The organism is Streptomyces sp. NPDC050423 (assembly GCF_040655445.1).
Classification (GTDB): domain Bacteria; phylum Actinomycetota; class Actinomycetes; order Streptomycetales; family Streptomycetaceae; genus Streptomyces.
This window is the reverse complement of the sequence record NZ_JBFAJY010000035.1, coordinates 1-56,866: the sequence shown is the minus strand read 5'-3', so window position 1 is coordinate 56,866 and position 56,866 is coordinate 1. Positions and strand designations below refer to the sequence as shown.

General features: G+C 69.9%; 45 protein-coding genes and 5 pseudogenes (1 of these 50 cut by a window edge). 27 read left to right on the top strand and 23 right to left on the bottom strand.

All coding sequences use genetic code 11. The annotated features are described in order from the left end of the window. Positions 1–1,864, top strand: partial view of a bifunctional salicylyl-CoA 5-hydroxylase/oxidoreductase gene (locus AB0I52_RS24260; RefSeq protein ID WP_363075817.1) — the 3' portion only. 452 nt of this gene lie to the left of the window's left edge; only the last 1,864 of its 2,316 coding nucleotides appear in the window; its start codon lies off the left edge, out of view; its stop codon occupies positions 1,862–1,864. 147 nt (positions 1,865–2,011) lie between these two features. On the opposite strand, the gene AB0I52_RS24255 is transcribed toward AB0I52_RS24260, so the two are convergent. Genes AB0I52_RS24255 through AB0I52_RS24245 form a run of 3 tightly spaced genes read right to left on the bottom strand, consistent with a single transcriptional unit; the run spans position 2,012 to position 5,340 of the window. Continuing rightward, entirely contained in the window at positions 2,012–2,839 is an 828-nt protein-coding gene (locus AB0I52_RS24255; protein WP_363075815.1) for a GNAT family N-acetyltransferase, read from the bottom strand. A gap of 43 nt (positions 2,840–2,882) precedes the next feature. Next, a complete protein-coding gene (locus tag AB0I52_RS24250; RefSeq protein WP_363075813.1) occupies positions 2,883–3,698 on the bottom strand; it encodes a PaaX family transcriptional regulator C-terminal domain-containing protein in 816 nt (271 codons plus the stop codon). Between the two features lie 4 nt (positions 3,699–3,702). Next, positions 3,703–5,340, bottom strand: coding sequence for an AMP-binding protein (locus AB0I52_RS24245; RefSeq protein ID WP_363075811.1), 1,638 nt, complete (start codon positions 5,338–5,340; stop codon positions 3,703–3,705). 196 nt (positions 5,341–5,536) lie between these two features. On the opposite strand from AB0I52_RS24245, the gene AB0I52_RS24240 reads away from it, so the two are divergent. Then, on the top strand, positions 5,537–6,664 hold the full coding sequence (locus AB0I52_RS24240; RefSeq protein WP_363075809.1) for an acyl-CoA dehydrogenase family protein: 1,128 nt from the start codon (positions 5,537–5,539) through the stop codon (positions 6,662–6,664). Further along, a complete protein-coding gene (locus AB0I52_RS24235) occupies positions 6,661–7,062 on the top strand; it encodes a RidA family protein (RefSeq protein WP_363075807.1) in 402 nt (133 codons plus the stop codon). The genes AB0I52_RS24240 and AB0I52_RS24235 overlap by 4 nt, the downstream gene beginning before the upstream one ends. Positions 7,063–7,152: 90 nt before the next feature. Here the strand turns inward: AB0I52_RS24235 and AB0I52_RS24230 are convergent, their stop codons facing one another. From AB0I52_RS24230 to AB0I52_RS24210, 5 genes are all read right to left on the bottom strand, one after another. Then, on the bottom strand, positions 7,153–8,286 hold the full coding sequence (locus tag AB0I52_RS24230; protein WP_363075805.1) for an FAD-dependent monooxygenase: 1,134 nt from the start codon (positions 8,284–8,286) through the stop codon (positions 7,153–7,155). Positions 8,287–8,361: 75 nt separating this feature from the next. After that, positions 8,362–8,931 carry an ATP/GTP-binding protein gene (locus tag AB0I52_RS24225; RefSeq protein ID WP_362962772.1) on the bottom strand — a complete coding sequence of 190 codons (570 nt, stop codon included), beginning with the start codon at positions 8,929–8,931 and terminating at the stop codon, positions 8,362–8,364. 6 nt (positions 8,932–8,937) lie between these two features. Next, positions 8,938–9,294: a DUF742 domain-containing protein gene (locus AB0I52_RS24220; protein WP_362962833.1), complete on the bottom strand. Its 357-nt coding sequence runs from the start codon at positions 9,292–9,294 to the stop codon at positions 8,938–8,940. 47 nt (positions 9,295–9,341) lie between these two features. Further along, a complete protein-coding gene (locus tag AB0I52_RS24215; protein ID WP_123463130.1) occupies positions 9,342–9,779 on the bottom strand; it encodes a roadblock/LC7 domain-containing protein in 438 nt (145 codons plus the stop codon). Continuing rightward, on the bottom strand, positions 9,776–12,610 hold the full coding sequence (locus AB0I52_RS24210) for a nitrate- and nitrite sensing domain-containing protein (protein ID WP_363075803.1): 2,835 nt from the start codon (positions 12,608–12,610) through the stop codon (positions 9,776–9,778). The genes AB0I52_RS24215 and AB0I52_RS24210 overlap by 4 nt, the downstream gene beginning before the upstream one ends. A 372-nt stretch (positions 12,611–12,982) precedes the next feature. Between AB0I52_RS24210 and AB0I52_RS24205 the strand changes: the two genes are divergently transcribed. The 9 genes from AB0I52_RS24205 (at position 12,983) to AB0I52_RS24165 (ending at position 22,308) form a co-directional block, all read left to right on the top strand. Next, complete coding sequence (locus tag AB0I52_RS24205; protein ID WP_363075801.1) at positions 12,983–15,910, top strand: Na+/H+ antiporter subunit A; 2,928 nt, start codon at positions 12,983–12,985, stop codon at positions 15,908–15,910. Next, the gene (locus AB0I52_RS24200; RefSeq protein ID WP_363075799.1) at positions 15,907–16,572 is read left to right on the top strand and encodes a Na(+)/H(+) antiporter subunit C; all 666 of its coding nucleotides are present in this window, start codon (positions 15,907–15,909) and stop codon (positions 16,570–16,572) included. Before AB0I52_RS24205 ends, AB0I52_RS24200 begins: the two co-directional genes overlap by 4 nt. Continuing rightward, positions 16,569–18,221 carry a Na+/H+ antiporter subunit D gene (locus AB0I52_RS24195; protein ID WP_363075797.1) on the top strand — a complete coding sequence of 551 codons (1,653 nt, stop codon included), beginning with the start codon at positions 16,569–16,571 and terminating at the stop codon, positions 18,219–18,221. Before AB0I52_RS24200 ends, AB0I52_RS24195 begins: the two co-directional genes overlap by 4 nt. After that, positions 18,218–18,865, top strand: a complete 648-nt coding sequence (locus AB0I52_RS24190) for a Na+/H+ antiporter subunit E (protein WP_363075795.1) — start codon at positions 18,218–18,220, stop codon at positions 18,863–18,865. Before AB0I52_RS24195 ends, AB0I52_RS24190 begins: the two co-directional genes overlap by 4 nt. Continuing rightward, the gene (locus tag AB0I52_RS24185) at positions 18,862–19,188 is read left to right on the top strand and encodes an MrpF/PhaF family protein (RefSeq protein WP_363075793.1); all 327 of its coding nucleotides are present in this window, start codon (positions 18,862–18,864) and stop codon (positions 19,186–19,188) included. Before AB0I52_RS24190 ends, AB0I52_RS24185 begins: the two co-directional genes overlap by 4 nt. A 4-nt stretch (positions 19,189–19,192) precedes the next feature. Beyond that, a complete protein-coding gene (mnhG, locus tag AB0I52_RS24180) occupies positions 19,193–19,546 on the top strand; it encodes a monovalent cation/H(+) antiporter subunit G (RefSeq protein ID WP_363075791.1) in 354 nt (117 codons plus the stop codon). A gap of 45 nt (positions 19,547–19,591) precedes the next feature. Further along, positions 19,592–20,179, top strand: coding sequence for a hypothetical protein (locus AB0I52_RS24175; RefSeq protein WP_363075789.1), 588 nt, complete (start codon positions 19,592–19,594; stop codon positions 20,177–20,179). 91 nt (positions 20,180–20,270) lie between these two features. Next, the gene (locus AB0I52_RS24170; protein ID WP_363075880.1) at positions 20,271–21,392 is read left to right on the top strand and encodes a P1 family peptidase; all 1,122 of its coding nucleotides are present in this window, start codon (positions 20,271–20,273) and stop codon (positions 21,390–21,392) included. A gap of 268 nt (positions 21,393–21,660) precedes the next feature. After that, positions 21,661–22,308 carry a DedA family protein gene (locus tag AB0I52_RS24165; protein ID WP_363075787.1) on the top strand — a complete coding sequence of 216 codons (648 nt, stop codon included), beginning with the start codon at positions 21,661–21,663 and terminating at the stop codon, positions 22,306–22,308. Here AB0I52_RS24165 and AB0I52_RS24160 read toward each other — a convergent pair. Further along, complete coding sequence (locus tag AB0I52_RS24160; RefSeq protein ID WP_363075785.1) at positions 22,244–22,930, bottom strand: asparagine synthase-related protein; 687 nt, start codon at positions 22,928–22,930, stop codon at positions 22,244–22,246. The two genes, AB0I52_RS24165 and AB0I52_RS24160, sit on opposite strands and share 65 nt — an antisense overlap. 423 nt (positions 22,931–23,353) lie before the next feature. Between AB0I52_RS24160 and AB0I52_RS24155 the strand changes: the two genes are divergently transcribed. The 3 genes from AB0I52_RS24155 (at position 23,354) to AB0I52_RS24145 (ending at position 25,937) form a co-directional block, all read left to right on the top strand. Continuing rightward, positions 23,354–24,019 carry a DedA family protein gene (locus tag AB0I52_RS24155; protein WP_363075783.1) on the top strand — a complete coding sequence of 222 codons (666 nt, stop codon included), beginning with the start codon at positions 23,354–23,356 and terminating at the stop codon, positions 24,017–24,019. Between the two features lie 74 nt (positions 24,020–24,093). Then, complete coding sequence (locus AB0I52_RS24150; RefSeq protein WP_363075781.1) at positions 24,094–25,302, top strand: sensor histidine kinase; 1,209 nt, start codon at positions 24,094–24,096, stop codon at positions 25,300–25,302. Continuing rightward, positions 25,302–25,937: a response regulator transcription factor gene (locus AB0I52_RS24145; RefSeq protein ID WP_363075878.1), complete on the top strand. Its 636-nt coding sequence runs from the start codon at positions 25,302–25,304 to the stop codon at positions 25,935–25,937. The genes AB0I52_RS24150 and AB0I52_RS24145 overlap by 1 nt, the downstream gene beginning before the upstream one ends. Positions 25,938–26,043: 106 nt before the next feature. Here AB0I52_RS24145 and AB0I52_RS24140 read toward each other — a convergent pair whose 3' ends face one another. After that, positions 26,044–27,069, bottom strand: coding sequence for an ornithine cyclodeaminase family protein (locus AB0I52_RS24140; protein WP_363075779.1), 1,026 nt, complete (start codon positions 27,067–27,069; stop codon positions 26,044–26,046). A gap of 444 nt (positions 27,070–27,513) precedes the next feature. Here AB0I52_RS24140 and AB0I52_RS24135 point away from each other — a divergent pair, with 444 nt between their 5' ends. After that, complete coding sequence (locus AB0I52_RS24135; protein ID WP_363075777.1) at positions 27,514–30,171, top strand: MMPL family transporter; 2,658 nt, start codon at positions 27,514–27,516, stop codon at positions 30,169–30,171. A gap of 897 nt (positions 30,172–31,068) precedes the next feature. Here the strand turns inward: AB0I52_RS24135 and AB0I52_RS24130 are convergent. Further along, positions 31,069–32,505 carry an endo-1,4-beta-xylanase gene (locus AB0I52_RS24130; RefSeq protein ID WP_363075775.1) on the bottom strand — a complete coding sequence of 479 codons (1,437 nt, stop codon included), beginning with the start codon at positions 32,503–32,505 and terminating at the stop codon, positions 31,069–31,071. Positions 32,506–33,149: 644 nt separating this feature from the next. Further along, positions 33,150–34,178, bottom strand: a complete 1,029-nt coding sequence (locus AB0I52_RS24125; RefSeq protein WP_363075773.1) for a substrate-binding domain-containing protein — start codon at positions 34,176–34,178, stop codon at positions 33,150–33,152. Positions 34,179–34,669: 491 nt separating this feature from the next. Here AB0I52_RS24125 and AB0I52_RS24120 point away from each other — a divergent pair, with 491 nt between their 5' ends. The 4 genes from AB0I52_RS24120 to AB0I52_RS24105 all read left to right on the top strand — a co-directional run bounded on the left by AB0I52_RS24120 (position 34,670) and on the right by AB0I52_RS24105 (position 40,463). Further along, the gene (locus AB0I52_RS24120; RefSeq protein WP_363075771.1) at positions 34,670–35,980 is read left to right on the top strand and encodes an extracellular solute-binding protein; all 1,311 of its coding nucleotides are present in this window, start codon (positions 34,670–34,672) and stop codon (positions 35,978–35,980) included. Further along, entirely contained in the window at positions 35,977–36,879 is a 903-nt protein-coding gene (locus tag AB0I52_RS24115) for a sugar ABC transporter permease (protein ID WP_363075769.1), read from the top strand. The genes AB0I52_RS24120 and AB0I52_RS24115 overlap by 4 nt, the downstream gene beginning before the upstream one ends. A 1-nt stretch (position 36,880) precedes the next feature. Then, positions 36,881–37,765 carry a carbohydrate ABC transporter permease gene (locus tag AB0I52_RS24110; RefSeq protein WP_363075767.1) on the top strand — a complete coding sequence of 295 codons (885 nt, stop codon included), beginning with the start codon at positions 36,881–36,883 and terminating at the stop codon, positions 37,763–37,765. A gap of 328 nt (positions 37,766–38,093) precedes the next feature. Beyond that, the gene (locus tag AB0I52_RS24105; RefSeq protein WP_363075765.1) at positions 38,094–40,463 is read left to right on the top strand and encodes a glycoside hydrolase family 3 N-terminal domain-containing protein; all 2,370 of its coding nucleotides are present in this window, start codon (positions 38,094–38,096) and stop codon (positions 40,461–40,463) included. A 513-nt stretch (positions 40,464–40,976) separates the two neighbouring features. On the opposite strand, the gene AB0I52_RS24100 is transcribed toward AB0I52_RS24105, so the two are convergent. After that, a complete protein-coding gene (locus AB0I52_RS24100; protein WP_363075763.1) occupies positions 40,977–42,164 on the bottom strand; it encodes a fumarylacetoacetate hydrolase family protein in 1,188 nt (395 codons plus the stop codon). A 47-nt stretch (positions 42,165–42,211) separates the two neighbouring features. Further along, complete coding sequence (locus tag AB0I52_RS24095) at positions 42,212–43,945, bottom strand: IlvD/Edd family dehydratase (protein WP_363075761.1); 1,734 nt, start codon at positions 43,943–43,945, stop codon at positions 42,212–42,214. Positions 43,946–44,050: 105 nt separating this feature from the next. Here AB0I52_RS24095 and AB0I52_RS24090 point away from each other — a divergent pair, with 105 nt between their 5' ends. The 3 genes and pseudogenes from AB0I52_RS24090 (at position 44,051) to AB0I52_RS24080 (ending at position 45,794) form a co-directional block, all read left to right on the top strand. Beyond that, positions 44,051–44,875, top strand: a complete 825-nt coding sequence (locus tag AB0I52_RS24090) for a FadR/GntR family transcriptional regulator (protein WP_363075759.1) — start codon at positions 44,051–44,053, stop codon at positions 44,873–44,875. A 377-nt stretch (positions 44,876–45,252) separates the two neighbouring features. Next, positions 45,253–45,555 (top strand): annotated as a pseudogene (locus AB0I52_RS24085) (type II toxin-antitoxin system death-on-curing family toxin); the annotation flags it as partial. Positions 45,556–45,641: 86 nt separating this feature from the next. Beyond that, a complete protein-coding gene (locus tag AB0I52_RS24080; protein ID WP_363075757.1) occupies positions 45,642–45,794 on the top strand; it encodes a hypothetical protein in 153 nt (50 codons plus the stop codon). 77 nt (positions 45,795–45,871) lie between these two features. Here the strand turns inward: AB0I52_RS24080 and AB0I52_RS24075 are convergent, their stop codons facing one another. Next, positions 45,872–47,350 carry an MDR family MFS transporter gene (locus AB0I52_RS24075; protein ID WP_363075755.1) on the bottom strand — a complete coding sequence of 493 codons (1,479 nt, stop codon included), beginning with the start codon at positions 47,348–47,350 and terminating at the stop codon, positions 45,872–45,874. Positions 47,351–47,447: 97 nt separating this feature from the next. Between AB0I52_RS24075 and AB0I52_RS24070 the strand changes: the two genes are divergently transcribed. Further along, positions 47,448–48,017 carry a TetR/AcrR family transcriptional regulator gene (locus AB0I52_RS24070; RefSeq protein WP_363075753.1) on the top strand — a complete coding sequence of 190 codons (570 nt, stop codon included), beginning with the start codon at positions 47,448–47,450 and terminating at the stop codon, positions 48,015–48,017. An 11-nt stretch (positions 48,018–48,028) separates the two neighbouring features. On the opposite strand, the pseudogene AB0I52_RS24065 reads toward AB0I52_RS24070, so the two are convergent. Continuing rightward, positions 48,029–48,715, bottom strand: a pseudogene (locus AB0I52_RS24065) (ISL3 family transposase); the annotation flags it as partial. Between AB0I52_RS24065 and AB0I52_RS24060 the strand changes: the two are divergent. Continuing rightward, positions 48,702–49,049, top strand: a pseudogene (locus tag AB0I52_RS24060) (nitroreductase/quinone reductase family protein); the annotation flags it as partial. The pseudogenes AB0I52_RS24065 and AB0I52_RS24060 overlap by 14 nt on opposite strands. A 432-nt stretch (positions 49,050–49,481) precedes the next feature. Further along, positions 49,482–49,970 carry a MarR family transcriptional regulator gene (locus AB0I52_RS24055; RefSeq protein ID WP_363075876.1) on the top strand — a complete coding sequence of 163 codons (489 nt, stop codon included), beginning with the start codon at positions 49,482–49,484 and terminating at the stop codon, positions 49,968–49,970. Between the two features lie 502 nt (positions 49,971–50,472). Here AB0I52_RS24055 and AB0I52_RS24050 read toward each other — a convergent pair. Together AB0I52_RS24050 and AB0I52_RS24045 are read right to left on the bottom strand one after the other, a co-directional pair. Continuing rightward, positions 50,473–51,411 carry an NADP-dependent oxidoreductase gene (locus tag AB0I52_RS24050; RefSeq protein WP_363075751.1) on the bottom strand — a complete coding sequence of 313 codons (939 nt, stop codon included), beginning with the start codon at positions 51,409–51,411 and terminating at the stop codon, positions 50,473–50,475. A 15-nt stretch (positions 51,412–51,426) separates the two neighbouring features. After that, positions 51,427–51,876 (bottom strand): MarR family winged helix-turn-helix transcriptional regulator, encoded by a 450-nt coding sequence (locus AB0I52_RS24045; RefSeq protein ID WP_363075749.1) that lies wholly within the window; start codon positions 51,874–51,876, stop codon positions 51,427–51,429. A 103-nt stretch (positions 51,877–51,979) separates the two neighbouring features. Between AB0I52_RS24045 and AB0I52_RS24040 the strand changes: the two genes are divergently transcribed. Then, positions 51,980–52,918 (top strand): alpha/beta hydrolase, encoded by a 939-nt coding sequence (locus AB0I52_RS24040; RefSeq protein WP_363075747.1) that lies wholly within the window; start codon positions 51,980–51,982, stop codon positions 52,916–52,918. Between the two features lie 63 nt (positions 52,919–52,981). Here AB0I52_RS24040 and AB0I52_RS24035 read toward each other — a convergent pair. The 5 genes and pseudogenes from AB0I52_RS24035 to AB0I52_RS24015 form a co-directional block, all read right to left on the bottom strand. Beyond that, positions 52,982–53,906: pseudogene (locus AB0I52_RS24035) on the bottom strand (IS1380 family transposase); the annotation flags it as partial. A gap of 78 nt (positions 53,907–53,984) precedes the next feature. Beyond that, entirely contained in the window at positions 53,985–54,722 is a 738-nt protein-coding gene (locus AB0I52_RS24030; protein ID WP_363075746.1) for an NAD(P)-binding domain-containing protein, read from the bottom strand. A gap of 508 nt (positions 54,723–55,230) precedes the next feature. Next, complete coding sequence (locus AB0I52_RS24025; RefSeq protein WP_363075744.1) at positions 55,231–55,797, bottom strand: VOC family protein; 567 nt, start codon at positions 55,795–55,797, stop codon at positions 55,231–55,233. A gap of 138 nt (positions 55,798–55,935) precedes the next feature. Then, positions 55,936–56,307, bottom strand: coding sequence for a DoxX family protein (locus AB0I52_RS24020; RefSeq protein WP_363075742.1), 372 nt, complete (start codon positions 56,305–56,307; stop codon positions 55,936–55,938). Between the two features lie 256 nt (positions 56,308–56,563). Further along, positions 56,564–56,866, bottom strand: a pseudogene (locus tag AB0I52_RS24015) (hypothetical protein); the annotation flags it as partial.

The window sequence follows — 56,866 nt, the reverse complement described above, 5'->3', positions numbered from 1 at the left end:
CGCCGACGGGGTGCACAGCACCACCCGCACCGCCCACGCCGACAGCTTCGGCCCCCGCGTCACCACCCACCGCTGCCGCTACATCTGGCTCGCCGCCGACTTCGCCCTGGACGCCTTCCGCTTCGAGACCGCCGAGACCGCGTACGGCGTGATGCAGCTGCACGGCTATCCGTTCTCCCCGGACGCCTCGACCGTCATCGTGGAGATGCGCGAGGAGGTCTGGCGGGCCGCCGGATTCGACACCCGCGACCCGGCCGAGTCGACCCGGCACTGCGCCGCGATCTTCGCCGGCGCGCTCGGCGGCCGGCCGCTGCGCTCCAACAACTCCTCCTGGCTCACCTTCAGCACCGTCGTCAACGCCCACTGGTCGCACGGCAACACGGTCCTCATCGGCGACGCCGCCCACACCGCGCACTTCTCCATCGGCTCCGGCACCAAACTCGCCGTCGAGGACGCCCTCGCGCTCGCCGCCTGCATCGAGGAACAGCCCGGCCTGCCCGCCGCCCTCGCCGCGTACGAGAGCGAGCGCCGGCCCGTCGTCGAATCGACCCAGCGCGCCGCGGCCGCCAGCCTGCGCTGGTTCGAGGAGCTGGGCACGTACGTCGACCAGCCGCCCCGCCAGTTCGCGTTCAACCTCCTCACCCGCAGCCGCCGCGTCACCCACGACAATCTGCGGCTGCGCGACGCCGGGTTCGCCGCGGCCGTCGAGGAGGAGTTCGGCTGCCCGCCCGGCACCCCGCCGATGTTCACCCCGCTGCGGCTGCGCGGGCTTGAGCTGCGCAACCGGGTCGTCGTGTCGCCCATGGACATGTACTCGGCCACCGACGGAGTCCCCGGGGACTTCCACCTCGTCCACCTGGGGGCGAGGGCGCTCGGCGGCGCCGGGCTCGTCATGACGGAAATGGTCTGCGTGAGCCCCGAGGGCCGCATCACCCCCGGCTGCACCGGCCTCTACACCTCGGCACAGGCCATCGCCTGGACCCGGATCACCGACTTCGTACACACCACGTCGCCCGGCACCGCCATCGGCGTCCAGCTCGGCCACTCCGGTCGCAAGGGCTCCACCAAGCTGATGTGGGACGGCATCGACCAGCCGCTCGACGAGGGCGGCTGGCCACTCGTGGCCGCCTCCCCGATCCCGTACGCGCAAGGGGTCAACCAGGTACCGCACACCCTGGACCGGGCGGGTCTCGACGCGGTGCGCGAGCAGTTCACGGACGCCGCCCACCGCGCCGGCGCCTGCGGATTCGACCTCCTCGAACTCCACTGCGCCCACGGCTACCTGCTCTCCGGCTTCCTCTCGCCGCTCACCAACCACCGCACCGACTGGTACGGCGGATCACTGGCGAACCGGCTCCGCTACCCGCTCGAAGTCTTCGACGCCGTCCGTGAACGGTGGCCCGAGGACCGTCCGATGACGGTCCGGATCTCCGCCACGGATTGGGCCCGGGGCGGCACCACGGCCGAGGACGCCGTCGAGATCGCCCGCGCGTTCGTCGCCCACGGAGCCGACGCCATCGACGTGTCCACCGGCCAGGTCGTCCCCTACGAGCGGCCCGAGTACGGGCGCTCCTACCAGACCCCGTACGCCGACCGGATTCGCAACACCCTGTGCGTGCCCGTCATCGCGGTGGGCGCCATCTCCTCCTGGGACGACGTCAACTCCCTGCTGCTGGCGGGCCGCGCCGACCTCTGCGCCCTGGCACGCCCGCACCTGTACGACCCGCACTGGACGCTGCACGCGGCGGCCGAGCAGGGCTACGCGGGTCCGGGCGCGCCCTGGCCGCTCCCGTACCGCGCGGGCAGCCGCACCCCGCCGACCGGCCGCACCGACGCACCGAAACCGCGGCTCACTCTGGGCTGACAGCCTCTGACGTCAGGCACGCGTGGACGTAGACCTTCGCCCCGCCCCGGAACGCCCTTCGTGCCGGCGCGGAACTCCGGCCCCAGCTCCCCGTACCGCCTCCACCGCACCACGTTCGCCGCGACCGGCCATACCGGCTCGGGAGTCTCAGCCATCGCTTCGCTCCACGCTGATCAGCATCCGGTCGGAGACCGCCCGGTAGCCGATGCGTACGTAAACGCCGTTGCTGGTGGGGTTGGCCAGGTCGGCGAAGAGCAGCACCTCGTCCGCGCCCGCCTCCCGGGCCGTCCGGCTGATCTGCGCGGTCACCGCCGCCGCATAGCCCCGGCCGCGGTGCTCGGGCGGGGTGTAGACCGGCGCGACCCGTACCGTGCCCGCGATCCGCGGCGAGACGCCCGCCATCGACACGGGGACGCCGCCGTCCTCCCAGAGCGTCAGCCGCCCTTCGGCCGTCCGCTCGTCCACCCCCCGTTCCGGGTGCCCGGCCGGCTCGCCGATCTCGGCGGCGAAAGCGCGGAACCAGCCCAGCAGCAGTTCCCGGTCCGCCCCGGTCGCGGCCCTTGCCCGGCCACCGGGAGCCGGCGAGGGCGGTATCAACTCGCCCAGCCGGTAGAGCCGCTGCTCCTCGTCGAGGCGGTGCCCCGGCCAGTGGGCCGCCACCGCCACGGCTGTGGCCCGGTCCGCGTTGACGCCGGTGAGCGGGAGGGCGGCCAGCAGCGGACCGACCGCCTCCGGGACGAGCCCGTTCAGCAGCGCCGGACGGGGCGGTGTCCGTACCACGGTCCCCGCCACCGCACCGTCCGCCCCGCGCCACCAGCCCAGCACCGGGGCGTGATCGGTGAACGTGTGCGGGCCATTGCGTCGCAAGGACGCGGTGACGGTCAGCGCGAGGGTGTTCTCGGCAGGCCGGGCGGCGAGGGAGGCGCCGGCCGCGTCGAGGAACACGTCGACATCGTCAGTGAAGGTCCAGGTCATACACCCGCATTCTGCCGGGCGGGCCACCCGGGCAGCACCTGTATTACGCGCGCACGAACTCCGCCCCCGCGTCCCGCAGCCGCTCGTGCAGCAGCCCGAAGACCTCCGCCGACCGGCCGCCCGGCCACTCGTCCGGCAGCAGCTCGCGCGGCAGCCCCGGGTCCGCGTACGGCACCTGGCGCCAGGAGTCCAGCGCGGTCAGGTAGTCGCGGTAGGCGAGCTCGGGATCGGCTGCCGCGTCCCCCCGCGACTCCCAGGCCCGCAGCACCGGTTCGTGCCGCTCCAGGAAGTCGCGGTGCAGCCGGGCGATCGCGTCCAGGTCCCACCAGCGCGCCACCGACTCCGCGGTGGCGGCGAAACCCAGGTGGTCGCCGCGGAACAGGTCGACGTACGGGGCCAGTTCGAGGCGCTCCAGGGTGTGCCGGGTCTCGTCGTACAGCCCGGCCGGGGCGATCCAGACGCCGGGGGCTGCCGTGCCGAAGCCCAGCCGGGCCAGCCGCGAGCGCAGCAGGTGCCGCTTGTGACGCTCGGCCTCCGGTACGGAGAACACCGCGAGCACCCAGCCGTCGCCGAGCCGGGGCGCCGGGTGCCGGTAGATCCGCCGGTCGCCGTCGTCGAGCAGCTGGCGGGCGTCGGCCGAGAGCGCGTAGCCGGCGGCCCCGTCCGCCGTACGGGCCGCGGCGAGCAGCCCGCGCCGCTTCAGCCGGGAGACGGATGACCGTACGGCGGGGGCGTCCACGCCGACGGCAGCCAGCAGCCGGATGAGTCCGGCGACCGGCAGCGGGGCGTCGTCGGGGGTCCGGCCGTAGGCACCGTAGAGGGTGACGATCAGCGAGCGGGGTGCGTGCGGTTCGGCCATGTGATCATTCTCGGCCCGGAGCGGGAGGACCGGCACCCTGTTCGCCCTCGCGCAGCCGGAACCGTTGCAGTTTGCCCGTCGCGGTACGCGGGAGCGCGGGCAGGAAGGTGATGAGGCGCGGGCATTTGTGCGGGGCCAGCTCCGTCTTCATGAAGGCACGCAGCGCGTCGGCCGAGAGCGTGGAGCCCTCCCGCAGGACCACGTACGCGGCCACGATCCGGCCGCGCAGCTCGTCCTCGCGGCCCACCACCGCGGCCTCCGCCACCTCCGGGTGGCGCAGCAGCGCGTCCTCGACCTCGGGGCCCGCGATGTTGTAGCCGGAGGAGATGATCATGTCGTCGGCGCGGGCCACGTAGTGGAAGTAGCCGTCCGCGTCGCGCACGTAGGTGTCGCCCGTGAGGTTCCAGCCGTGCCGTACGTACTCCCGCTGCCGTTCGTCGGCGAGGTAGCGGCAGCCGACCGGTCCGCGTACGGCCAGCAGGCCGGGCTCGCCGTCCGGCACCGCCGCGCCGTCCCGGTCGACCACCCGGGCCTGCCATCCGGGTACCGGGACGCCGGTGGTGCCGGGGCGGATCGCGTCGTCGGCCGCGGAGACGAAGATGTGCAGCAGCTCGGTGGCGCCGATGCCGTTGATGATGCGCAGACCGGTCCGCTCGTACCAGGACCGCCAGGTCGCGACGGGCAGGTTCTCGCCCGCCGACACACAGCGGCGCAGCGCGGGGAGGTCGTACGCGTCGAGCTGGTCGAGCATCACCCGGTAGGCGGTGGGAGCCGTGAAGAGCACCGAGACGCGGTGGGCGGCGAGGGCCGGCAGCAGCACCTTGGGGCCGGCCTGTTCCAGCAGCAGCGCCGAGGCGCCGGCCCGCAGCGGGAAGACCACAAGGCCGCCGAGCCCGAAGGTGAAGCCGAGCGGCGGGCTGCCGGCGAACACGTCGTCGGGCACCGGCCGCAGGACGTGCCGGGAGAAGGTGTCGGCGATGGCCAGCACATCGCGGTGCAGGTGCATGCAGCCCTTGGGGCGGCCGGTGGTCCCCGAGGTGAAGGCGATCAGTGCGACATCGTCCGACGCGGTGTCCACGGCCCGGTAGGGGCCGGGCCGGGCGGCGGCGAGCCGCAGCAGGTCGTCCGGGGCGTCGCCGCCGTACGCGGTGATCCGCAGCCCCGGCACCCGGGCCCTCGCCAGGTCGTCGACCGAGCGGACGTCGCACAGGGCGTGGCTGATCCGGGCGATCGAGCAGATCGTGGCGAGTTCGGCCGCCCGCTGCTGGGCCAGTACGGTGACGGCGATCGCCCCGGCCTTCAGCACCGCCAGCCAGCAGGCGGCGAGGTGGGGCGTGGTGGGGCCGCGCAGCAGTACGCGGTTGCCGGGGACGACCCCCAGGTCCGAGGTGAGGACATGGGCGATCCGGTCGACCCGGTCCCGCAGCTCCCCATAACTCATCACAGCGCCGTCCGGCGTGCGGAAGGCGGGGCGGCCGGCTCCGAAGCGGTCCGCCGTGCGGTCCAGGAGCTCGACGGCGCAGTTCAGCCGGTCCGGATAGTGCAGCTCGGGCAGGTCGAAGACCAGTTCCGGCCACTGGTCGGCGGGTGGCAGATGTTCCCTGGCAAAGCTGTCGATGTGCGCTGAGGTCTTCGGGTCCATGACGGATCGCCCCCTTGTCGCCTCTGGAGCGTATCGTTTAGGTGACGGTAGTCAACGGTCCGCGATAAAACGGGATATCCAGGCAAGGCGCGAGAGAAGGCATGCGCAGAGCTCACGGCAGAAGGCACGCACAGAGCCCGCGAGCGAACGGCATGCTTCATGCTTCCGACGGGACTCCGACAAGAGAGGCGCCGGTATGACGGCATTCTCGCTCGATCCGGACCGGACCGCCTGGTGCGAGGAACTGCGCACCCTCGCCGAGCAGCGGCTGCGCCCGCTCGCGGAGAAGGGCGAGCCCGGTCACGTCAACCGGCCGCTCCTCGCCGCCCTCGGCGAGCTGGGCCTGCTGGACCGGCTGCTGGGCTCCGGCGCCCTCGACCTCTGCCTGCTGCGCGAGTCCCTCGCCCGGGGCTGCACGGAGGCCGAGACCGCCCTGGCGCTCCAGGGGCTCGGCACCTGCCCAGTGCTCCAGGCGGGTACCGCGGCCCACCGGGAACGCTGGCTGCCCGAGGTCCGCGCGGGCCGCGCCGTCGCCGCCTTCGCGCTCAGCGAGCCGGGGGCCGGGTCGGACGCGGCGGCCCTCGCGCTCGACGCCGCGCCCGCGCCGGACGGCTGGCGGCTGACCGGCGAGAAGTGCTGGATCTCCAACGCCCCCGAGGCCGACTTCTACACCGTCTTCGCCCGTACGACGCGGGGCGCGGGAGCCCGCGGCGTCACCGCGTTCCTGGTCCCGGCCGACCGCCCCGGGCTGACCGGCGACTCCCTGGACATGCTCTCGCCGCACCCGATCGGGGCCCTCACCTTCGACGGTGTACCGGTCACCCCCGACGACGTGCTCGGGGAACCGGACCGGGGCTTCCGGGTCGCCATGAACACCCTCAACCTGTTCCGGCCGAGCGTCGGCGCCTTCGCCGTCGGCATGGCCCGCGCCGCCCTCGACGCCACCGTCGCACACACCGAGGAGCGCACCGCGTTCGGCGGCCCGCTCAAGGATCTCCAGGCCGTCGCCCACCAGGTCGCGGAGATGGCCACCCGCACCGAGGCCGCGCGGCTGCTGGTGTACGCGGCCGCCGCCGCGTACGACGCGGGGGAGCCGGGCGTCCCGCGCCGCGCCGCCATGGCGAAGCTGTTCGCGACCGAGACCGCGCAGTACGTCGTGGACACCGCCGTCCAACTGCACGGCGCCCGCGCCCTGCGCCGCGGCCACCTGCTCGAACACCTCTACCGGGAGGTCCGCGCCCCGCGGATCTACGAGGGTGCCAGCGAGGTGCAGCGCACGATCATCGCCAAGGAGCTGTACGCGAACCGGGAGCCGTCCGCATGAGCCCGATCCACCGCATCAACCCCGTCGAACTCTCGCCGCCCGCGGGTTTCTCGCACGCGGTCACCGCCACCGGGAGCCAACTGGTCTTCCTGGCCGGGCAGACCGCCCTCGACCAGCGGGGCGTCATCGTCGGATCCACCCTGCCCGAGCAGTTCGCCACCGCCCTCACCAATCTGCTCGCCGCCCTGCGCGCAGCGGGCGGCGCCCCGGCGGACCTGGCCAGGGTCACGGTCTACGCCACCGATGTCGCCGACTACCGGGTGAACGCCGCCGAACTGGGGCGGATCTGGCGGCGGCTTGCGGGCCGCGACTACCCCGCGATGGCCGTGATCGGGGCGGCGCGGCTCTGGGACGAGCAGGCGCTCGTCGAGATCGACGGAGTGGCGGTGCTGCCCTGAGCGGGCCGGACACCGCGAACGCCCCCTGCGAGCCCGGGAATCCGGGCCCGCAGGGGGCGTGCCGACGCGCACGGAGCGGTCAGCGCGTGATCAGTACGGCTTCACCAGCACGTGGGCCGCACCCGGAATGCCGACCTTCAGCAGCTCGTCCTCCTCGGGCGTCATCTCGCCGCCCGTCTCCTGCTTGAGGACGGCCCGCGACATGGCCTGCACCCACATGGCACGGGGACGGCGGCGCCCCTCCCAGAGGTCGAGCGCGGCCGCCACGTCCGGCTCGGCGTCCAGCGACTCCGCGAGCACCAGCGCGTCCTCCACGGCCATCGCCGCACCCTGCGCGATGTGCGGGGTGCTCGCGTGCGCGGCGTCACCGGCCAGGACGACGCGGCCGATGTGCCACGGCTCCTCGACAGTCACCTGAGAGATCCGCGAGTACACCACGTCCTCGGGTCCGGTGACCGAGGCGAGTGCCTCGGCGACCGGCCCGGAGAACATCGGGAGCCGCTCCTTGAGCTGCTCGTGGGCCTTCTCCGGGTCGGGCCGGAAGTCCTCGGACTCCGCGAACACCGCGCCCAGGTACATCAGTTCGTCCGTGATCGGGGTGAGCAGCGCCTTGGCGGCCTGGCCCGCGGTACTCATCACGACACCCCGCACCCGCTCCTGACGGGGCACGGTGACACGCCAGTTGGCGAAGCCGGTGTACTCGGGGACGAAACGGTTGCCGTACAGCCGGCTGCGCAGCGGCGAGCCGATGCCGTCGAAGCCGACGACCAGGTCCCAGCGTGCGGCCGAGCCGTCGGACAGGGTGACGTTCACTCCCTCGCCGTCGTCCGCGAGCTTGGCGATGGTGGTGCCGAAACGGATCGTGGCCCCGGCCGCCGCGGCGGCGCCGCCGAGCACCTGCGCCAGGGCGGTGCGGGGGATGCCGTTGTTGGAGGGCGCGTCACCCATCCGGGGCTGCGGAATCTCCGCCAGGGTGTTGCCGGCCGGGTCCGCGATGGTCAGCACCTCCCACTCGAAGCCCGCCTTGAGGCAGTCGTCGAGCACCCCGATCTCCCGCATGACGTGGAGGGCGTTGGACGGCTGGATGATGCCGACGCCGAGTGCGTCGAGCTGGTCGCGGAGCTCGGCGACCTCGACGGTGTGGCCGCGCCGGGCCAGGGCGGTGGCGAGCGTCAGCCCGCCGATGCCGCCGCCGTGTATCAGGACGCGCAGGGGTGTTGCCATAGGGGATCTCTCCAGAGCGGGAGTCAGCGGAAAACAGCCTGAATCAGCGAAAGGACTTTACGGGCAGGGGACACGTCAGCCGGCCGCGACGGGCAGGCTCATCAGGTGGTCCACCAGGGCCAGCAGCACGTCCCGGCCGAACGGCCGGTCGCGCACATCGCCGACCAGCAGGGGGACGTGGGGGTCGAGGTCGAGCGCCGCCCTGACCTCGTCCGCCGTACGGGTGTTGTGGCCGTGGAAGCAGTTGATCGCCACCACGAACGGGATGTCACGGCTCTCGAAGAAGTCGATCGAGGCGAAACTGGTCTCCAGCCGGCGGGTGTCGGCGATCACGACGCCACCGAGTGCGCCGTTGACCAGGTCGTTCCACATGAACCAGAAACGCTCCTGGCCCGGTGTGCCGAAGAGGTAGACGACCAGCTCGGGACTGACCGTGATCCGGCCGAAGTCCAGCGCCACGGTGGTCGTGTCCTTCTGGCCGACACCGGCCAGGTCGTCGACGCCGATGCTGGCCTTGGTCAGGAACTCCTCGGTACGCAGGGGCGCGACCTCACTGACGGCGCCCACCAGAGTGGTCTTGCCGACGCCGAAGCCACCGGCGATAAGGATCTTGACGGCGGCGGGGGCCGCGTAACTGCTTGTCATCTTTACTCAGAGTCTCCGGAGTCCGTCGCGAACAGCGGCCAGCACGCCCATGTCCGCGCCGCCGGCCGCCCGTGCCACCGAGAGCGGGGCGCGGGCGAGCAGCAGGCCGTGGGACACCAGGTCCGCCAGCAGGATCTTGGTCACCGAGACCGGGAGGTTGAGGTCGGCGGAGACCTCGGCGACCGCCGCGGGACGCCGGCAGCGATCCAGGATCATCCGGTGCTCCGGCTGGAGCCGGCCGGGCCGGGCCGCCGCGCCGTGTTCGTCCCGCGGGTCGTGTGCGGTCGTCAGTACGGTGATGAGGGTGAAGTCGTCCCGCTCGGGGGCGGTCCGGCCACGGGTGATGGTGTACGGGCGCACCATGGTGCCCGCGCCGTCCTCCTCCGTCTCCTCGTCCTCCCAGTGCGGGGTCACGCGTGCGGCCCGTCCCCGCCGCCGAAGGCGTCGAAGTCACCGCGCACCGGGGTGCTGAGCTTCTGGCCGACCTGCTGGACCAGGTTGTGCATGGCCAGCGACATGATCTCGGCATCCACCTCCTGGGAGGCGACGACGGCCAGGTGCGTGCCCTGGGCGGCCGAGATGATGAAGAGCCACAGGTCCGACAGCTCGACGATCACCTGGTGCACGCCGCCGCCGTTGAAGAGCTGCCCGACACCGCGGGCCAGGCTCTGCTGGCCGGTGCAGATGGCGGCCAGCCGCTCCGCGTCGGCGCGCTCGACGGTGCGCGAATGGCTCACCACCAGGCCGTCGTCGGAGAGCAGCACGGCGTTCAGGGTCTCGGCCACCGAGTCCACGAGACCGTCGAGCAGCCAGTCGAGGTCCTGGTGAGTGGCGGTTGTGCGTGTCATGACCGTTCTTCTCTCGTGGGGTGGTGGGCGGGCGGGTCGGGCTCCGTCGGCGCTTCATCTGTCGCGCGGGCGGCGCGGGACCGGCGCTGGAAGGCTCCGATCGCGGCTCCGGCCCGACGGGGGGCCGGCCGGAGCGGTGGGTTGTTGTCCCGGTTCGGCGGCTGCGACGCGGCAGGCCGGGCGGCCGGGGCGATCCGCAGCTCGTCGGCGAGGCTGGCCTGCCGTACCCGGCGCGGCAACGGGGGTTCCGCGGCGGGCGGGGCCGGCAGCGCGGGCCGGCCGGACCCGTCACCGGGAGCGATGGCCTCCGGCGACGGCGGAGCAGGATGGTCGGGCTCGGCCACCGGCAGCTGTGTGTGCTGTCCGGCGGCCGGGTCCGGCTGCCGGACACCGGGGACCGGGAATCCGTTCGGGTCCCCGGCGCGGCCCGCCGGATACGGTCCCGTGTACGGCTGTTGCGGAGTCATGTACGGCTCCTCCGGCGTGGGATACGGCTGGTGCGGTACGGGGTACTGGCCCTCAGCCTTCATGTACGGCTGCTCGGCCGGGGCGTACGGGTCCTCGTGGGAGCTGCCGTACGGGGACGCCGGTCCGGCGGAACCGTACGGGGATGTCCCGGGCGCGGTTCCGGTGTACGGCGGGAACGGGTGCTCGGTGTCGCCGAACGGGTCGTCGGCGGGCGCGGGCTGCGGCCGCGGCCCCTCCCGGTCGGGGAAGGGCTCGGACGCCACGGTGTACGGGGCCGCGCTGTAGGGAGCCGCGGTGGCATCGAACGGTGCGCCGGACGCGTGCAGCGCGGTGACCCCGGCGAGGGCCTGGCCGCGGCCCCGGCTGGGCAGCGCCTCTCCGTCGCCGGTCGCGGCGGGCGGCGCGGGGGCCGGGGCGGCCTCCTCGGGGGACGGCACGCCCACCGGGCCGGTTCGCGGCTCGGGGACCGTGAGCGCGTCGGGGACGAGCACGACGACGCGGGTGCCGCCGAAGGCCGAGGGGCGGAACTCCACCCGCAGGCCGTGCTGGTCGGCGAGGCGTGCGATCACGTACAGGCCGAGACGGATGTCGTCGGAGTGGGCCAGCACGTCCATCCTGGGCGGACGGCTCATCAGCTCGTTCGCCTCGGACAGCTGTTGCTCGTCCATGCCGAGCCCGCGGTCCTCGACCTCGATGGCCAGACCCCGGCTCACCCGGGCGGCCCTGACCTCGACGGGGCTGGGCGGCCTGGAGAAGCTGAGGGCGTTCTCGATCAGTTCGGCGAGCACGTGGGAGACCGGTCCTACGGCTCGCTCCGTGAGCCACGGGGTGCCGTCCAGATCCAGCACCACGCGCCGGTAGTCCTGCACCTCGCCCTGGGCGGAACGCATGACGTCCAGCAGCGGAACGGGCTTGCGCCAGCGCCGGTGCGGGGAGCCGCCGGCGAGGATCACCAGGTTCTCCTCGTAGCGCCGGAGCCGGGCGGTGAGGTGGTCGAGGTCGAAGAGGCCGTCCAGGATCTCGGGGTCCTCGTGCTTGCGCTCCAGCTCGTCCAGCTTCTTCAGCTGCTGGCCGATCAACTGCTGGGTGCGGCGCGCGATGCGCTGCAGCAGCCGCTCGAAGCCGCGGTGCTGGTCGGCCTGTTTGACGGCCGCCTGCACGGCGCTGGTGCGGGCCAGGTTGAGGGCGTTGCCGAGCTGCGTCAGCTCGTCCGACTTACTGCTCCTGGCGTCGTGCGCGATGGCACGGGCCTCGGCCTCGACATCGATGCGTTCGCCCTTGGCGAGCCGGTCGATGACATCGGGCAGCGTCTTCTCCAGCTCCTCGGCCCGCTCCTGGAGCCGGCCGATGCGGCGGCGCAGGTTACGGGTGAGGCGCCAGGTGATCCAGATGACCGCGATGACCGCGAGGAGGCCGATCACCGTGGTCAGGACGACCCTGATCAGCAGCGAGACGACGCTGTCCTTGCCGTTCTCGACCACCAGGGCGGTGCGGTGCTCCATCAGCTTCACGAGCTGGGGCGTGAGCTGGTCCATCGCGCCGCGCCAGGTCTTCTCCTGGGCGCCGAGGCTGACGAATCCGGCACTGTCCGGGTCGGCGGGCCGCAGCACCTGCGTCTCCACCTGGGTCTTGGTCTTCCAGGCGGGACTGCTCGCGATCTCGTCCCACATCGCCTTCTCGTCCGGCGGAAGGTAGGGGGCGACCTTGTCGGAGTACTGGAACGACTGGCTGGAGACGGCCTGCCGTACCTGCTGGAGGTCCTCCGTGCTCAGCTTGCCCTTCGGCCAGCCACGGGCCAGCAGGGCGTCCGAGCGCGAGATCATCTCCTTGGTCCAGAACAGGTCGACCAGCGGCTGCGAGAGTGTGGTGATCTTGCCGTTGTCCACATGGCTGAGCGCGGTGAACAGCTTCAGGTCGACCGCGATCAGATCCGTGTAGTAGCCGTACACGGCCTTCTGCTGGTCGTTGCCGCCCTCGTCCACGAGGGTGCGTTGCGCGGGCAGTTGATTGATCGCCTCGCGGGCCTGGCCGACCGCGTCCCGGACCTCGCCGGGCGCGTCGTCGGCGGTCACGCCCGAGAGCGACTGGAAGCTGGTGATCGCTTCGTCGGTCAGCTTGCGCTGCTTGCGCAGCGCGTCGGTGACACCTCCGTGGCGGGCCAGAGTCTCGGCGCTCAGCCGACGCTCCTCCTGCAAGTTGTAATACACGATATTGGACGGCTGGCCGGCTTTCTGGGCCAACTGTCCCTGGGCTGCCTGGCTCTGGAAGTCGAGCAGAGTCTGACCACTGGTGACGGCCCAGAGGGCGGCCAGTGCGACACCGGGGACGATGGCCAGTACGAGCAGGGCCGTCCGCAGCGACATGGTGGTCGATTCGCTCCGCCGAGACGCGCGCGTGCGCAGGGCATGCTCCTTGGCGATGATGCCAGCCTCACGACTGGTCAAATCCGTTTAGAACTTCGACAGATAGATATTAGCCACACTGTAAAAATGAAAAGGAAGCGGGCTCACATGTACAACACTGATCACTCACGTCTTCACCATCTACGCGCGGAGCTGCCGCGACCGATCTGAGTGCGCCCGGGTGGGCGCGGCGCGCCGTACGGGTGAAGCCGGTTCAGGGATATATCTGTATTTAGTGCTCTTTGTCCGTCCTGCGACGCTCTGTTCCGCGACACTCTGTTCTGCGACACCCGATTCAGCGGCATCCCGCGCCGGGTCTCCCCGCGGAGCCGTATGACCGCGCTCATCGTCTGCCACTTCGTCCTGGCCGCGTGCGCCCGCCCGCTGGTCCGGCGACTGGGCAGGCGCGCCTTCGTCGTACTCGCCCTGCCACCGGCGGCCACCACCTGCTGGGCCCTCGCCCAGTGGGACACCGCGGCCTCCGGATCCTCGGTCACCTGGTCGTGGAACTGGATCCCGGCCTACGACGTCTCCCTCGGCCTGCGCCTCGACGCGCTCGCCGAACTGATGGTGCTGCTCGCGGCCGGTGTCGGCACGCTCGTCCTGCTCTACTGCGCCTCGTACTTCACCGACGACACTCCGCAACTCGCGGGATTCGCCGGGAACCTGCTCGCCTTCGCGGGGGCGATGCTCGCCCTCGTCCTCACCGACGACCTGATCTCGCTCTATGTGTTCTGGGAGCTGACGACGGTCTTCTCCTACCTGCTCATCGGATACGACAGCGAACACCGGCACAGCCGCCGCTCCGCCCTCCAGGCACTCACCGTCACCACCTTCGGCGGTCTCGCCATGCTGATCGGCTTCCTGATCATCGGTCAGGAGGCGGGTACCTACCGGATCTCCGCGATCCTCGCGGACCCGCCCCGGACGGGCATCGCCGTCTCGGTGGCCGTGGTGCTGATCCTGTGCGGGGCACTGTCCAAGTCGGCGATCTGGCCGTTCAGTCTCTGGCTCCCGAACGCCATGGCCGCGCCCACCCCCGTCAGCGCCTACCTGCACGCCGCCGCCATGGTCAAGGCCGGTGTCTACCTGGTCGCCCGCCTCGCACCGGGATTCGCCGACGTGCCCGTGTGGCGACCCGTCGTGATGGTCCTGGGCGCCGCGACCATGCTGCTCGGCGGCTGGCGGGCGCTGCGGCTCAACGACCTCAAGCTCGTCCTCGCCTACGGCACCGTCAGCCAGCTCGGCTTCCTCACGCTCCTCGCCGGTGTCGGCAGCCGTGACGCGGCGCTGGCCGCCGGCGTGATGATCCTCGGTCACGCCCTGTTCAAGGCGCCGCTGTTCCTGGTCACCGGCATCGTCGACCACGCGGCCGGCACCCGGGACCTGCGCAGACTCTCCGGCGTCGGACGGGCGCTGCCGCACGTCTGCGCCGTCGCCGTGATCGCCGCCGGGTCCATGGCCGCACTGCCACCACTGCTGGGCTTCGCCGCGAAGGAGGCCGCCTTCGAGGCGCTGCTGCACGGCGACACCGCGGACCGCTGGGCGCTGGGCATCACCGTCGCGGGGTCGATGCTGACCGTCGCCTACACCGTCCGGTTCGTCTGGGGGGCCTTCCTGCGCAAACCCGGCGTCAGCGACACCCCGGTCCACCGGGTCGGCTGGGCCTTCCTCGCCCCGCCCGCGCTGCTCGCCGCCTGCGGGCTGGTACTCGGGCCCGGCGTCGGGTGGACCGACCGGCTGCTGAGCGCGTACGCGGACACCTTCCCCGCCCCCGCGCACCCGTACCACCTCGCGCTCTGGCACGGACTCGGCACCGCGCTGCTGCTCTCGGCCGTCGCCCTGGCGGGCGGCGCCGCGCTCTTCGCGTGGCGCGGAGAGGTCACCCGGCTCTCCCGGCGGATCGCCTGGCCGACCGCCGACAACGTCTTCGGCCATCTGCTGCTCGGCCTGGAGCGGCTCTCCCTCCAGATCACCGGATTCGTCCAGCGCGGCTCGCTCTCCGTCTACCTCGCCACCACGCTGCTCGTGATGCTCGGCGGGCAGCTGGCCGTGCTCGGTGTGGACCGCCCCTGGGAAGGTGCCGTGGCGCCCCGGCTCTGGGACGCACCGCTCCAGGGCGCCGTCGCCGTACTGACCTGTGCTGCGGCACTGTTCTGCCTCGTCGTCAGACGACGCATGAAGGCCGTGGTGCTGGGCGGACTCACCGGATACGGGACCGCGTTGCTCTTCGTCGTCCAGGGCGGTCCGGACCTGGCGCTCACACAGTTCTGTGTGGAGACCGTGTCGATGATCGTGTTCGTGCTGGTGCTGCGACGGATGCCGGTGCACTTCCAGGAGTCCGTCAGCGGCTGGCGGCGTGCCGTGCGCATCCCGGTGGCGCTGGCCGCGGCGGCGACCCTGAGCGTGGTGGTGTGGGTCGCGGCGGCCGCGCGTACCGCGAAGCCGGCAGGCGCCGCCATGGTCGAGGAGACCGCGCGCCACGGGCTCAAGGACGTGGTGGCCACCATCCTGGTCGACCTGCGGGCCTGGGACACGATGGGGGAGTCCGCCGTGCTCGCCGCCGCGGCGATCGGTGTGACGAGCCTGATCTATCTGCACCGCCGCGCCGAGGGAGCCGGCTCGCCCCCGGGGAGACAGGGGCACACCGCCTGGTCGGTGACCACGAACCGGCTGCCGGGGCTGCCGCACGGCGACGAGGGGGCGCCGGAGCGCGGTTGGCTGGCGGCCGGCGCCACGCTGGCGCCCGAGCACCGCTCCGTGGTGTTCGAGGTGGTGGCCCGGCTGCTGTTCCACCCGATCCTGGTGCTCTCGGTGTACCTGCTGTTCTGCGCCGAGAACATGCCGGGGGGCGGCTTCGTCGGCGGGATGGTCGCGGGAGTCGCCCTGATCACCCGCTACCTGGCGGGAGGCCGCTTCGAACTCGCCGAGGCCGCCCCGCTGCAGCCGGGACTCTTCACCGGTCTCGGCCTCTTCCTCTCCACCGGAGTCGCCCTGCTGGGCCTCGCCGACGGCACGGTCCTGCACGCCTGGACCCACCATGGACATCTGCCGCTGATCGGTGCGTACCACTTCGGTACGCCGGTGATCTTCGACTTCGGGGTCTATCTCCTGGTGCTGGGCGTGGTGCTGGACATCGTGCGGGCCCTCGGCGCCAAGATCGACCGGCAGATCGAGCGGGCCGCCGCCGAACAGGCGACGCGCCGGACGGCCGGACCGGCCGCCCGGCCGGAGCCCGGGACGGGGGGCTCCGCGCCATGACCGTCAGCGCCTCTCTCCTCGCCACCGCCGCGGTGCTGTGCGCGGCCGGCGGCATCCTCATGCTCACCCGGCCCCTCACCCGGATCCTGCTGGGCGCGGTGATCGCGGGCAACGGCATCAACCTGCTCGTCCTGTCCGCCACCGGCACGGCCGGCCGCGAACCCCTGCTCTACGGCGTCGCGCTGAGCAAGGTCACCGATCCGCTGCCCCAGGCCATCGCCCTCACCGCCATCGTCATCACCCTCGCCACCACCGCGTTCCTCCTGGCCATGGCCTACCGCAGCCACCAGCTGACCGGCACGGACGAGGTCCACGACGACGACGAGGACCGGCGCATCGTGCTGCGCGCCGAGGTGCTGGGGGAGCGCGACGAACTGCGCGAGCAGTACCGGGCCGAGTCGGAGCGTACGGACGAGGAGCGCCGCCGGTACCGCGCGGAGCGCCGCCGGCTGAGAGCCAGGCTGCGTGCCGACCGCGCCCTGCAGGCCCGCGGCCGGGACGCGTCCGGGGACCTGTGGCACGACGTCCTGGGCGCGGACCCGGAGCACTACGCGGCGCAGGCGGACGACGGGAGCCCCGGCCCTCCCGAGGAACCGGGCCCCGCCGCACCAGGCGGACCCGGCACCACGCCCGACGACCCGAACCGAGGAGACACCGGGTGAACGCACTCGTCCCGCTGCCGGTGCTGCTGCCGCTCTGCGCCACCGGCCTGAGCCTCGCCTTCGGCACCCGGCTCAAACAGGTCCAGCGCTTCATCAGCGTCGCCGTGCTCACCGCCGTACTGGGCCTCTCGGTCACCCTGATGATCGCCGCCGACATGGACGGCCCGCTCACCGTCCACCTCGGCGACTTCGCGCCGCCGCTCGGCATCACCCTGGTCGCCGACCGGCTCTCCGGGCTGATGCTGACGGTCTCCTCCGCCGTCACCCTCTGCGTCCTCGTCTACTCCATCGGCCAGGGCATGGCCGACCGGGACGAGGAGACACCCGTGGCGGTCTTCCACCCCGCCTACCTGATCCTGGTCGCCGGGGTCTCCTGCACCTTCCTCGCCGGTGACCTGGTCAACCTCTACGTCGGCTTCGAGATCATGCTGGTCGCCAGCTTCGTCCTGCTCACGCTCGGCGGCACCGGTTCCCGGGTCCGCGCGGGCTCCACCTACGTGATCATCTCCCTCTTCTCCTCGATGCTCTTCCTCACCGCCATCGCCATGACGTACGCGGCCACCGGCACCGCCAACTTCGCCCAGCTGGCCGGGCGCCTGACCGCACTCCCGCTGGGCGTCCAGACCCTGATCCAGGCGATGCTGCTGACCGTCTTCGCCATCAAGGCCGCCGTCTTCCCGCTCGCCGCATGGCTCCCCGACTCCTACCCGACCGCGCCCGCCCCGGTCACCGCGGTCTTCGCCGGACTGCTCACCAAGGTCGGCGTCTACTGCATGCTGCGCACCGAGACCCTGCTCTTCCCCGGCAACCGGCTCGGCGATCTGCTGATGGCCGCCGCCCTCGCCTCGATGGTCGTCGGCATCCTGGGGGCCGTGGCCCAGACCGACCTGAAGCGGCTGCTCTCCTTCACCCTCATCAGCCACATCGGCTACATGATCTTCGGCATCGGGCTCGCCTCCCGGGAGGCGTACGGCGGCGCGATCGTCTACGTCGTCCACCACATCACCGTGCAGACCACGCTCTTCCTGGTGGCCGGCCTGATCGAACGGCGGGGCGGGACCACCGAACTCACCCGGCTCGGCGGAATCGCCAGAGCCGCACCGCTCCTGGCCGTCCTCTTCTTCGTACCCGCGATGAACCTGGCCGGGATCCCGCCGCTGTCCGGATTCATCGGCAAGCTCGGGCTCATGCGCGCCGGTGTCGCCGACGGCGGTGTCTGGGCCTGGATCCTCGTCATCGGATCGACGGCGACCAGCCTTCTCACGCTGTACGTGATGGCCAAGGTGTGGAACCTGGCGTTCTGGCGGGCCGCACCCCCCGGGCAGGCGCTGGACGGCACGGTCCTGGAGTCCGACGAGGAGGACGACAGCGATGCCGACGAGGGCCCGGACCGGATGCCCGGTACCGGCGACGAAGGGGTACGAACCCGCCACCAGCCGGCCGGACGCGCGGTGGCGGCCACCCTGCACGGTCACGCCGTCACCACGACGACGAAGCTGCCGCGGCCGATGACCTGGGCCACCGCGGCGACGGTCGCGCTCGGACTCGCCTTCACCGTGTTCGCCGGGCCGCTGACCTCGTACACCGACCGCTCGGCCGCCGAACTCATCGCACGCTCCCCCTATATCGAGGCGGTGCTCGGACGGTGAGACGACTGATCAGGTTCTCCTACCGGAACAAGGACCTGCCGCCGTTCAGCTGCGAGTTCGGCGGCCGCCGCGGGCGGGTGCTCGACCTGCCGCTGATCGCCTGGCTCACCGTCATCTGGGTACTGCTCTGGTCCGGCCTGCACTGGGCCAATCTGCTGACCGGCGCGGTGGTCGCGGTCGCGGTCTGCCTGGCGTTCCCGCTGCCGCAGGTCGACCTCGGGCTCCGCCTGCACCCGTGGGGCATCCTGCGGCTGGCCGGCTTCCTGCTCCTCCACATGTACACCTCCGCAGTGCGGGTCACCCGGCAGATCTTCGCCGACCGTCCGCACCGTGCCGCCGTGATCGCCGTACCCCTGCGCTGCCGCTCGGACCTGATGCTCACGGCGACCGCCGTCACGGTGTCCAACGTGCCCGGCGGATCGGTCGTCGAGGTGCGCCGCGCCACAGCCACCGTCTTCCTGCACGTCCTCGACGCGGACCGGCCCGCCGAACTGGCCGCGGCCCGGCGTTCCGTGTGGCGCCTGGAGGAGCTGACGGTCCGGGCCTTCGGCACCCGCGACGAGATCGCCCGCGTCGCCGTTCCGCCGCCACCGACCGCACCACACACCGGCGAGCAGCCGGGAGACCAGGGGGAGGACGCATGAGCGTTCCGGAGACCGTCGACCGGGTGCTGCTCATCGCGGCCGTCGTCGTGATCGTCATCGCCGGAGCGGGTCTGCTGACCCGTATCTGGCTGGGCCCCTCCATGCTTGACCGCGCGATCTCACTGGATGTCTGCGCGGCCCTGATCATCGCCGGCCTCGGCGCCAAGTCGGCCTTCGCACGCGACCCCTTCTACTTCCCGATCATGCTGGTGCTGGCCTTCCTCGGCTTCACCGGTTCGGTGGGCATCGCGCGCTTCATCGCCGTACGCGACCGGCCGCCGGGCCGCCCGCGCGCCGACGGACCCAAGAGGACGGGCAAGTGAACACATGAGTGACTGGCTTCAGATCACCGACACGGCAGGCGCGGTCCTGGTCCTCCTCGGCGCGGCCGTCTGCCTGCTGGGTGTGATCGGCATGCTGAAGCTGCCGGACGTCCTGTCCCGCAGCCATGCGGCGACCAAGCCGCAGTCGCTCGGCCTGCTGATCGTGCTGGCGGGGGTCGCGCTGCGACTGCGCAGCGGCATGGACATGGCGACCCTGGCGCTGATCGGCTTCTTCCAGCTGATGACCGGCCCGGTCGCCTCGCACCTGGTCGCGCGCTCGGCGTACCGGACGGGACAGGTCGACCACGGCGAGCTTCTCTTCGACGAACTGGACGAGCAACTGACGGAAGAGAATTAGGCGCCCTCCGCTGCCGCGCGGCGCGGCAGGTCGAGGACGGCGCTCGTGCTCGGCTTCACCTCGGCGGCGCTGTTCGCCTACATCAGCGGATCCAGTTTCGTCTTCGAGAGCGTGCACGGTGTCTCTGCCACGGTGTACTCGCTGATCTTCGCGTCGAACGCGGTGGGGATGCTCATCGCCGGTGTCACGTTCGCGCGGCTCTCCCGCCGGGTCCGGATGAACACGCTCCTGATCGCCGGGCTCACGGTCTCCGGCGCCGGCGCCGTGGCGCTGCTCGTGGTCCCGGCCCTGGCCGGGGAGACCCTCGCGGCCACCTGGATCTGCCTCTTCGTCACCATGGCCGGCATCGGCCTGGTCTTCCCCGCCACGATGAGCATCGGCCAGACCCTGGGGCGCGTTGCCCCGGGCGCGGCGTCGGCGCTGCTGGGCGGCCTCCAGTTCCTGTTCGGCGCGCTCGCCGCACCACTCGTCGGCGTCTTCGGTGAGGACAGCGGGACACCCATGGCCGTCATCGTGCTCACCGCACTCGCCCTGGCGGGCCTCGCCCTGATCCTGCTCGCCCGGCCGTGGCTGAGCCACGGCGAGGTCGCCGCCGGACCGGCCGGATCCGCGGAATCCACCGAGGCGGCCTGAACCGCTCCTGCCGGGGAGGAGGGCCGGTCCCGTATTCTCTGCGCGCATGGCTGACGACGGCGTGAGGGAAGAACCTGTGGACGAGAACCGCATGAGGGCACGCGAGTTGGGCATACCCCTGACCGGCGAGCCGGGACCGTGGAACGCGATCACGGACGTTCCCGGCGTCGAGGTCGGCTATGTGACCCTCTGCGAGGGCGACGACGTGCGCACCGGAGTGACCGCGCTCCTGCCGCGCGGCCGGGGCGGGGTGGGCCTGCCCTGCGCGGCCGGCTGGCACTCGTTCAACGGCAACGGCGAGATGACCGGCACCGCCTGGATCGAGGAGAGCGGCTCACTCGCCGTGCCGGTGCTCATCACCAATACGTACGCGGTCGGTCCGGTGCACCGCGGCGTGATCGAGTGGGTGCGCGCCAACTGCCGGGGCATGGCGCCGGAGTGGCTGCTGCCGGTGGTCACCGAGACCTGGGACGGCCACCTCAACGACATCCACGGCACGGCCGTGGAGTCAGGCCACGCCGCAGCGGCCATCGAGGCGGCGTCCACGGGACCGGTCGAGGAGGGCTGCGTCGGCGGCGGGACGGGGATGCGCTGCTACGGCTTCAAGGGCGGCTCGGGCACCGCGTCGCGGGTGGTGGAGTACGGCGAGGACCGCTACACCGTGGGCGCGTTCGTCCAGGCCAACTTCGGTGCGCGGCGCGAACTGGTGGTGGCCGGCGTGCCGGTGGGCCCCGAACTGCCCGACAGCCCCGGCCCGGCACCGGAGGGCGAGCGTCAGGTGCCACCCGGTGCGGGCTCGGTGATCGTGGTGGTGGCGACGGACGCCCCGCTGCTCCCGGGACAGTGCAAGGCGCTGGCCCGCCGCGTCACCCTGGGCCTCGCCCGCACCGGCACCACCGGAAGCCACTTCTCCGGGGACATCTTCCTGGCCTTCTCCACGGCCAACGAGTCCGCGCTGACCAGCACGTTCCCCGCCGACGACCGCAGCGCCCCGTACGAGTCGATGCGCTTCGTGCCGTGGGGCCGGATGGACCCCTTCTACGGCGCGGTCGTCGAGTCGGTGGAGGAGGCGGTGCTCAACGTGCTCACCGGCGCCCACTCGATGACCGGCCGCGACGGCCACCACGTCCGGGCGCTGCCGCTGGACAGGGTGTCCGAACTGCTGGCGGCACGCGGCGCCGGGCGGGCCCTCGCCCACGAACCGGGTCGTTGACCAGATCTTCCCGCTCATGACCGGTTGATGCGGCCGGGCCCCAAGATCGTCTCGGGCGCCCGCCCGTGGCCCTGAGCCCTCCCGGTCTGGCGTCAGAAACCAAACCGACCTGGCGGTGTTCGCGTCCCCTTGCTTCGCTTCCCATCCGCGCCCCGGCGTGGTGGTGCGCGTATGTCCGTATCCATCCGGCGAACCTACGGTTTTCCGCAGGGCGGTTCGATGGTTGGCCGCATAGTGCGCGGCCTCCCCCGCTCGTAGCGTGACGTCCATGATGGATGCGATCAATGGAGCGGAGCCGGCCGGCGGGGTCGCCGGCTGGGCCGTCCACCTCATGGAGACCCTCGGTGCGCCGGGTGCGGGCCTGACCAACGCCGTGGACACTGTCCTCCCCTTCATCCCCAGCGAGGTCGTGCTCCCGGTGGCGGGATTCACGGCGGGACAGGGGCGGATGAGCCCGGTCGCCGTGATCGTGTGGACCACGATCGGGTCGGTCGTGGGGTCGTTGGTGGTGTACCTGGCCGGCGCGGCCCTCGGCCGCGAGCGGACCCGACGGGTCATGGTGAGGATCCCGTTCGTCAAGGCCCACGAGATCGACAAGGCGGAGGCGTGGTTCGCCCGCCACGGCGGCAAGGCGGTGTTCTTCGCCCGCATGGTGCCCGTGCTCAGGAGCCTGATCTCCGTGCCCGCGGGAATTGAACGTATGCCGGTGGCCACCTTCATCTGGCTGACCGCGATGGGAAGTCTCATCTGGAACGCCGTGTTTGTCATGGCGGGATTCTGGCTGGGGGACAACTGGACGCTGGTGGAGGAGTACGGCGGAATGGTGTCGAAGGCGGTGGCGTTGCTGGCGGTCATGGCCATCGGGTATTTCTTCGTCTCCCGTATGTCGCGCGCCCGGGGCCGCCACCGTATGTAACCGGCCGTAGTCCTTGGAGGAGGGACGGGGAGCCGAACAGCGGCAGGTTACCCGCCGGGAAGGGGCTCCCCGGATCGTCCGCCTGCCGGGCCGGCCACGGTCCGTACGGGCGGTGCTCGGCCAGGGCCCGCATCGTGCCGCCCAGCGGCCGGCGCCGCAGCGCCCGCATCCCGGCGAGGTGCTCGCGGGCCAGTGCGGGACGCCGGCGCATGAGGTCGTGCAGGTAGTTCGGCTTGACCGGCAGGACCTCGTCGCCCCCGTGTCCGGTCAGGTGGACGACCGCTCCCGCCTCGCCGAGCCGACGCGCGGTGTCCTGCAGCCGGGCCACCGGACGGATCCAGCGGGTGGGCTCGTCGAACCCGGTCACCGGCTGGGCGATCCGCTCGAACATGTCGGGGAGTTCGCCCGGACGGAACACGGTGTGCGTGACATGACCGCCGTTGAGCAACTCCTGTGCCCGCGCCGCCCGGATGTGGTCGTCGTGGGTGGGGTCGGCAACACCGATCCGTACGGTGACGAGCTTGCCGTCCGCGGCCTCGGTCGCTCGGGAGGCCAGGAAACCCATGGGGGTGGAGTCGAGACCGCCGGACAGGTCCGAGCCGATCGTCGCCCTGGTGCGCATGCGTTCTCCGCGGCACATGCTGCCGATCGATCGCCGATGAAGCGAGGTTGGCGCGGCGTGAATTCCGGGTCCAAAAGAAAACGGGATGCTGGCACCTTGCTGCCAGCGGGGCAAAATGCTGTCCATTTCACCGGCAGGTCAGTCGCGGCCGAGCGGCAGGATCTTGCTGGGGATACGCCGGCTGACCGTGAACCGCCCCGATACGGTGACCGCGCACGGGCGCGGCGCGCGGTGACCCGCGACGGCTGCGGTCTCCCGGTACCGAGGCTGTGCGGCCCTGCGGTTTTCCACAGGGAACGAGGTGCGGAGAACCCCGAAACTTCGAGGGCAATCCGCATACCGGCGTTGATCTGCGCTTTCTACCGTGGTGAACAGAGCGCGGCAGGCAGCCCGCTCCACCGTCCCCGTGACCCTGGAGCTCTCATGGATCTCATCACCCTCGCTCTTGCCCAGGAGCCCGCCGACGGCATCGCGGGCTGGGCGGCCGACCTCGTGGACAAGATGGGCGGCCCCGGCGCCGGCCTCGCCATCGCCCTGGAGAACCTGTTCCCGCCGCTGCCGGGCGAGGTGATCCTGCCGCTCACCGGCTTCGCGGCCGGTCAGGGCGTGATCAGCCTGGCGTCCGCCCTGTTCTGGACCACGCTCGGCTCGGTGGTCGGCGCGGCGGTCCTCTACTGGGTCGGGATGCTGTTCGGCCGCGAGCGCATGTACGCCATCTGGGGCAAGCTCCCGCTGGTCAAGACGTCGGACCTGGAACGGACGGAGGCGTGGTTCGGGAAGCACGGCACGAAGGCGGTCTTCTTCGGGCGCATGGTGCCGATCTTCCGCAGCCTCATCTCGGTGCCCGCCGGGCTGGAACGCATGTCCATGCCGCTGTTCCTGCTGCTGACCGCTCTGGGCAGCCTCATCTGGAACTCGATCCTCGTCATGGCGGGGTACTGGCTCGGTGACCAGTGGGACACCGTCGAGACGTACGTCGGTGTGCTGAGCAAGGTCGTCCTGGTCCTGGTCGTCCTCGCCCTGGTGCTGTACGTGGCGGTCAGGGTCCGCTCGCGCAACTCATCGGCACAGCACGAGCGTTCCTCGTGAGCGTCGCCGCTCCACCCCTGTCCCCCCGGGCAGCGCTTTGCCCCGGCTGCGCGGCCCGGGTAGGCTCGCTGACCGTGCAGGGGGATTCAGCAGACGTCACTGGTCACTACCTTCACTCCGCACCGGGCCCCGCGCCCGGCGAGGTGGCGCGGGCGCCCTTCGCGCTACCGCGCAGGGCTGCCGGGCTGTTCGTCGGCTGCTGCACGGCCCTGGTCGGCTTCCTCTACTTCCTCACGGTCGGCACGGTGCTCGGCCCCGCGCTGCTGTGGCCCCGTACGCGCCGGAACGCGCTGGTCGTACTGACCGGCGGCGCCCGCCGGCTCACCTCCTGGGAACGCTGGCGGCGCTCGTTCTTCTTCGGCGACCGTTTCCCCGCCCGCCACATCGCCGGTCAGCGCATCCTCCGGTACCTCGCGACCCGCACCTACGTCGGGATGCTCACCAGCATCGTGACCGGACTGCTCCTCTTCGGCGTGGTCCTGGCCGGGCTGCTGCTCGGCGGGGTGGTGCGCGGCACGCTCAGCTGGCAGGAGCTGCTCACCCAGGTGCTGCTCGGCAGTGTGCTGCTCTTCCTCGACGTGCAGGGCCTGTTCTCGCTGGAGGCGTTCGACGCGCGCCTCGCCCGGGAGTGCTTCGGCCCCTCGGAACGGGAACTGCTCCAGCAGCGCATCGATGAACTGGCCACCAGCCGGGCCGCCGTGCTGCAGGCCGTCGACGCCGAGCGCCGCCGGATCGAGCGCGACCTCCACGACGGCGTGCAGCAGCGCCTGGTGGCCCTGGCCGTGCTGCTGGGCCGTGCCCGCCGGGGCCGTACGCCCGAGCAGGCCGACGCGCTACTGCTCCAGGCGCACAAGGAGTCGCAGGAGGTCCTGACCGAACTGCGGGAGGTGGCCTGGCGCGTCTACCCGACCGCGCTGGACAACCTGGGCCTCCAGGAGGCGCTGGGCGGTGTCTCCGAGCGGTGCAGCATCCCCATTCGGATGGATCTCGGACTGACCGGGATGCTGCCCCCTTCGGTCGAGACCGCCGCCTACTTCGTCGTCTCCGAAGCCGTGACGAACGCCGCCAAGCACTCGACGGCGAGCGCGATCTCCGTAGACGTCCGCCAGTACCCGGACCTCCTCGTCGTCCAGATCGAGGACAACGGCGTCGGGGGTGCGAACGCGGCGGGCAGCGGGCTCAACGGGCTGGTCAGCCGGGTCGACGCGCTCGACGGACGCCTTCATGTCCACAGCCCCTCGGGGGGCCCCACCAAGATCATCGCGGAGCTGCCGTGCGCGTAATGCTGGCCGAGGACTCGACCCTCCTGCGGGAAGGGCTTGTTCGCCTGCTCATCGAGGAGGGCCACGACGTGCGCGCGGCGGTGGGGGAGGCGGAGAGCCTGCTGCGGAGGGTCGAGGAGGAGCCTCCGGAGATCGTCGTGCTGGACATCCGGATGCCGCCCACCCACACGGACGAGGGGCTGCGCGCGGCGATCGAGGTGCGCAGGCGCTGGCCGGACATCGGCGTCCTCGTGCTCTCCCAGCACATCGAGCGCAACTACGCCGCCCAGCTCTTGTCCGCGAACGCCGAACGGGTGGGCTACCTGCTCAAGGACCGGGTGGCGCAGGTGGAGGAGTTCCTCGACGCGCTGGACCGTATCCACGGCGGCGGCGTCGCCATCGACCCGGAAGTGGTACGCCAGTTGGTGTTCCGCACCACGCACGTCGACCCGCTCGCCCGGCTGACCCCGCGCGAGCGCAGTGTCCTTGAGGAACTGGTGCAGGGGCACACCAACGCGGCCATCTCCGAGAAGCTGCACATCTCGATGAGCACGGTCGAGAAGAATCTCAACGCCATCTTCGACAAGCTCGAACTCCCCCGGACCACCGGCTACAACCGCCGCATCCTGGCCGTACTGCGTTACCTGGAGTCCTAGGGCCTGTCGTGGGGCCTGTCCGGCGGATCAGGGCCGGACAGGCCCCAGTTCGTGTCCGTGAAGTCCCGTCCGCCCGGCGTGCGGTGTCAGCGCACGAGGCGCCCGTTCACTGGAACGAGTAGGGGTTCAGTGCGTCGTCCGGCAGGTGTTCCACCTGCACGCGGTCACCGATGCCAGCCTCCTCCGCGAGTTCGAGCAGTACGTCGAGCGCGACGTGGTCCTCCAGTGCGAAGCCGGTCGAGTCGAAGACGGTCGTACGGTCACGGTGGAGTGCCGCGGCCTGCGGCTCGGCGCACAGGGCCATCAGGTCGGGGCCGAGGTCGGCCTCGTCCAACTGCTGGCACTCGCCCTCGCGCAGCGCCTGTCCCCGGTGGTCGGGGGTGACGAAGGCCGACTTCAGTACGGCCCGCGGCACCTCGAACTTGCCGATGAGGTCGGCGCCGATCGCGTTGACGTGGACGTGCGGCCGCAGCCGCGTACCGTCCAGGACCGGTCCCTCGCCGACACCGACCGAGGTGACGGTGCAGATGATGTCCGCCGCCTCCTCCAGCTCGTGGAGCGGCACGGTGCGGACATCCAGGCCGAGGAAGTCCACCCGGTCCGCGAACGACCGGGCGTGGGCCGGGTCGATGTCGTGGACGAGGATCCGCTCCAGCGGGAAGACCCGGCTCAGCGCGTGCGCCTGGGTCACTGCCTGGGCGCCGGCACCCACGAGCCCCAGGGTGCGGCTGTCGGGGCGGGCCAGCAGCCCGCTGGCGATCGCGGAGGCCGCCCCGGTGCGGATCGCGGTCGGCAGGATGCCGTCGCAGACCGCGAGCAGGCGGCCCGTCACATCGTCGTAGCGCGTCAGAGAGCCGATGATCGTCGGCAGCTGGAAGACGGCGGGGTTCGACGGGGTGTAAGCCACCGTCTTGATCGTGACGGAACTGCCCGGATCATGGTGCGGCATCCACTCCAGGACGGCCGTGTCCCCGGGGCCGCGGAGGAAACCGTCCCGAGCCGGGGTTATCCCCTTGTCTTTTGCGGTGAACGCCTCCCGCAGCCGGACGATTATCCGGTCCATGAAGTAGTCGCTGCCATTTTCCTTGATGATTTTGGCAACATGTTGCCGGGTGAGGATCGTTGTTTCCATTTTTCTCCCTCGACTGACAATGGGCCTGGCAATTTGATGCCAGCAAATTCCCGGGGGTCGTTCAGTGAGCTACACTCCGCGAGCGGCGCACATTCCAGTCAAGAATTCCCGATCAATTCGCGAGCGCCACCCATTTCGCACTCGAAGGTAACGGAACGAGTTTTGCCGGGTCAAGGTTTCTCGGGATCGCCGTGTTTCGTCCCGCCGAAGACTTTCCGGCGGATTACCGCAGGGGTGAACCTGCGGTTTCCCGTATATCGGCCGTACGGAAAGCAACGGGCACCTCGACGGTTTACCTCGTACACCGGAGACAGCGGCCCCTCTAGCGTTTCTTCCCGTCGGCCCCCGGCGTCAGACCGGGTCTCCGGACCGGGACCGGCTGCAACGGAAGGAAGCAAGGTGCGGAGGAAACCGGTGACGGTACGGATCGCGCGATGGAGCGCTTTGCACCCGTGGTCCGCGATCGGTCTGTGGACCGTGTTCGTCGCCCTGTGCCTGTTCCTCGGTGGTGCGGCCGGCACGAACGGGATCAGCGACGACGAGTCGGGAGTCCGGGAGTCGGGCCGGGCCGGCAAGATCGTGCACTCGGGCCACTTCACCGAGAAGCCCGAGGAGAACGTGCTGATCACCGCCGGGGACGGCGGGAAACTGGATCAGCGCGAGGCGAGGGCCGCGGCCGGGGAACTCACCCGGAGACTCAAGGCGCTCCCCGAGGTGGAGAGCGTGGGCAAGCCGGTTCCCTCACCGGGCGGCCAGGCCCTGCTCGTCCCCGCGACGATGCGCGGTGACACCGAGAACGCCGACACCCGCGTCCAGCCGCTCCTCGACGTCAGTGCCGCCGTCGAGCGTGCCCACGACGGGCTGCGGATCGACGAGGTCGGTACGGGCTCCACGGCCAAGGGCCTCACCGAGACCCTGGGGAAGGACTTCGAGAAGGCCGAACTGATCAGCCTGCCGCTGACGTTGCTCATCCTCCTGGTCGTGTTCGGCGCGATCATCGCGGCCGGAGTGCCGGTCGCGCTCGCGCTGTCCTGCGTCGGCGCCGCCATCGGCCTGTCCACGCTGGCATCCCACGTGCTGCCGGAGACGAGCGCGGTCAGCAATGTCATCCTGCTCATGGGCATGGCCGTGGGCGTGGACTACTCGCTCTTCTACCTCAAGCGCGACCGGGAGGAGCGACGGCGCGGCAAGTCGCACGCCGACGCCATCGAGATCGCCGCCGCCACCTCCGGGCACACCGTGGTGGTGTCCGGCACCACCGTCATCGTCTCGATGGCCGGTCTCTACCTGGCGAGAGAGGCGACCTTCGCCTCTCTCGCCACCGGCTCGATCATCGTCGTGGCGGTCGCCGTCCTGGCCTCGCTCACCGTGCTGCCCGCCCTCCTGGCCAAGCTGGGACGCTGGGTCGACCGGCCGCGCGTGCCCTTGCTGTGGCGGTTGACCATGCGCGGCGGCGAGTCGCGCGTGTGGCCGGCGCTGCTGAGGCCGGCCCTGTCCAAGCCGGCCCTCACGCTCGTGGTCTCCGGGGCGGCGCTGGTGCTCCTCGCCCTGCCCGCGATGGACATGAAACTGAAGCAGCCGGGCTCCGACGACCTCTCCCGCGACATCCCCGTCGTGCGGGCCATGGACCGGCTGACCCACGCCTTCCCGAGCAAGGGCACCGTTCACCAGGTCGCCGTACGTGCTCCCGCCGGGGAAGCCGGGGAGGTGCGCGCCGCGCTGAAGAGCCTGCTCGCCCGTACCGCGGACAACGAACTGTTCGCGCACGACGAGACACCGGCGATCAAGCAGTCGTCCGACGGCCGGGTCCACACGGTCGACGTGGGCACGCCCTTCTCGTCCAACAGCGAGGGCGCCAAGCGGTCCCTGGACGTCCTGCGCACCTGGGTGCCGCAGGAGACGGCCCGCGTACCCGACGCGGAAGCCGCGGTCGGCGGGAAAGTGGCGCAGAGCGTCGACTTCACGGGACACCTGGTGGAACGCATGCCCTGGGTCGTGGGCTTCGTCCTGCTGCTCACCTTCGTCGCGATGATCCTCACCTTCCGCTCCCTGGCGGTGGCGCTGTCCGCCATCCTCCTGAACCTGCTGTCGGCGGCGGCCGCCTTCGGCGTGCTGGTCTCCGTCTTCCAGCACACCTGGGCCGAGAAACTGCTCGACTTCCACAGCTCGGGCGCGGTCGTCTCCTGGCTGCCCCTGTTCCTCTTCGTGGTGCTGTTCGGGCTGTCCATGGACTACCACGTCTTCGTCGTGAGCCGAATCCGCGAGGCCGCGATCGGCGGCGCCTCCACGCGGGACTCGGTCCGTGAGGGGATCACGCGCTCGGCCGGCGTGGTGACGAGCGCCGCGGTCGTGATGGTCGGAGTGTTCTCCATCTTCGGAACGCTCAGCATGGTCGAGTTCAAGCAACTGGGCGTCGGTCTGGCCGCGGCCATCCTGCTCGACGCGGTGGTGATCCGGATCTTCGTCCTGCCGGCCTTGATGACGGCGCTCGGCAAGTGGAACTGGTGGCCGGGCGGCCTCCCCACCCCCCGCCACGCGCACGGCGGCCGGGCACCCGCCGCACCGCCCGCCGGGCCCGAGACGCGGCTGCCGGAACAGGAGCCGGAGTACGCCGGGTTCGCACCGCAGCAGGCGTACGGGTCCGTCGCCTGGCAGCACCAGGCGTACGGGCAGCCGTACGGGCAGCCCGCACCGGACGGGCATCAGCAGCAGCCCCCGTACCAGGGTCAGGCCCACAATCCGTACGCCCAGGACGCGCCCTGGGACCCGTCCCGCTCTCCGGAGCAGAACCCCGCCCCCTATGGGAACCAGGGCGCCGCACCACACGGCGCGTACGGGAACCAGGGGCAGGCGCACGGCGCCTACGGCTACCAGGGCGGAGCCCACCAGGCGTACGGCCTCCAGGGCCAGAACTACCAGCAGCCCACGCACCGTTCGCAACCGCAGGACCCGTCCGGCCGCCCCCACCCGCGGGAGCAGCCACGTCACCAGCCGTATCCCGGGGGCCTCCACTACCGGCGGCCCCCGTCCGAGCAGGCGGACGGCCAGGCATCCCCACTGCCCCGGCGCGAGCCTACGCGACCCGAGGACTATCCCCACTAGCTCCCGGTCCCTCAAGCGAGGAGGGAGGGTCGGCCGTCATCCCCTGAGCGGCCAGACCCTCCCTCCTCTTTCCACGTGGGCCGCGTGTCAGATGTCGCGGAAGACACCACACAGTTCTATGACCTGCGACGATACGCGGTTGCAGAGCGTTGACCTGCGTGGATCATCTTTCAGATGTCTCCCGCGCATGCACGTTGACGCGGCCGAAAGTCCCAGAGGAGTCCCAGGGGGCCCTGCAGCCGACGTCCGTTCTCTCTCCGGACTCTTCGGCCGTGGCCGTGCGGACCGGACCACCGGCATGGGGAAGGACTCCGGTACGGGCGTCCCGCTGCACTTTTCAAGCGGTGGCGCGAGCCGATCCCGGCCGCTGGCTCGTTGACGCCGGGGGTGCGGCCCACCAGAGCCACAGAACGTGGCGCCGGCCAAGCGCCTCTCGGCCTGGTTCCCCGTTCACTGACGTACGACGACGTGAGGGCCGGGTTGTGTGCCCGGCCCTCACGCATCCTGCTCAGGGCCGGACCGGGGCACAGGCGCAGACCGTGCCCCGTGCAGCGGGCAACTCCGCGATCCCCGGGTGGCCCTGCGGATCGGGCAGCGATTCAAGCAGACGTCGCCGGAACTTCTCCCGGTAGGACCCTCGGCCTCCGCCCCCGAGAGGCATCTCCGTCGGCGGAGCGGCTGACCAGCCGGGCGTGGCCTGCGGCGGGGTCGGCCCCCTGCCGATGTCCACCGTCGCCGCCTCGGCGGATCCCGGATTCACTGCGGCGAGCATGCCGTTCGCGAGGGTCGCCGCCACCACGGCGGAGACCTGGGCCCGTCAACGATGTCCTCCTGGAAGACTGGAGCCGCCGCACGCAGGCCGTCATCGGTTCGCCCTTTCGTTTGTGGCAGGTCCTCTCAGGTGCGGGTCCAGCGCTGGTTGCTGCCGTTCGAGCAGGAGTAGAGCTGGATCTGAGTGCCGTTGGCAGTGCCGGCCCCGACGGCGTCGAGGCAGAGGCCGGACTGGACGCCGACGATGGATCCGTCGGAGTTGACGCGCCACTTCTGGTTGTCGCCGCCCCAGCAGCTGAAGATCTGGACCTTGCTGCCGTTGCTCGTACCGGCGGCGTCCAGGCACTTGTCGCCGTATACCCGGAGCTCACCCGAGCCGGTGGCCGCCCACTGCTGGCTGGTACTGCTGCCGCAGTCCCACAGCTGGAGCTGAGTGCCGTCGTTGGTGCTGGCGTTGGGCACGTCCAGGCAGCGGCTCGAACCGACGCCCTTGATCTGTCCGGAATCCGCCGGGGGCTCAGTGGTGTCGCCGCCATTGAGTGCGTTGAGGACGGCGGAGTAGGCGGCTTTCTTGCTGCCGTCGTTGTTGAACAGCAGCGGCGTCTGCTCCGATCGCCAGGAGTCGCTGTCGCGCACACCCCAGACGGTGACGCCGAGGCAGCGCTCGACGGCCAGGCAGTCGTTGGTCACGTTGGCATAGGTCGTGGGCGAAGCGCCCTGGATGTCGAGCTCGGTGATGGCCACGTCGACGCCGAGGGCGGCGAAGTTCTGCAGCGTGGTGCGGAAGTTGCTGTTGTAGGGGCTGCCGCTGTTGAAGTGCGACTGGAAGCCGACGCAGTCGATCGGCACGCCGCGCTGCTTGAAGTCCCGGACCATGGAGTACATGGCCTGGGTCTTGGCCCAGGTCCAGTCCTCGACGTTGTAGTCGTTGTAGCAGAGCTTGGTGGACGGGTCGGCGGCGCGCGCGGTGCGGAAGGCGAGCTCGATCCAGTCGTTGCCGCTGCGCTGCAGGTTGGAGTCGCGTCGGGCTCCCGAACTTCCGTCGGCGAAGGCCTCGTTCACGACGTCCCACTGGACGATCTTGCCCCGGTAGTGGGCCATCACGCCGTTGATGTGGCCGATCATCGCCTGGCGCAGATCATTGCCGCTGAGGCTCTGCATCCAGCCGGGCTGCTGGGAGTGCCAGGCCAGGGTGTGGCCACGCACCTCCTTTCCGTTCTGCGCCGCCCAGTTGTAGACGCGGTCGGCGGAACTGAAATTGAACTGGCCCCGCTGTGGTTCGGTGGCGTCGATCTTCATCTCGTTCTCGGCCGTCACCATGTTGAACTCACGGTTCGCGATCGACGTGTACGTCGAGTCGCCCAGCTTGCCCGAGGCGATGGCGGTGCCGAAGTAGCGGCCGCTCTGCGCCGCCGCGGCGCCGAGCGTGCTCTCGGCGGCGTGCGCTCCGGGTGGCGCTACCAGCGCGGCGGCCGCACCGAGGACGCCGACGACCAGCGCCAACAGCAGTCTGCGAATCTTCCGACGGACAATAACGGGTCTGGGAAGGGCATAGGAGCCCATGGCTGTGCCTCCAAGGTGGAAATCACGGAAGGACTGAAGCCGTGCGCGGATCTGCCGTGCAGCACAGATTGCTGAGGCTGACGTTGTTCGGTATTTCGGACTACGGTCAGTTCTCAGATAGGGATGATTGAGGTATCGATGATGGGGCGTCAATACTCCACACAGAGAAAGTTTCGATCGACAGTCCGAAACTTTCTGGGATCCCGGCGAGTCGGAACGCAGCCCCGGCTCCGCCGTCGGCGGACGCCGTGGGGCGGTGCTGGGACGAGTGTGCGGACGCTGCTTGCTCGGCCTTCCTCGTTCGCGCGGGGTATAAGGTGCCTCCACCGCCGACGACGTGAACACCGTCCAGTACGACGACTGGGGCGGTGCCGACCAGCAGTAGCGGCACGTCAAGGGCGGTACGTCCCCGGAAGATCGCACGGGCCGAGGTTGGCGGCCCCGCCTCCGGCGGCGACCACGGCCTCCTGCCCCTACCGTCCTGGTCTGCTGACCTTGGGCCGGCGTGGCGGGCTCGGCGGAAGGTCGAGCCCGCCCGGGTCGCGCAACAACGTCAGCGCTCATACGGCGACGGAGCGCGGGGCGGTCGACGCTCACCAGCCCGACCGATTCGCCGACGCTGTCTGATACCCCCTCGCCTGCGACTACCTACTCGACGAACTCCTTTCGCCGGGTGGCGCCGTCGAGGCGCGTACCACGAGCTCGGTGGCGAGCTCGATGTGGTGGGACCCGACCTTTTCGCCGTTAGACAGGCGGAGGGCGGTGCGCAGCGCAGCACCGCCCATCTCCCTCAGTGGTTGGCGCACGGTGGTCAGTGGTGGTGAGGCCATCCGGGCGAGGCTCGTGTCGTCGAAGCCGACCACGCTCAGATCTTCAGGGATGCGCAGACCGCGGGCACGGGCGGTCTCGATGACACCGACGGCGATCTCGTCGTTGCCTGCGAAGACCGCCGTCGGTGCCTCTTGCAGGCTCAGCAGCGCTGTGGCGCCGAGCAACCCGGTCTCGTACGTGAAGTCTCCGCACCGGACGTAGTCGTCGGGCACCCGCACTCCTTCCGCCTCCATGGCGGCGCGGTAGCCGTGCGCGCGCGCCTGGTTGCAGACGGCCATGGCCGGTCCGCCGAGATAGGCGACGCGGCGGTGGCCCAGGGAGAGTAGGTGCTGGGTCGCGGTCAGGCCGCCGGTGAAGTTGGTCGCCCCGACGCTGTTGACCCGGCTGTCCGGCAGGTGCAGTGGGTCCAGTACGACCAGGGGTAGCCCGCACCGGGCCAGTTCGTTCAGGTGCGCTGTGGAGTACACGCTGGTGACCGCGATGACGGCGCGGCGCCCGGCTGAGACCAGATCCCTGGCCCAGTGTGGGGCACGGGACGCTTTGCTGATCACCACCGAGGCCCCCAACTCGGCTGCGGAGTCGATGATGCCTTCCAGGGTCTCGGCCACGTACGACTTGAGGTCGCCCTTGAACTGCACCTCAATCGTCGGGATTTCGGCGGCCTCGGTGTGACGGAACACGGGCGCGAGGTAGTGGTGCTGATGCAGTAGTTCCTGCACCCGGGTACGCGTGTGCGGCGCCACGTCACCGCGACCGTTGACCACTTTGGACACGGTCGCGACGGAGACCCCGGCCACTTGGGCGATGTCCGCCAAAGTGGTGCGCCTGGCGTTCGGTCGCATCGGTTCCTCTCAGTTGCACGTCCACCAGTGCGGTGAGCCGCCGGTCGGGCCGGCAACACGTCTGGAACCGGTCAACTCTACGGCAACCCGGCACCGAGCTCGTCCGGGGAGGTGCCGACGAGCCCCGGCCTCGACGCGTCCGACGATGTGCGTGAGTTCGGTGAGCGAGGGCGTCGAACCCGTCCAGGATGTCCGGCGCCGGGCCCTTCCGACGCGGGATGACCTGCACCGACAGTGTGGCAGCCGCGGCTGGCGCGTCGCCATTCGCTCTCAACCAGCCCTTTTCGAAATGGTTTCGGTCCCTGTCGAGGGTCGTTCTCACTCGCTGCCACGCAGCTGTATCAGGTCAGACAGTGCATGCCTGCACGTGTATTGACAGGGCGTCAACTCAAAACCTAACTTGCATGAACAGAGCTCGGAGAAGACTGCTTTCGAAAACCTTTCACCATGACTCACGAGAAGCCGGTGGCTCTCGAGTGCGGAGGAAAGACATGGCGCTCTCCAGACGTACCCTCCTCGGCCTGGCAGCTGGCGTGCCGGTCTCCGCGGCGCTGACGGCCTGCGGCTCGTCCGGTCCCAGCGGCAGCGGCGGTGGGAGCACGTACTGGTACCTGAACGGTCAGCCACAGGAAGGTGTCAGAGCCGGCGCGGTGGACGCCTTCAACAAGGCCCACCCGAAGGAACGGATCAAGGACACCACCTTCCAGAACGACGCGTACAAGACGAAGATCAAGACCGCCATCGGTGCCGGGCAGGCGCCCACCATCATCTGGGGCTGGGGTGGCGGGACGCTGCGCACCTACGTGGAAGCGGGCCAGGTCGAGGACCTCACCTCGTGGTTCGGCGAGCACTCCGAAGTCAAGAAGGGGTTGTTCCCGTCCTCGTTCGGCGCGGCAACCGTCGACGGCAAGATCTACGCGATGCCGTGCGAGGTCGTGCAGCCGATCGTTCTCTACTACAACAAGAGGGTCTTCGACCAGGTCGGCGTGGAACCACCTCAGTCCTGGGCCGATGTCATGGCACTGGTGCCCCGGTTCAACGCGAAGGGCATAGCGCCGTTCTCACTCGGTGGCCAGTCCCGGTGGACGAACATGATGTGGTTGGAGTTCCTGTTCGACCGTATCGGCGGCCCCGAGGTGTTCCAGGCCGTCATGGAAGGCGAGAAGAACGCCTGGTCCAACCCGGACGCCATCACCGCGTTGACGACAGTGCAGGAGCTGGTCGAAGCCGACGGGTTCGTCAAGGGCTTCTCCTCGATCACCGCGGACTCCAACGCCGACCAGGCACTGCTGTACCGCGGCAAGGCCGCGATGATGTTGCACGGAGCCTGGTCGTACGGCATCCAGCAGGCCGACGGCGGGGATTTCGTCTCCAGTGGCGCGTTGGACTACATGAACTTCCCGCCCGTGGACGGCGGCAAGGGCGATCCCGGCAACACCGTCGGCAACCCGGCCCAGTACCTGTCCATCTCCTCGAAGGCCAGCGCCGAGGAGAAGAAGGTCGCCCAAGAATTCTTCGCCTCAGGCGTCCTCCAGGACGAGGAGGCGAAGAAGTGGATCGACAACGGGTCGGTCCCGATCCGGCTCGGCACGGAGAAGCTGCTGGCCGCCTCCAAGAACGCCGATTTTCTGCAGTTCACCTACGACATCGCCAGCAAGACCAAGGTGTTCGGCCAGTCCTGGGACCAAGCGCTCAGTCCGGCGGCCGCCGAGACACTGCTGGACAACATCGCCAAGTTGTTTCAACTGTCGATCAGTCCAAAGCAGTTCGCCAGCAACCTCAACGCGGCCACCGCCAAATGACCTACCTCGCCGGCCATCCGCCGCGCCGCGAACCGCGCAGCATCCTGCCGTGGCTGGCGACGCCGGCGCTGGTGGTCTTCGTCGGCTTCGCCGTGATTCCACTCGTCGGTGTCTTCGCGCTGAGCTTCACCACGTGGGACGGGATCGGCGCCATCCACCCGTCGGGGCTCACCAGCTGGCGTGCGGTGCTCACCGACCCCGGGCTGCCGCACGCCCTCTGGGTGACGTTTCTGGTAATGGCCGTGTCCTGGGCTGTTCAGACGCCGCTGAGTATTCTGCTCGGCACGTTCATGGCAGGCCGCCAGCGCTATCGTGCTGTGCTGGGCGTGGTGTACTTCGTCCCGCTGATGCTCAGCTCGGCGGCGATCGCGATCGCGTACAAGGCCCTGCTGGACCCCAACTTCGGGCTCGGTGCCGGGCTGAAGATCCCGGTGCTCAGCCAGGACTGGCTGGGGCGGCCCGGGCTCGCATTCGGGGTCGTCGTCTTCGTCGTCTCCTGGCAGTTCGTCCCGTTCCACTCCCTGATCTACCAGGGGGGTGTCCAGCAGATTCCGAAGTTCCTTTACGAGGCGGCGCAGTTGGACGGAGCCGGGCGGATCCGGCAGTTCTTCAGCATCACTCTGCCCCAGCTGAGATACACCATCATCACCTCGTCCACGCTGATGGTGGTCGGGTCGCTGACCTTCTTCGACCTCGTCTACGTCCTGACCGAGGGCGGCCCTGGCGACGCCACCCGGGTCCTGGCCCTGGACATGTACAAGCGGGGATTCCAGGCCAGCCTGATGGGACCGGCCAGCGTCATCGCGGTCATCCTGGTCCTGGTGGGTCTGGCCCTCGCCCTGCTGCTGCGTCGGCTCGGCGGCCGGGACGCCGGCGCGAGCCAACTCGAGGGGGCCTGACGTGACCATCACGCCGACCGAGCCGCGACAACCGCAGAAGACCACCCGCCGCATGCGGCAACGCCACTCCCGCCGGCGCAACTGGGCCGGCGGCCTGGCCGGATGGGTCTGGCTCGTCATCGTCGCCGTACCCCTGTACTGGACCCTCATCACCAGCCTCAAGGCCCAGAACCGCTACTACGCGAGCAACCCGCTGGTACCTTCGGCCGACCCGACACTCGACAACTACCGGCTGGTCATCGAGTCCGACTTCCTTCGCTACTTCGTCAACAGCCTCGTCGTCACCGCCGGCGCCGTGGTGCCGGCGGTCGTGATCTCCTTCATGGCCGCTTACGCGATCGTTCGCGGCTGGCACATGCGGGGCCTTCGTGCGATCAACGGGCTGTTCCTCATGGGCCTGGCCATCCCGCTTCAGGCGACGGTGATCCCGGTTTACCTGATCATCATCAAACTACATCTGTACGACAGTCTGCTGGCGCTGATCCTTCCGTCGATCGCCTTCGCCGTACCGCTGTCCGTGCTGGTGCTCGGGAACTTCATCCGCGACGTGCCCAAAGAGCTTTTCGACTCGATGCGGGTCGACGGCGCCACCGAATGGACGACGCTGTGGCGGCTCGCGGCACCGCTCACCCGACCGGCGATCCTCACCGTGACGATCTTCAACGCGCTGACCATCTGGAACGGATTCCTGCTGCCCCTGATCCTCACCCAAAGCCCTGACCGCCGGACCCTGCCGCTCGCACTGTGGACCTTCCAGGGCCAGTACGGGGTCAATGTCCCTGCCGTTCTCGCCGCCGTCGTCCTCACCACACTGCCCCTCCTGGTGCTGTACGCGTTCGGCCGTCGCCAGCTGCTGAGCGGTCTGACTGCCGGATTCAGCCGTTGACCGACGCTTGCGCTGACGCTGTGACCGGGGGCCGGCCTGTGGTCCAAGACCTTTGAAAGTGCAGGAGCGATGTCCGACAGGAGGGACGCGGCAAGCCGGGCTCCGCAGCCGGTGCCTGCGTCCCGATCCCGGCCCGCACCTCATCCACCAGCTCGGCCGGGACGGCATGCATCACCCCGGAAGTACAAGCGGCCTCGTCCCCGGGCGAAGCGGATCAGGGCCGGAGCCGGGACACAACCTGCCCCGTCTCGAGTCCTACTCGTTCACCTGTTCGTCCGTCGCGCCCTGGTCAAGGGGCTGAGGGGCGTGGGAGAAAAGGAACGCCAACGTGACTGTAGAGAACATTCCCGGAATCTCCCTCTGGAACGACCTCCGTCTTTCGGCCACCGCGAGAGTCGACGCCCTGATCGACGCGATGACCCTTCAGGAGAAGACCGCCCAACTGTACGGAGTGTGGGTGGGCGCCTCCGATCAGGGCGGTGAGGTAGCCCCTCATCAGCACGACATGGAGGAGGCCGTCGATCTCGACGCACTGCTGCCCTCCGGACTGGGCCAGCTGACCCGTCCGTTCGGCACGGTCCCGGTCGACCCCGCCCTGGGCGCGCTCTCCCTGGCCCGCACACAGACCCGTATCGCCGCCACGAACCGGTTCGGCATCCCCGCTCTCGCGCATGACGAGTGTCTGGCAGGCTTCGCCGCCTGGGGGGCGACGGCCTACCCCGTTCCGCTTTCCTGGGGCGCCACCTTCGATCCGGAAACGGTGCGGCGCATGGCCACCGCCATCGGCCGCGACATGCGTTCCGTCGGCGTCCACCAGGGACTCGCGCCCGTCCTGGATGTTGTGCGCGACGCCCGCTGGGGCCGGGTCGAGGAGACCATCGGCGAAGACCCGTACCTCGTCGGCACCATCGGGACGGCATACGTGCAGGGTCTTGAGTCGGCCGGGATCGCCGCTACCCTCAAACACTTCGTCGGCTACTCGGCCTCCCGAGCCGGTCGTAACCTCGCTCCCGCTTCCGTGGGCCCGCGTGAGCGCGCCGACGTGCTGCTGCCTCCCTTCGAGATGGCTGTCCGTGAAGGTCGGGCCCGGTCGGTGATGAACGCGTACACCGACACAGACGGCATGCCCTCCGCGGCCGACGAGGATCTGCTCACCGGGCTGCTGCGCGACACGTGGGGCTTCGACGGCACCGTCGTCGCCGACTACTTCGCCATCGCCTTCCTGAAGACCCTGCACGGCATCGCAGTCGACTGGGCAGACGCCGCCGGCACGGCGCTGCACGCGGGCATCGACGTCGAACTGCCCAATGTCAAGGCATACGGTGCGCCCCTGGCCGAAGCCGTCGCGGACGGCCGCGTTCCGGAGGCGTTGGTCGATCGCGCCCTGCGCCGGATACTCACCCAGAAGGCGATACTCGGTCTGCTCGACCCGGACTGGAACCCGTTGCCGGCCGCGCTCCACGGGGCAGACCTGAACGATCCGGCCGCCGTGCGCGGCCGGATCGACCTGGATGGTCCGGAGAACCGCGCGCTGGCCCGCACGGTCGCCGAGAAAGCGGTGGTGCTGCTGAGCAACGACGGCACCCTGCCGCTCGAGAGGCCGCGCCGCATCGCCCTGCTCGGTCCCAACGCCGACGAGCCCGTCGCCGTACTGGGTTGTTACTCCTTCCCCCAGCACATCGGCGTCCGCCACCCCGAGACCCCACTCGGCATCGAACTGCCCACGCTGCGCGACACTCTCGCCATCGAGTTCCCCGACGCCGAGATCACGGTCGCCCGCGGCACCGGAATCGACGACGGAGATCTCTCCGGCATCCGTGAGGCCTCCCGTGTGGCACGTGAGGCTGACATCGCCCTGGTGGTGCTCGGCGACCGCGCCGGGCTCTTCGGACGGGGCACCAGTGGCGAGGGATGTGACGTCGAGACGCTGGCGCTGCCCGGCGCGCAGCAGCAACTGCTCGACACCCTGCTCGACCTGGAGACACCCGTGGTCACCGTGCTGCTCGCGGGACGACCGTACGCCCTCGGCCGTGCCGTGGAGGAGTCCGCCGCGATCGTGCAGTCCTTCTTCCCGGGTGAGGAGGGCACTCACGCGATCGCCGGAGTGCTCAGCGGCCGTATCGATCCCTCCGGACGCCTTCCGGTCAGCGTGCCGCGCGGGCCGGGCTCCCAGCCGGCCACGTACCTCGGGGCGCGGCTCGCGCACGCCAGCGAGGTGTCCAACAGCGACCCAACCCCCGCGTTCGCCTTCGGTCACGGTCTGTCCTATACGCGGTTCGACTGGACAGATCTGACCGTGGACGTCGAAGAGGCCCTGACGGACGGTGAGTTCACCTTCACCTTCACCGTCCGCAATGCAGGCGGGCGGTCCGGAACCGAGATCGTCCAGGTCTACCTGCACGACCCGGTCGCCTCCATCGTCCAGCCGGTGCAGCGCCTCGTCGGCTACGCCCGGGTCGAGCTGAAGCGGGGTGAGGCCCGGCGCCTTCGTGTCACGGTCCCGGCCGACGTCGCATCCTTCACCGGACGCGACAATCGGCGCGTCGTCGAGCCGGGCGAGCTGGAAGTGCGATTGGCCGCCTCCAGCGCGGATCCACGCCTGACGGCCAGGGTCACGTTGACCGGAGCCGAGCGCCACGTGGATCACACACGACGCCTGCACGCCACGGTCGGGCAGGAGCCGGTTGATCAGGCATGAACCGGGCCGGCGCAGCGCACGTCGCAGCAGCGGTGGCGCTGCGCACACGGGACCGCGGGGCCGGACGTGTGCTGGTCCGAGTCCGTCACTTCCTTGGTGACCCGTGATCACGCGGGGTGGTGCACGTACACCCGGAGTATCGTGCAGAGCAAGCACCCACGCTTGAAGAAGGAAGCTCCCTTCGCCGTCGGCTCTGCGGCGATGAGGACCTACGGGGTGTGGGTGAACCGCTGGGTCAGTGGGCCCTGCGCGCCACCCGCGACGTCATGAACGGGCCCCGACGTCATCTCTCGATCCTTCGGGCGCGGCGGCGGCAAGCCGCCCGCCGTCCAGGACAGGAAAGTGTTCTTCGCGGCGAACCATACCGGTATCGCGGGCACACGGGCACATGACCAACACCACTCGTTGCCAATGTTCGAGTTCACCGACCCGGTCAGTAATACGTGACGCCGGGCCCCCGACGTCAGGCATCCCACCCCGGACTCGGTGGTGGCCGTATGGGTTTCCGTCATCTCACAGCACGCCGCGCCGAGCGAGGCTGTGCATCAGCGCTCGTACACCGAACGTCCAGGGCGCGGCCAGCTCGCTGGGAATGACGGTGTTGATCAGAGTGCCGAGTCGCGGGCTGGAGATCCGCACGACATCGCCGTACTCGTGGGTGAAGCCCGCGCCGGGTGCCTGTCGGTCCTCAGTGGGGGCGAACAGCGTTCCGGTGAACAAGACGGAACCGTCCGGGTATTGATGGTGCGGACCGTGGGTAGCGGCCACCAGGTCCAGTACGTCGCGGCTGATCTCACGCATGGAACTGCTGCCATGCAGTACGTAGCCGTCCGAGCCGTCGATCCGCAGGTCGATGTCGAGTCCGCGCACGGTGTCGAGGTCGAAGCCCTCGTCGAGCAGGCGGATGAACGGGCCGATCGCGCACGAGGCGTTGTTGTCCTTCGCACGGGACAGCAGCAGGGCGCTGCGGCCCTCGATGTCGCGGAGGTTGACGTCGTTTCCGAGCGTCGCGCCGCGTACCTGGCCGCGCGAGTCCACGACGAGGACGACCTCGGGCTCAGGGTTGTTCCACACCGAGGCACCGAGCACTCCGATGTCGGCGCCGCTGCCGACCGCGGACAGTACCGGGGCCTTGGTGAACACTTCGGGGTCGGGCCCGATCCCGACCTCCAGGTACTGCGACCACAGTCCTTCGGCGACGAGCAGTTCCTTGGCCTTGTCGGCTTCCGGCGATCCGGGACGGATGCCGTCGATCGTGCCGCCCACCACCTGCCCGATGCGGGCCCGCACCCGCGCCGCCTGCGCCGGATCGCCGCCCGTGCGCTCTTCGATGACGCGTTCCAGCAGACTGCGGGCGAAGGTGACGCCAGCGGCCTTGATCACCTGCAGGTCGATGGGGGTGAGCAGATGCGGGACGTCACGGCGGTCCTTCGGTGCCTCGACCAGTTCGTCCAGGCGCCAGACGTGTCCGCCGTCGGCCTCGCGGACGACTGCCGCCGCGTCGTGGCGTTCCATGAGGTCGGAGACAGTGGGCGCGATGGCCGTCAGGTCGACGACGTGCTCTCCGCGGACCGCGGCCACACACGGTCCGTCCCATTCCGGGCTGTGGACGCGCGCGACGAGGGCGGCTCGGTCGGCGTCCTCCGGCAGGACGGAGCCGGTTGTGAGCACCGGACGGGGGCGCGTTGTTTCCGGTTCCACGATCAATGCTCTCCTGGGTCCGAGGGATGCGGTCGCCTGGGGCGGGCTCAGTGGGAGTCGCGGGGGACCTCGTGACCACGGCTTCCTCGCAGGAAGCCGAAGTCGGCGCCCTGGTCCGCTTGTTCCACGTTCTGGGTGTAGAGCCAGGCATAGCCGCTGGTATACCGCTCAGCGGGTGCCCTCCATGTCTGGCGGCGTCGCGTGAGCTCGGCGTCGTCCACGTCCAGATCCAGGGTGCGGTTCGGGACGTCGAGGACGACGGGGTCCCCGTCGCACACCAGGGCGAGAGGGCCACCGACCGCGGCCTCGGGCGCTACGTGCAGGATCACCGTCCCGTACCCGGTGCCACTCATCCGACCGTCGCAGACGCGCACCATGTCCTTGATGCCGGCCTTCAGCAGCTTGGCCGGCAGCGGGACGTTGGAGACCTCGGGCATACCGGGATAGCCCTTGGGGCCAGCGTTGCGGATGACGATGACGGTGTTCTCGTCGACGTCGAGTTCCGGGTCGTCGGCCACCGCATGATAGGCCTCGGGGGAGTCGAAGACGCGCGCAGGACCTCGGTGGGTGAGCAGGTGCGGTGACGCGGCGGACTGCTTGATCACAGCGCCGTCGGGGCACAGGTTGCCGCGCAGGACGGCGATACCGGTGCCCGCAGGCTGGAAGGGGGCTTCGAGGCCGGTGATGACGTCGGAGACGATGCGTTCGGCATTCTCGGTGTTCTCGGCGAGGGTGTGTCCGGTGACCGTGATCTGTTCGCCGAGCAGCAGCTTGCCACTGAGCAGCTCGGCTATGACGGCCGGCAGGCCACCCGCGTAGCAGAAGTCCTCCATGAGGTATTTGCCACTGGGCATCAGGTTGACCAGGGTAGGAACCGCGCGTACCAGGTCGTCGAAGTCCTGCAGGTTCAACTCGACGCCGACCCGTCCGGCGATGGCGGTGAGATGGATGATGGCATTCGTGGAGCCGCCGATGGCCGCGTTGACCCGGATGGCGTTCTCGAACGCCGCCCGGGTCAGGATCTGCGAGGGGCGCAGATCCTCCCCCACCATCCGTACGATGCGCTGTCCCGCCGCCTGCGCGGTTTCCATCCGCCGGGAGTCGACCGCGGGCCAAGCCGCCGAGCCCGGCAGCTGCATGCCGAGCGCCTCGGCCATGCAGGCCATTGTCGAGGCGGTACCCATCGTCATGCAGTGCCCGTTGGAACGGGCCATGCACCCCTCCGCGAAGAAGCACTCCTCCTCGGTCATCCGGCCGGTCTTCAGGTCCTCCTCGAACTTCCACACGTGAGTGCCGGATCCCACGTCCTGGCCCCGGTACTTACCGTTGAGCATCGGCCCGCCAGTGACCATGACGGCGGGCAGGTCGACGCTGGCAGCGCCCATGAGCATGGCGGGGGTCGTCTTGTCGCAGCCGGACAGGAGCACGACACCGTCGAGCGGATTGGCCCGGATCAGCTCCTCGACCTCCATGGCCATGAGGTTGCGGTACAGCATGGCGGTGGGGCGCATAAGGGTCTCGCCGGTGGCCATGGTAGGAAACTGAAGCGGTAGGCCGCCCGCCTGCCACACGCCGCGTTTGACGGCTTCGGCGACGTGTGTCAGATGGGCGTTGCACGGGGCGAGTTCGGAGGCGCTGGTCGCGACGCCGATGACGGGACGCCCGTCGAACACCTCGTGCCCGAGCCCCTGGTTGCGCATCCAGGAGCGGTACAGCATCCCGCTGCGCCCCTGTGCGCCGAACCACGCCTGGCTGCGACTCTTCTTGCGGCCGTCGGTCATGTAGGCACTCCCGTGGCTCTGGCGTCGTCCGCTGCGCGATGGGGCGTTTTCGGGTGAGGGCCCGCAGGCCGTATCCTGTAAGGCAATCATTAAATGATTCGATGAATGATGTCCAGGGGGCGAGCAGAGATCGTGGTGCACTTCCTGACCATGCATCAGCGGGTGGTCGACGAACTCGGGCGGCGCATCGTGGGTGGCGCGTGGGAGCCGGAGGATCCGTTGCCGGTCGAGGACGCGCTCGCGGCCGAGACCGGCGTCAGCCGAGGGGTGTTGCGGGAAGCGGTCAAGTCACTGGTGGCCAAGGGGATGCTGCACGTACGCCCGCGCACCGGCACGCGCGTGCTGCCCCCGGAGTACTGGAACCACCTGGACCGTGACGTACTGCGCTGGAAACAGGCCTGGGACGCCACGGCTCTGCTGCGCGACACGGGTGAACTGCGCCGGATCGTCGAGCCCGAGGCCGCTCGGCTCGCTGCCGACCGGGCCGATCCCGACGATGTACGAGCCCTGTGCGACTGTCTGGCGGCCATGGAGGCCACAGCGGCGGAATCCGACCGCAGCGGCTACGTAGAGGCCGACATCGCCTTTCATCGGGCCCTGCTCGATGCCAGCGGCAACCGTCTTCTCGGCTCACTGGGCCGCGCCATCGACATCGCGCTGGAACACAGCTTCCTCGTCAGCACCCAGACCCCGGGCGCGGTGGAAGCCTCACTGCCGGGTCACCGCGCCATCGTGCGTGCCGTCGAGGCCCGCGATCCCTCGGCCGCGGCGGCCGCCGTACTGGCCATCATCGAAGCCGCCGAAGACGAGATCGCCCAGTCACCCGGGATGCCGAGCGATGCGACACGGAAGTCATCGCACCCCCTGCTCGGCCCAGGTGATGCCCCCTCGATCACGGAGAAGACGGGAAAGGTGGAGGCCGGACGATGACGCGAGACGACGAGAGGGCCGCCGCGCCCGGGTGGGCCCAGCACGCCGAGCGCGCGCCGAACAGATCGGACCCGGAAGACCTGACGCACCATGCCCGCGACCTCACCCGCAAGGACCGGAGCAGCGACAGGCGGCCCCTACTGTTCTCCGCCGTGACGCTCTCGGCGCCTCACGAGCCCCGGATCGACATGTGGAGTGCGTGGCGATCCTGGAGCCGGTGAAGAAGGACGACTGGCCTGGGGTTTTGTGGTCCGGGTGGATTGCTCGACCTGTTTCCCCCCGTGTTGCGGGTCGAGCGGACGGATCGACCCTCGCAAGCTTCCTGACCTGCGAATTCATGGGGGAGACGCTTACATCGGCGATGCCTGCAGGGTGTCGTTTTGGTGTCAGCTGTCGAACGGCCCCGCACCAACGTGTTCGGAGCCGAGCTGTATCCCACGCTGCACGAGAAGGCGGCGGCGCTGCTGCACTCCGTTGCCCGCAATCACGCGCTGATCGATGGCAACAAGCGCACCGCCTGGCTCGCCATGCGCGTCTTCCTGCGGCTCAACGGGGTCAGTGCCAGTACCGTTCCGCCGCCCGTCTCCGTTGCCGGCCCGTTCGTCGAGGAAGTTGCGCAGGACTACGTCGGTGGACCGGTCATTGCCCAGCGCCTGTCGGTCTGGTTCCCCGTTTCCTGACGTTCGACGACGTGGGGGCCGGGCACCCGCGTGCCCGGCCCCCACGTCGTCCGGCCTGCTCGGATCAGGCCGGAAACCGGGCCGCTGTGGCACGCCTCCCCCCGCTCGAACACAAGAACCTCAACGTCCTGGGTCGCTACAGCTTCACCGCCACCCAGCCGGCGGCCGGCACCCTGCGCCCGCTGCGGGACCCGGACTCGGCCGGATTCGATGACGACGAGGACGGCGCGGAGGACTGACGGCTCCCGGAGATGAGGCTGGACCCGGGAGAGCCACGGTCCTGTTCGAGCACTCCGGCCAAGAACGCCCCGATCGTTCAGGCTTCGGCGGGTTCTCCGGCAGGCACGGTGTCCTTGACCTCCGGTTCCGGGCTGGGTCGGCCCGGCAGCAGGAGGCACAGCGGAACGGCCGCGGCGGTGAACGCGGTGGACCACCAGAAGGCTTCACCGAATCCGGAGGCCAGGGCGGCGGGCGTGTGGGCGCCGGCTGTGGCACGTTGCAGGATCATGACCAAGACCGCGATGCCCACGGAACCGCCGACCTGCTGGGCGACTCGGCTGATGCTGGAGGCGGCCGGGATCTCCTCGCGTTCCAGTCCGACGAAGGCTGCGCCCATGATCGCGATCATGGCCGCTCCCAGCCCGAGTCCGCGCACGAACAGCACAGCCATCAGCGCGATGTTGCTCGTGGAGGCGGTGACGAAGCCGAACGGCATGGTGGCCGCGCAGGTGAGGGAGAAGGCGGCGATGGCGACGGGGCGCGAGCCGAAGCGGTCCATGTACCGGCCGGCCAGCGAACGGGAGAGGAGGGCGCCCACGCCCGTCGGGATGAGCAGTAGTGCGGCACCCAGGGCGGATTCGCCGCGTACCTGCTGCCAGTACAGCGGCAGCAGGAGCATGGTCCCGTACAGGGCGGCGCCGGTCAGGAACACCAGCGCCGAGGATGAGGCCAGGGCGCGGTGGCGCAGCAGCCGGATGTCGAGCAGGGCGTCCGGTCCGCGCCGCAGCGCCCAGAAGACGTATCCGGCGAGCAGGGCCACCCCGGCGATCAAGGGCAGGGCCACCCTGAGGCCGGCCAGGCCGTCGGATCCGGAGAGCTGTATCAGGCCGTAGATGACGGCGGCGATGCCGGGTGAGAGCAGCAGCATCCCCACGGTGTCCAGGCGGGGACGGGTGCCGGGCCGGGGTCCGTCTGCGGGAAGGTTGCGCCAGGCGAGGTAGCCGCCGACGACGCAGAAGGGCACGTTGAAGAGGAAGATCCAGCGCCAGTCGCCCAGGTGCAGGATGGCACCGCCGATGACCGGGCCGATGATCGGGCCCAGGGCGGTGGGCACGGTGATCAGGGACATGACCTTGCCGATGTTGCGGCCCTTGGCCGCCTGCATGACCAGGGTGAACATCAGCACCATCAGCGTGCCACCGCCGATGCCCTGGACCACCCGGAAGGCGATCAGGCTCTGGACGTTCCACGCTCCGGCGCACAGCAGCGACCCGATGAAGAACATGCCCAGGCCGGCGATCCACAGGCGTTTGCCGCCCAGGACCGACTGAGCCCATCCGACGGCCGGCATCGTGACGGACAGGGCCAGCAGGTAGGCGGTGGTCACCCACTGGGTGGTACTGAGCGACGTGTGGAGCTGCCCGGCGAGGCCGTCGATGGCGACGCTCATGATCGTGGTGTCGAAGATGACGGCGAGTGCGCCGATGATCAAGGTGTAGGTCAGACGTCGCAGGGCCGGGTCGATCTGGTCGGCGTCTGCGGCGACGGGTGGTGGCTTGGCGCCCTCGGCGTTCATGAACACCCCTTAGGGTAGATTGCTCTATCTTACGAGGCTCACACTAGGCCGCTAGAATTAGATAGGCAAATATATCTAACGGATGTGAGGGGTTCGGATGGCCGAGCGACGGCGCGGAGCGGCACTGGAGAAGGCGCTGCTCGACGCGGCCTGGGAAGAACTCATCGACAAGGGCTACGCCCGGTTCACCATGGACGCCGTCGTCAAGCGCGCGGGCACCAGCCCCACGGTCCTCTACCGCCGATGGTCCGACCGCGACGCACTCGTCCGGGCGACCGTCCCCCATGTCCTGCGCAAACACATCCACGACGTTCCCGACACCGGATGCCTGCGGGAGGACCTCCTCACCCTCATGCGGGAGATCAGCGCCACCCGCCTCCAACTCGTCACCGTCATGAGCGTGAACCTGGCCAGCTACTACCAGGAGACCGGAACCAGCCCCGGCGACCTGGTCAACCCCACCACGACAGGGCGCAAGGAAGCCGTCGACGTACTCTTCGACCGCGCCGTCGAACGCGGCGAGATCAAACCGGAACTCCTCACCGAACGCGTCAAGTCACTCCCCTTCGACCTGCTGCGCCACGAATTCCTCACGACCTTCGCCCCCGTGCCCGACCACGTCCTCGAAGAGATCGTCGACACGATCTTCCTCCCCCTGGTGCGCTGACCGCGGCAGCACCATGCCTCTGATGAACGGTCATCTGTGAGAGTTCTGCGAGAGCCCTGCGGAGTGATCACGTTTCCGCAGGTTGCGGCTCGCAAAAGTCCCCCCGCGCAGCCAGGCTGCCAGGGTGGCGGCCTCGCGGTCGGGCAGGACGTCGATGCGTTCACCGGTCCCGGCGTCGATGATGGTGGCGTAGCGGTGGCTGCGGCACAGGGCGAAGTCAGCGACCCCGATCACCCGCGGGATCCGCACCGTCGGGGCGGGGATGCGCCGCAGGACGCGCAGGGCGGTGGCGTAGGAGACGGGCGCGACCAGGAGACGGATGAGCGGGGCGGCCGCATAACTCCTTGACCACCCCTGAGACCTGGCCGGTCAGACGCGTGGTGCGGCGCTGAAGGTGCTCCAGCAGCCCAGGAACCTGCTCGCGGAAGTTCTGCCGCCGGCAGCCCGGGACGTGGCAGACCAGACGCCGCACCCGGACGTTGACCACGATCCGGCTGCCATCCACCGGCACATCCGCCACCGTCCGGCCGTGGTAACCGTGGACCTTCCCCGCCGGGACACCGCGCATCGGGCAGGGAAGGGAACACCCCGGGTCCGGGCAACACCCGGATCATCTCGCCGCCGTCCGCCACATCATCGAAAACCAGAGCAGAGAACCCCGAAAGTACTGTTGCCACAAGGGAGTTGACATCTCGCATAGGACGTCAACGACGTCCGTTGCCTGCCGTCACCACCGGCAACGGAACAGAGCCAAATTCAGGACAGTCTCGCTGGGGGCGCCGCCCGGACGCGCGGCGGCGCCGGGTAGACTCCGCCGGCTTCGGCGCCAGCCTCGTCCTGCTCCACGCCCGGGGTGCCAAGACCGGGGCCGAACGAGTCAACCCGGCAATGTCTCTCAGGGGCGGCGAGGACTGGCTCGTCGTGGCGTCGGCCAAGGGCGCGCCCCGCGAGCCGTCTTGGGCGGTGAATCTGCGCGCCCACGCCGGCGTCGAGATCGAGGCGGTCGTCAACGGCGCGGCAAAGACCGTAGCCGTAACCGCCGCCGACTGGACGGCCAAGAGTACGAGGCGGCCTTCGCGCGCTCCGTCAGCCGAGCCCCGGTCTTCGAGTCCTACCAGCGCAGGTCAGGCCGTCGGCTCCCCGTCATCCGCCTCACCCCTCGGGGATAAGGCCGACGACAAGCCCCTCGACGGCCTGCGCCCTCCTGCACTCCGCGGTGATCGAACCGGCGAGCTCATCAAGGGCAGGGGTCTCGCGGGCACGAGCCCGCTGTGGTGCAGTCCATGCCCGGTGCATAAGTCTGAAAGGCGCACCTGGAGCCCGACCACCACGCCACACACCCGGCCGCCACCCAACCGGGCTGCGGCGCAACGACGCGGGCCGACCGAGGTATCCGAACAACTACTTGTCGCGACACGGGTGACACAAGAGGCCGGCTCAGGCCGTGCAACATGGGGAGCGCCTATGAACACAGAGAAACAAGCCGATCTCGGCTCCGGCCCCGTCTTCGGCCACGGCCCCTTGAGTCATGCCCTTTTCCGCGTGGCCCGGCTGCATAAAATGCTCGCCGGTCAACTTCTCCGAGAAACGGGCCTCTACCCAGGCCAGGAACTATTGATGATGCGCCTGTGGGACGACGGTCCTCAGCGCCAAATCGACCTCGTACGCTTCCTCGACTCCGACGCACCTACCATTGCTCGCACCGTGCGCCGTCTCGAACAAGCCGGCTACGTACGCCGCCTGGCCGGCCCCACCGACGGCCGGGTCTCCATCATCGAGGCGACACCGGCCGGCGTTCCGCTGAGACGCACCGTCGAGAAGATCTGGGCCGAGCTGGAATCCCTCACCGTCGGCACCATGGACGACAAGGGGCAGGCCGCCGCGCTGTCGCACCGGGAAGCCATCGAAACGAACCTGCTGAACGCCGAAGCTGCCGTGATGAAGGACAACTGAACCGGCACAACCGACACCCCGCTCCCGAGGTGCTTCAAGCGCGTGGAATCGCACGCCTGCCCGATGTCCACCCGCGCCGCCCCGGCAAGCGCAAGGCGGCCGTCCAGTACCACACCGCCCGCTTCCGCCTCGTGTCCCAACTTGCCAAGGCCTTCACGACCGGTGCTCATCGCCGATCCCGACGACGTGAAGTACTCCACCGGCCGCCCGAGCGCCTGTACGACATGCTCCGGGTGAGAAGGAGCTCGTCCGCTTCACCGAGCGCCAGCGGTGGACCTGCCGGTGATGGCCTTGCTCCTGGCTACCTGGCCCTGCGCGGCGCCACGCGCGCACAACTCCGCCCGGCCCGGCGACTGCTGATCTTCTTCAGCCTGATGACGCTCGCTCCGAACGTGGCCCACCCGCTGGTCGCCGGCCACTCGGGCCGAGCGGCTTTCGCCGCAGTGGGCCTGACCCGCCCGACGGCAGAGGCACCGCCGGGTGGGCCGGCGGCGTGATGCGGCTAAGGGATGAGCGAGATCTTGCCGTGGGTGTGGCGTTGCTCCAGGGCAGCGAAGGCGTCGCGGACGCGGTGGAGGGGGTAGGTGGCGGCGATGGGGATCTCGATACGGCCGCTCGCGGCGTGAGCGGCCATCTTGGTGAGAACTTCGTGGGTGGAGCCGTCGGCGCTGCCGGCGTTCTTGGTGCCGTACTGTGCGGCCTTTTCGAAGGAGATGATCGTCTCGATACGGTCGGGCGGGATGTCGAGGTCGATGGCGAGCTGGACGTACTGGGGTCCGAACAGGTCGATGAAGGCGTCGATGCCGTGCGGGGCGGCGATGGTCAGGTCCACGGTGAGCTGGTCGCCGTAGGGGACGGGCACGGCACCGTGGGCTGTCAGCCAGGGGGCGCGGGTGGGCGAGGCGATGGCCAGGACGCGGACGCCGTGCAGGGCGAGGAGTTGGACGACGATGCTGCCGACGCCGCCAGCGGCGGCGGAGACGGCGACAGTCTCGCCGGGCTGGGGGCCGATCGCGTTGACGGCGGCCCAGGCGGTGCAGGCAGCGACGTAGAGGCTGCCTGCGACGGGCCAGCTGAGCTCCCTGGGCTTGCGGATCAGTTGGGTGGCCGGAACCGCGGCATGGGTGGCATGGCTGGAGCGCTGCCATGAGTAGCCGAGGACCTCGTCGCCGGGCGCGAATTCGGTGACGTCTCTGCCGGTTTCGAGGACCACGCCGGCCAGGTCGCTGCCCTGCCCGGAGGGGAAGGTGGCGGGGAACCGGTGGTGCAGGGCGCCCGATCGGATGGCGGTCTCACCCGGGTTGATGCCCGCGGCCCTGACCTCGACCAGGACTTCGTCGGCGGCGGGGCGGGGGATGGGGACGTCGGCGAGGTAGAGGACGTCGCGGTCCCCGAAGCGGTCGAAGCGCACCGCGCGGGCGTGGTCGAGTGTGGCAGTCATAACTTCCTCCGGGGGTCAGGGATTGCGGGTGGTGTCGGCCCGGTGGGGCGTGGCGGTACGCAGCGTGGTGAGCGCCGTTACCAGGTGGCCCAGTTGCACGGTGGTGAGCGGGGCGGCGATGCGGTCGGCGAGTTCCTCGTCGAAGATCCGGCCGGCGTCACGGGTCAGCGTGCTGCCGGCTTCGGTGAGCCGGACGATCGAGGAGCGGCGGTCGGCAGGGTTGGGCCGGCGTGCGCACCGGCCGTTCTTCTCCAGCCGGTCGACGGCCTGGCTCGCGCCGCCGATCGTGATCGACAGAGCCGCGGCGATCTCGTTTACCCGGCAGTTGTCGGTGCGCTCGACGACGAGCATCACATTGAAGCTGCCCAGCGAGAGGTCTGCCTCGCGGCGGAGCCGGGCGTCGATCTCGTTCCACAGGTCGGTCTCGAAGCGCACTAGGTCGTCGAACACCTGTCGCAGATCCATGCTGCCTCCATTTGCCATATGCATTAGCTCTAATTAGATTACCACTAATGCACTTCGTGCCCACGCCCCGCCCGCTTCGCGGCCGTTCCGGAAGGCAATTCCCATGAGTCAGCAGCAGCGCGAGACCGTTGCGCAGATCCTGCGCAACGCCCCCGTCGACCTCGGCGGCGAGGTGACCGAGCAGCGGGAGCTGTTCGCCAAGATGGTCGCCGCGAACCCCGTCCCGGACGGCGTCCGCATCGAATCCCTCTCCCTGGACGGCATTCCCGCCCTGAGTATCGAACCCCACGGCGCCACGCCGGACAGCACCGTCCTGTACTTCCACGGCGGCTGCTTCGTGGTCGGCTCGGCGCAGGACTCGGCGGGCCTGGCGGCCAATCTGGCCCGCAAGGCCGGAGCCCGCGTGATCTCCGTCGACTACCGCCTCGCTCCCGAACACCCCTACCCCGCGGCCCTGGACGATGCCCTGACCGCATACCGCGCGCTCCTCGACGGCGAACACGGCACCGCGCCCATCGCCGTGGCCGGCGAGTCGGCCGGCGCCAACCTCGCCACTGCCCTCATGCTCGCCGCCCGCGACCTGGACAACCTGACACAGCCCGCCTGCGCAATCCTCTTCTCCCCCTGGGTCGACCTCACCGTGCCCGACCTCCCGCACGACACCGGACTCGACCCCGTGATCAACCCCGGCGCGCTGCGCACCCGCGCGGCCGACTACCTCGCCGGCGCCGACCCCCGCAACGGCTTGCTCAGCCCCGTCCACGCCGACCTGACCGGCCTGCCCCCGATGCTCATCCAGGCGGGCTCGCACGAATACCTCCTGGACGACGCGATACGGCTCGCCGCCCGCGCCGCCGCCGGCCATGTCTCCGTCACCCTCGATGTCACCCCCCACGTCCTCCACGTCTTCCAGGCCTTCGCCGCCCTCCTCGACGAAGGCGAGGACGCCCTCACCCGCGCCGCTGCATTCCTGCGCACCCACACCCACCGACCACCGACAAGGACCCCGATCACATGGGCCTCACCGACACAGTCGTCCTGATCACTGGCGCCTCCTCGGGCATCGGCGCCGCCAAGCTTGTAGCGGGTCAGGACTCGGTGGACTCTGATTCTGGGCGGTGTCGTGCAGGGGCAGGGTGTGCAGGCCGGTGTCGCGGGCGTTTCGGATGCGGTCCTCGCAGCGGGCCCGCCGTCGGGGACGCAGTTCGAGGTCGGCGAACTGGCCGCCCTTGGTGTTCGTCGCAAAGCAGGTCAGCCGCAGTCCGTCGAGGTCGGTGAATGGCAACTGGGGCCCGGGGTGGGGGCGTTCCTTGCGGACGATCAGCCGCATGCCCTTCGGCCAGGAGGAGAGGTCGGGCATGTCGGTGATCTCGGCGACCCAGGCGCCGGGCCGCTCGGCGCCGCCGGCGTCGTAGGCCGGTGTCCATGCCTCCTTCGGGATCTTCAGGACGGCTTGGTGGATGGCGTCGCTGATGGTCATTCCGACGGAATACGACAGCCACCGGCCCTGGCGGGAGAGGCAGTCGAGGAAGGCATGGGTGCCGCCGGCGGAATCGGTGCGGATCAGTGTCTGACGGCCCCGTCGCAGGGGCCTGGGCAGTTGGGCCAGGGCGAGTTGAGCTGTCTCGATGTGGTCGCTCGCGGTGTTGGAGCCTGCGTTGCCGGGCCGCAGCAGCGCGGCCACCGGTTCTCCGGACCCAGCCTGGCCGTGGTCGACGAACGCGGCGAGCGGGTGGTGGCCGAAGGCCTTCTTCCAGGTCGCGGTGGCGTCCTGCTTCTCGGAGTGCGCAAGGACGAGCACGCCGTCGATGTCCACGATGACCGAGCCGTCGACGGCGGGAGCGTTCGCCCTGGCCAGTTCCCAGACATGCGAGCGTGTTTCGGCCCGCGCCGACCGGATCGCGGTGAGCGTCTTCGGTCCGGCTGCGGCAAGGGCGTCAATGAGCCGTGAAACCGTCGGGTCCGATGCCCACCGGCCCGAACACGGCCGGTTCGGCCCGCAGCGTGGCGACATCGGCGAGGAGACACTCATTGAACGCGCGGTTGATGATTCGGTAGCCGCCAAGACCCGGCAGGCCCGCCGATCCGGGACTGCTCAGCTCGGTCGGCTAGCGCATCCGCTTGATGAGGTGCAGCTCGAGTCCCGACAGCGGAGCCCCGACCTCGTGCATCGCGCCGCCGACGGCGAGCGACCCCAGATCGACTGCGGCGAAACCCGCGCCGCTGAGCATGCCCATGACCAGGTCCTTCGCTTCCGGGTCGTCGCCGGACGCGAACAGGACCGTGCGCGGCCGGTCGGCGCTGAAGTCCTCGATCCACTCCATCGGCACGTTACTGATCGACTTCACCAGTCGCGCGCCGGGAGCCCACTGGGCCACCAACTCACTCGACGTCGAGCGGGTCTCGGCCAGCACGGCACGCGACTTGGTCACTCCGGCCAAGCTGACGTCGCCCTCGAGCTCGGCGTGCGCGTTCATCGCGTCGACCAGGATCCGTCCGGTCCAGTCGACGCCCTGCAGTGCTTCTTCGGCCTGTCCCCAGCGGACCGAGATGATCACGACGTCGCTCTCCACGACCTGGTCTTTGGTTTCTGCGGTCGCACCCGGCCCGAACTCCTTGATGGACCCGGCCAGCGTCTCGGGCCCTCTCGAGTTGCAGACGGCGATCGTGTGACCGGCATTGAGCAGGTGGCGGCCCATAACCTGGGTCACTCGGCCGGCCCCGATGAATCCGATGCGCATTTCTCCATACTCCTTTGTCAGCGATGTCAGCACGCGCTTGAGCTTGTGATCAAACATGGACAGAGGCCCCGGCACCCTCAGCGTGCGGGCGCGGGTCCGTTCCACGCGAACCGGCGTAGGCCGGGAGGCTCAGCACATCGCCGGACACACCGATTCGTTCGGTGCGCGCGGCGACCCAGCTCAGCAGGGTCCAGGTGTCCAGCAAGGTGGAGTTGTCGGAGTGATCCTGGAAGGTGACGAAGTCGATAGCCGACCTGCTCACTGAGCTGCGCCAGCTCGACCGGCCGTTGTGCCGGGCAGTTGGTAGGAGAGATGAACGTTCCGAACCGCGACGGGTGGCCATAGTCAGCCATGGGCGTGAGACTCCGTCCTGCGCAGCGGGTGAGCAACCGTTGTGCTCCATTCAGCGAAACGGTTCAGGCAGTGCTACAGGACGTCCGCGCTGCAATGCCGGCCGTCCAGGACTTCTTCGACGACAGGTCCCGCGCCGCGCGACGTGCCGCTGAGCACGTGAGGCGACCGCACACTTGAGCCGCGCCGCGTGGCGTGTCGACCTATGCGGGAGGGGAGTTCGGTTCCAAGCTCCCCCGTGGTCGTGCGTGAGCCTCGCGGCCTAGCTCTTGGCCGGCGTGGTGGGGGTGTGGTCTCCGGCGATGTACCTGCGCATCATCTGGTGGGCGCGCTCGGTCTCGAGGCGGTACATCTCCTCGTGGTCGTCGGGGTCGACGGCGAACTCGACCAGGAGGCGGTTCGGGTCGAAGACGTAGAGCGATCGCAGGACCCCGTGGTCGATGTAGAAGTGCTCGTAGCCGTCCGCTTCCACTCGCTTGCGGATCTCCTGCTGCTGCTCGTCGTCGACCTTGAGCGCGACGTGCACGCTCGGTGGCTGCTCGGTGCCGACCATCGTGGCCTGCACGGCTGCCTCGGAGTAGTTCATGAACGCCATGAACCCGCCGTCGGCCAGGCCGAAGAAGGCGTGGCCGATGAACTCCGATCCTTGCCCCTCCGGCACGGGCTCGATCCAGAACGTCCTCAGGGGCAGGCCTGCGATGTCCTCGTAGAAGTGCCGGGTCGCTTCCAGGTCGCTGGTGTAGAAGTTGTTGTGGTGCATCCGCGCCGGCGGGCGAATCCCATGCTGGGCCTCGGTGGCGGTGCCTGATTCCTTGAGCGTAGACGACATTGTTTCTTTTCCTTAGTCAGTGGTCGAGAAGCAGATTCGGATGAACGGTGACGGTCCGCGTGGAGAGGCGATCTCGCGATCACGCGGCCGGTTTTGCCGGGTAAGGGCGAGCTGCGGCGCCGCGGCTTACAGCCCTGGTCAGGAGGCGAGGACGAGAGTGACGGCGGCAGCGATCGCGATGATGGCGAGGATGATGGGTGCCATCGAGTGGCCGCGGGTCTCGGGGTTGGCGTAGTCGCCGGACTTGGCGTGGAAGCCGACGGCTCCGACGAGTACGACTGCGAATCCCAGGGCGGCGGCGGCGCCGATGGGCCACCAGAAGAGACCGGCGAGGAGCCCTACGGCTGCGGCCAGCTCGGCCAGCCCGATGAACCGGACCAGCGGGGCGCTGAGGCCTCCCGGAGACTGCAACTGGGCTGGGATGCCGCCCTTGAGCAGGGCTTTCGGTAGTCCGGCGGCCAGCCCGACAACGGCGAGCAGAACGCTCAGTACGGCGGCGAAGACAAACACGGGGCATACCTTTCTGGAGAGTGACTCGGACCGCCCCAGTTTTGAGGGACCGGCGTTCGTGGAGGATGGGTGTGCCGGCGGGTTTCGCTGCTCACGCGTGAGCGTTGCGTAGTGCGGTCTCATCCATGGAGAGCGCTTCGGCGCGACAACCTGGCCGGGAGCCGGCCGCCGCGGTGTGGCCGGTGACGCCGGACACTGAGGCGGGACGGTTCGTCGGGGCCGGCCGTGCCGCCCGTGGGAGGCGGAACGCGGCCACTCAGGTGAGCGGCTGTTCGGTGAAGTTCCTGAGCACCAGTGCGCCTGGAACCTCGATGAGGCGTCCGCCTTCGTCGATCCTGCCGAGTTCCACCGGCGACAGGCCGAGTGTGCGGGCGAGCTCGGCGATCTGGGAGCCGGCCTCGTCGGAGTCGCTGGAGACGAAGACCACGCGCTTGCCCTGGCCGGAGGGCACTTCGGCGGCCAGTGTCCGGGCGGGAAGGTGGTTGAAGGCCTTCACGATCTGGGCGCCGGGCAGGACCTCGGCCGCATACCGCGAGGAGAGCCGGCCCTTGAGGATGTC

Coding starts and splice junctions, on each gene's coding strand:
- AB0I52_RS24140 (WP_363075779.1), bottom strand. CDS start 27,069: ATGGAAACAACGATCCTCACCCGGCAACATGTTGCCAAAATCATCAAG.
- AB0I52_RS24155 (WP_363075783.1), top strand. CDS start 23,354: ATGGATCTCATCACCCTCGCTCTTGCCCAGGAGCCCGCCGACGGCATC.
- AB0I52_RS24255 (WP_363075815.1), bottom strand. CDS start 2,839: ATGACCTGGACCTTCACTGACGATGTCGACGTGTTCCTCGACGCGGCC.
- AB0I52_RS24055 (WP_363075876.1), top strand. CDS start 49,482: ATGAACACAGAGAAACAAGCCGATCTCGGCTCCGGCCCCGTCTTCGGC.
- AB0I52_RS24250 (WP_363075813.1), bottom strand. CDS start 3,698: ATGGCCGAACCGCACGCACCCCGCTCGCTGATCGTCACCCTCTACGGT.
- AB0I52_RS24240 (WP_363075809.1), top strand. CDS start 5,537: ATGACGGCATTCTCGCTCGATCCGGACCGGACCGCCTGGTGCGAGGAA.
- AB0I52_RS24205 (WP_363075801.1), top strand. CDS start 12,983: ATGACCGCGCTCATCGTCTGCCACTTCGTCCTGGCCGCGTGCGCCCGC.
- AB0I52_RS24125 (WP_363075773.1), bottom strand. CDS start 34,178: ATGCGACCGAACGCCAGGCGCACCACTTTGGCGGACATCGCCCAAGTG.
- AB0I52_RS24160 (WP_363075785.1), bottom strand. CDS start 22,930: ATGCGCACCAGGGCGACGATCGGCTCGGACCTGTCCGGCGGTCTCGAC.
- AB0I52_RS24095 (WP_363075761.1), bottom strand. CDS start 43,945: ATGACCGACGGCCGCAAGAAGAGTCGCAGCCAGGCGTGGTTCGGCGCA.
- AB0I52_RS24025 (WP_363075744.1), bottom strand. CDS start 55,797: ATGTCGTCTACGCTCAAGGAATCAGGCACCGCCACCGAGGCCCAGCAT.
- AB0I52_RS24230 (WP_363075805.1), bottom strand. CDS start 8,286: ATGGCAACACCCCTGCGCGTCCTGATACACGGCGGCGGCATCGGCGGG.
- AB0I52_RS24185 (WP_363075793.1), top strand. CDS start 18,862: ATGAGCGTTCCGGAGACCGTCGACCGGGTGCTGCTCATCGCGGCCGTC.
- AB0I52_RS24220 (WP_362962833.1), bottom strand. CDS start 9,294: ATGGTGCGCCCGTACACCATCACCCGTGGCCGGACCGCCCCCGAGCGG.
- AB0I52_RS24090 (WP_363075759.1), top strand. CDS start 44,051: ATGATGTCCAGGGGGCGAGCAGAGATCGTGGTGCACTTCCTGACCATG.
- AB0I52_RS24235 (WP_363075807.1), top strand. CDS start 6,661: ATGAGCCCGATCCACCGCATCAACCCCGTCGAACTCTCGCCGCCCGCG.
- AB0I52_RS24225 (WP_362962772.1), bottom strand. CDS start 8,931: ATGACAAGCAGTTACGCGGCCCCCGCCGCCGTCAAGATCCTTATCGCC.
- AB0I52_RS24215 (WP_123463130.1), bottom strand. CDS start 9,779: ATGACACGCACAACCGCCACTCACCAGGACCTCGACTGGCTGCTCGAC.
- AB0I52_RS24170 (WP_363075880.1), top strand. CDS start 20,271: ATGAGGGCACGCGAGTTGGGCATACCCCTGACCGGCGAGCCGGGACCG.
- AB0I52_RS24130 (WP_363075775.1), bottom strand. CDS start 32,505: ATGGGCTCCTATGCCCTTCCCAGACCCGTTATTGTCCGTCGGAAGATT.
- AB0I52_RS24245 (WP_363075811.1), bottom strand. CDS start 5,340: ATGGACCCGAAGACCTCAGCGCACATCGACAGCTTTGCCAGGGAACAT.
- AB0I52_RS24045 (WP_363075749.1), bottom strand. CDS start 51,876: ATGGATCTGCGACAGGTGTTCGACGACCTAGTGCGCTTCGAGACCGAC.
- AB0I52_RS24070 (WP_363075753.1), top strand. CDS start 47,448: ATGGCCGAGCGACGGCGCGGAGCGGCACTGGAGAAGGCGCTGCTCGAC.
- AB0I52_RS24115 (WP_363075769.1), top strand. CDS start 35,977: ATGACCTACCTCGCCGGCCATCCGCCGCGCCGCGAACCGCGCAGCATC.
- AB0I52_RS24040 (WP_363075747.1), top strand. CDS start 51,980: ATGAGTCAGCAGCAGCGCGAGACCGTTGCGCAGATCCTGCGCAACGCC.
- AB0I52_RS24165 (WP_363075787.1), top strand. CDS start 21,661: ATGATGGATGCGATCAATGGAGCGGAGCCGGCCGGCGGGGTCGCCGGC.
- mnhG (WP_363075791.1), top strand. CDS start 19,193: ATGAGTGACTGGCTTCAGATCACCGACACGGCAGGCGCGGTCCTGGTC.
- AB0I52_RS24145 (WP_363075878.1), top strand. CDS start 25,302: ATGCTGGCCGAGGACTCGACCCTCCTGCGGGAAGGGCTTGTTCGCCTG.
- AB0I52_RS24075 (WP_363075755.1), bottom strand. CDS start 47,350: ATGAACGCCGAGGGCGCCAAGCCACCACCCGTCGCCGCAGACGCCGAC.
- AB0I52_RS24200 (WP_363075799.1), top strand. CDS start 15,907: ATGACCGTCAGCGCCTCTCTCCTCGCCACCGCCGCGGTGCTGTGCGCG.
- AB0I52_RS24210 (WP_363075803.1), bottom strand. CDS start 12,610: ATGTCGCTGCGGACGGCCCTGCTCGTACTGGCCATCGTCCCCGGTGTC.
- AB0I52_RS24050 (WP_363075751.1), bottom strand. CDS start 51,411: ATGACTGCCACACTCGACCACGCCCGCGCGGTGCGCTTCGACCGCTTC.
- AB0I52_RS24120 (WP_363075771.1), top strand. CDS start 34,670: ATGGCGCTCTCCAGACGTACCCTCCTCGGCCTGGCAGCTGGCGTGCCG.